A 57,671-nucleotide genomic window follows, 5' to 3' on the forward strand; every position below is an offset into this window, starting at 1 on the left:
GACACAAACGAACAAAACAGGATTTTGAGACTCAAACAGGAATACTTTTTTGTATCAGCCGGTGTTCAGAGCATAATAAGGACATTTAAAAAACGTGGAAAATCCATACACCAGCTTCCAGATTATGTAATGATTCAAATAAATGATACCCATCCAACACTTGTAATACCCGAACTTATGAGAATACTCATTGACGAGGAAGGTCTTTCTTGGGAAGAAGCCTGGGATATAACAACAAAAACTGTTGCATACACAAACCATACTATAATGGTGGAAGCTCTTGAAAAGTGGCCGATTGATATGGTAAAAACTCTTCTTCCAAGGATATATACGATAATCGAAGAGATAAATAGAAGATTCTGCAGCGAGATGCTTGAACGCACTGGTGGTGATTGGCAAAGAGTATGCAACGTAGCTATTATCCAAGATGGTCAAATAAACATGGCACACTTGGCTGTTATTGGTAGCAGCTCTGTAAATGGGGTTTCAAAACTTCACACAGAGATTTTAAAAAATGAAGTTTTGAAATGTTTTTACAGCCTTTATCCTGAAAAGTTTAACAGCAAGACAAATGGTATTACCCACAGAAGATGGCTTGTTGAAGCAAACCCGGATTTAGCAAGGCTCATCTCTGAAACTTTACAGACAGACAGGTGGATAAAAGAGCCTATGCTGATGTTAAAATTCAAAGATTTTGCAGAAGATAAGCTTACACAGGAGCTTGTTGCTAATATTAAATTTAATAACAAGGTCAAACTTGCCAAGTATATAAAAGAAAAATACAACATTGTGGTTGACCCGCGCTCAATATTTGATGTGCAGGCAAAAAGGCTTCATGCATACAAGCGCCAACTTCTGAACGCTCTTCATATTTTGCATCTTTACAATATGCTAAAAGAAAATCCCAGCTTGGATATTTATCCGCGAACCTTTATCTTTGCAGCAAAAGCAGCGCCGGGTTATATCCTTGCAAAAAAGATTATAAAACTCATAAATTCTATTGCTGAAAAGGTCAACAAAGACCCAGATGTAAAAGACAAACTCAAAGTAGTGTTCCTGGAAAACTATTGTGTATCTTTAGCAGAGAAAATTATCCCTGCTGCTGATGTGTCAGAGCAAATCTCAACAGCCTCAAAAGAAGCATCTGGCACAGGCAACATGAAGTTTATGATGAACGGCGCAATTACCATTGGAACTTTGGACGGTGCAAATGTGGAGATAAAAGAGGCAGTGGGTGATGAGAACATAGTCATTTTTGGCCTTTTGGCTGAAGAGGTCTTGGACTACTACAAAAATGGCGGGTACAGTAGTAGCCAGCTTTACCAGAAAGATTTGAGAATCAGAAGGCTCATTGACCAGTTAATCGGAAACTTTTTTGACGTGCCACCTGGTGAGTTTATGGATATTTATAATCACTTGATAACATATAACGATGAGTACTTTGTATTGAAAGATTTTGACTCTTACCATGAAGCTCAAATGAAAATTGATAAGCTCTACCGAGACACCAAACGCTGGCGAAAAATGATGATAATCAACATAGGAGCATCTGGAATTTTTTCAAGTGACAATACCATTCAAAAGTATGCTGATGAAATTTGGCATATAAAAAGGGTTGAAATTCCAGACTAAACTTGCATAAAAACTTAAAAAAAGGCAGGCAAAAAATTCAAAGTTCTAATGGGCCTGCCTTTTTTGTTTATTTAAAACTCTATAGCTTTTAAAAACGCATTGGCTATAATCATATGGCCTGTGAGATTTGGATGGATTCTGTCAAGCGCAAGCGCATATGAATGATAATGTTTTAAGAAATTATCAAACTCTTCCTGAACATCTACGAATATAGCACCATGTTTTTGAGCTACTTCTTTCATTGCAAATCGGTACTCATCCATCTTTTTCCTCATAGCATCATTCTTGTTGTCATCAATTATAAATGGCGACATCAGAACAAGCCCTTTGAGAGTCGGCTTTGTTTCTTCTATCAATTGGTTTAATGTTGAAACATACTCATCTAAATACACGTGACACTCATAAATCAAAGGATTGTCAAACTGTCTCCAAACATCATTTATACCTATCATGATAGAAAGCCAGTCAGGTTTTAAATCTAAAACATCTGTCTGCCAACGCGCTTTGAGATGCCTTACAGTATCTCCTCCAACACCCATATTGATAACTCTTATCCTGCTTTCTGGGTACTTTGCAAGAAGCTGAGCTGAAACAAGAGAAACATATCCGTTGCCAAGGTTATTCCAGTGAAGACCTTCTCCAACAGGTCTTGCCCTTCCGCAGTCGGTTATTGAATCGCCTATGAAAAGAAGTTTGCTTCCATTTTCAATCTTCATTTTTGCTGCCCACCTTCTTTTTAATTTTACATTTCACAGCTGCTTTGCTAAAAGCGCAGCCCCAATTATACCAGCATCATTTCCCAAAACGGCAGGAATGATTTTGGGCATTGGAACCTGTTTGCAGTAGAATTTTTCATACACAAGCTTTCTCACAGGTTCTAAAAGATACTCTCCTTCTTTGCTAACTCCTCCGCCAATGCAAATTACCTCTGGTTCAAATATATTGCAAACATTTACAAGACCTTCTGCTAAATATTTTACATACTTATCAACAATTGCTGCCCCAACGCTATCTCCCATTCGCTTTGCATCAAAAGCTGTTTTGGCATCAATCTTTGAAATATCACCATTTACAAGCTTCATGATAGTGCCGTTTATATCCCTTGCAGCAGCCTCTCTTGTCATTCGAATAAGAGCTGTTGCTGAAGCATAAGCCTCCCAGCAACCTCTTCTGCCACATGTGCACTGCTCACCATCAACACAAATTACCATATGCCCCAGCTCTGCACCTGCATGGTGTGCCCCGGTGTATATTTTGCCATCGATTATAATTCCCCCGCCAATGCCAGTTCCCAATGTAATTGTAACAGAAATCTTTGTGCCTTTTGCACCGCCTGCTATATACTCGCCATATGCTGCACAGTTTGCATCGTTTTCTATGTTTACAGGCTTTGGAATGTATTTTTGTATCTCTTCTCTCATAGGAACGTTCAAAAAAGCAATGTTGTTGCTGTAAAGAATCATGCCCTTTTCATTGTCAGGTGTACCAGGACTTCCAATTCCAACTGAGTGAATATCGTCAAGTGTAAGACCACATTCCTTTACAAGGTCAAGGCTTAGCTGTGCCATGTCTTTCATAATCTCTGTGTAGTGCCTGTGCGCACCTGTTGGAACAGAACCTTTTTTTAAAATTTTGCCTTCCTCATCAACAATTCCTGCTGCAATGTTTGTTCCTCCCAAGTCAATTCCTATGTAATACACCTTCTCTCTCCTTTCTAATTCTTAAGATTTTGATTTTATTATATCAACAAAAAGAGATTAAGTAAAATAGACTTTTTAGTCTTTATTTTTAGATATTTTGCATAATAAGTTTGCATAAAAATTAGATATTTATTGTTAGCTACAAGAATTGTTTTTTTGATATTATGAAAAAAAATTTGCAACATAATAGAGGAGAAGCTATGAAGTTAATAGGTAAAATATTTGAGGTCTTTTTTAAATATTTCGTTTTAGTCCCTGCCTTTATTGGCTTTATCGAGAATTAAGCAAGAAGACTCCATCTTCTAAAAGATGGAGATGAATTGCTAAAAATATGGTACAATATTCTTCAGGTGATGTTAAATGTACAAAACTCAGAAAAATCATATAAGATGTGATAAACAAACATACAGACTACTGCGAATGCTTTGCCATTTTTCAAAAAACTTGTACAATTATGCTTTGTATCAAGTAAGGCAACACTATTTTAAAACTCAGGAATATCTGCGATATGAAAGTGTATATCATCTTGTGAAAGAAAACGAAAATTACAGACTTTTGCCATCACAGGTTGCTCAGCAAACACTTATTTCTGTAGATGAAACATTTAAATCCTTTTTAGGTCTTTTGAAAGCCAAAAAAGAAGAGAAAACAGATAAAAAAGTTTCAATACCAAAATATCTGCCAAAGGACGGGATGTACCAAATTGTTTTTCCTAAGGATCAGTTCAAAATGGAAGGCAAAAAAGTACGATTGAGTCTTGGTAGGGGTTTTGCGAAAGAGTTTGGTGTAAGATACTTGTATTTTGAACTGCCACAAATTATTTCAGACAAAAAGCTCAGTGAAGTCAGGATAATACCGAAGTTTTGTGGCAGATGGTTTGAGATTGAGTATGTGTATGAGGAAAAAGAACAGATGAACATTCTTGACCCGAGCAGATATTTAGCGATAGATTTAGGAGTAAACAATTTTGCTGCTATTGTTGATACCATTGGGACTGCCTTTTTGATAGAGGGTAGGTTTTTAAAATCAGTCAACCGATGGTACAACAAACAAAGGGCAAGACTTCAAAGTGTATACTCAAAACAGGGAATCAAAATGGGCTCAAAACTTGCAAAGATTTCTCTAAAAAGACAGCATATAATTGACAATTTTTTAAATCAGACTGTGAATTTTGTAATTAAGCACTGTTTAGAAAAGAGGATAGGTAATATAGTGGTAGGGCAGTTAGAAGATATCAAACAGGGGATAAATCTTGGTAGGGTGAATAATCAAAATTTTGTGAGTATACCATATGACAAGTTCAAGAGAAAATTGGAAGCAAAATGCAAGCACTATGGTATAAGGTACATGGAAATAGATGAGAGCTATACATCACAAAGATGCAGCAGATGTGGGATAGTAGATAAGAGCAATAGGAAACACAGGGGATTGTACGTATGCAGAAGATGTGGGCATGTAGTTAATGCAGATATAAATGGGGCAATAAATATAGTTGGGAAAGTAGCTGGTGAGTCTGTGAAGAAGCAGATAACCAGTAGTGGGTGTGTGAACCACCCTGTGAGAATAAGGGTAGCTTGAAAGCCTACCAAACTTCTCACAAAGCCACCACCTCTATAGGTGGGCGGTAGTTCACTGGGAGTACTATTCTTTCCATTATTAACAAATCATTTGGCGGTCTGCTATTAATGCTAAGTGTTATAATTGTCTATTTGTTTCTACCTGAATTAGCATTGCTTGTAGGAAGGTATGGATTTGAAGAGGTATGGAAACAATTTGGAGTCCAAACAAAACCTGACTTTATAAGGCCGTGGAAATTAACTAAAATAGTATTATTTACATCCTGTTGCACTGCAGTAATAATTTCCATTTTAAAAATGATTGAAACAAAAAATTTCTTCTACCTTTTTGGCATTCCAATCAGCGGTTTGGTGTTTTATCTAGTATTAATAGTAGATAAATTAATCCACAAATCAATATTTAAAACCTTCTAAAATAAACATCTTGTAAGAATGAGAAACCTCAGAAATCAAAAGCACTATCAATTGTAGTAATTTCACCATTGTTAAAAAATTAAAGAACAAATAACTAATAAAGGAAATATAAAACTTTTACTATTTCTTTTATTTATTGCTTATCTTAATTTACCTTATTAATTTAGAACAATATTTAAAAAGTAGAATTTAGTATAAATTTATTTTCAAAGAAATCTCACGTCAATATTTTTATATAATTGAAACTATATCTTTTGCTGTATGTTCTTTGTGGTATACAAACTGTACAATAAGCTAAGTCATGTTAAAAAACAGAATTAAAAATGAGAATATAATCTTCAATATTAATTGAAATTAATGGAAGATATTCTTGTTCAATCAGAAAAAAGACAGTACAGATGATGTAAGATTTGCAAATATAATATAACAAAGTAACTGCCTATATAAAATTTTAAAATTATTCTGCCTATAATTTTAAATAAAGTAATCGTATGTATCAACTACAATAATGTTAAAAAAGTATTCCACAAATCGATACTGTTGCATGAGGTAAAATAATTTAAAATAGTAATGTTTTTCTAAAACAGGGTTGTTTTATCAAACAGCCCTGTTTTACATTTTTTATTTACCAACCAGTAATATTTAATTGTAAAACTTGAGATTTTTATAGTATAACTTTATATTGTTATTATCAATTCTTTTATTACTTAGCTCTCTAAATATATAAAACCCTTTTAACTTTCTATTATTCTCTACAACCGCTATCCCTTCAGAAATATTTAAAAAGAAGTAAGGTTTTTTAACTTTAACCTTTGTATCATTTTTCCTATCAATAACCATCGAGTAATCTCCCTTTTGAACAATTGCCAAACCATTATTAAAATCAGTTGCATAATCATACTCAAATGGAATTATTTCTTTTCCTTGTGAATTAATATATCCAAATTTGGTTCCTTTTTGCGCAAGTGCTAAGTTATCAAAAAAATATCCTATAGAATCATATTCAAACTTAACTACAATATTCCCATTTATGTCTAATACTCCAAATTTATTACTAATACTTGCTGGAAAAAGTTTGTTTATTGGAAACCCTAACCATGAGTAAATTGGTTTAATAACAATTTTACCGCTTTTATCAACAACTCCATATTTACCATCTTTATTAATAATTCCTCTTCCCATATAAAATGAAGATACACTACTGAAAAACACTCCTCTGGTTACAAGACTTCCTCTTGTGTTAATATAAGTCCATTGGCCATTTATTTTAACAGGAGCAATTCCTTCTAAAAAATCTCCTGCATCATCAAACTTTAGAGGAATAACAAGTTCTCCTTTAGAATTTATATAACCCCATTTTGATCCTTTTTTAACAGCAGAAAAACCTTCACTCATAGCTCTTATGACATCATAATTACCTTTAAACACACTTACCCATTTTTTGTTAGGTTGTACAAAATACCACTTATTACCTTTCTTTTGAAGAAAACCATTTCCAAACTTGACCCCTAAACTATCAAATCTACAAGAAATCAACTCATTGCCTTTTTCATCAATATATCCCCATTTACCACCTTTACAAACATTAGCAACACCATTGTTATAGGGAAGAGCCTTATCATATACAAAATCTGTAACCTTCTTTCCACTGGAGTCAATATAACCGTACTTTCCATTATATTTTGTTATAATCTTTCCTTCAGAAAAATAAGAAAAATCATCAACATTATATTCTTCTTCTATTTTTACGAAGCGAATGTCAATTTTTTCACAGCGAGAAACTGTATTAATTGTAAGAAATAAAAATACTATCAATACTGTAATAAAAGAGAAAAAAACTTTTTTTGGGAATTGAATATTTTTTACATATATCATTAAAACTCACTCCATTATCTATAAAGCTGAACATGAGTATTAGGCGCTTTTATTAAATTTGTAGTTGGTGTTATATCTATGGAAGCACCATTTATACTAAATGAAATACTTGGTGTTACACTCTTCGTATACTTTGCATAATGTCCATATGCGTCGACTACAGTCGTATTTGATACATTTGCTTTAATTCCTAAAGCCATAAAAGCCCTATTATTAATTTGTGTTTCGTACGTTTGGATAACAAATGCATATCCTTGCGCACTTTTCTCATAAGCCGTCCAGTAATAATCATATTGACCCGGTTCATAAATACCTAAATTAGAAGAGTATAATGTATATTCGTGTCTTAAATACTCACTATCTTTAATTACAGAATAATTAGCACCTACTCCTATTCCTATAATATGAGTATTTACTGGTTGTAAAAAACCATTTGATTCAAAATATGATATATCATTTGTCACAACATATTCATCACCCTCAATTAGTGCAATTTTTGTGGTCATCTTAACCCATGATAAATTAATACTATCAGTATTACTTGCGTTAATATTAACATTTACTTTTTTATTTAATTGAAAAACTTGTTTCTCAAAATCAGATTTTGTAATTTCAATAATTTTTGTTTCATACTCATTATTCTGATTCTTGTTCTTTCTCTCTTCACTTTCAGAGTTACTTTTCCTTACTTCTATTTGATAGTACTTTGTCTCTTCTTTGATATTCAGAATTTTCAGATTGTTATAAAAACTCTTCTTTTCATCACTCATATTTTTTATATCTATATCTACAATACCTAAATCACTTAACGTCAGATTATCGCTCGCAAAAGTGTATAATTGAGATATCATAATTAAAACCATTAAAACTGTTGAAACTATTGACTTTCTTAACATTGTTTTCCTCTCCTTTCTGGTATTTTTAAATATTAATAATTACTTAAATACATATTTATACCAGACTATTTTGTTTGCGTTATTAGCTCATTTAAAACACCTCCTCATTTTCGTTCATTACAGGAATGCTCATATACCTTAAATTCTCTACTTATTCTCAAGAGTGGCCATTTTCAGATATCTTCGTAAGGCATCTTGCGCTATCATCGAAAACTTTACACCTGACGATATCGCTTCTATGCCTTTAGAGGATTTAATTAAGTTTGTGTCCGATAACGGCAACAACAGACTCCCAGACGTCAACAAAATCGCTGAAATACTTAAAACCGAGACTCAAGCGTTTATACAAATTACATCCATCATTAGCTCAGGCAAATGACTTGGCTTTGTCTATGACTCTTGAAAACATTAAATTTATATAAAAAAAGAGGTGATATTTGCATCAATTATTTTTTATTTTAATAGTTTTTTCAAACAAGATGTCAGTTAAATTTTTCCTTGCTGAGCAGCCCGGTATTTTATTATCTTTTTTGGCATGATTATCTAAAAAATTCTCTCTAAAACTCCTTGACATTATACCTTTTGTTTTTCATTTAATCTTTATTTTTATTTTACTCTACAAAAGTAAATATGTCAACATTTTTTAAAATTACATCTACAACAATATTTTGTAATATAAATAAAAAAGGAACTGCCTTCATTAGCTAAAAAGACAGTTCCTTTCTTTATTAAACTTTAAACTAATAATAAACGCCATTATCTTCTCACCGCAATCTTATACTCTTTTCTAAACTTAAACTCTTCCTGCTTGCCTTTGTTCCAGCACTGAACAGGTCTGTAGTAGCCAACAACTCTGCTGTAAACCTCACACTCTTTGCCACAGGTTGGACAGCTAAAGTGCTCACCTGCAACATATCCATGGTCTGGGCATACAGAGAATGTCGGCGTTATTGTATAGTAAGGAATTCTATAGTTGTACGCAATCTTTTTGACTATCTCTTTGCAAACCTCAATATCGTCAATCTTCTCACCAACAAAGCCGTGTAAAACAGTTCCGCCTGTGTAGCGAATCTGGAGCTCTTCTTGATGGTCCAAAGCTGTGAATATATCATCTGTGTAGTCAACAGGAAGCTGGGTTGAGTTTGTGTAAAATGGCTCGTCTTTTCCTGATGTAATTATGTCCGGGAACATCTGCTTGTCTTTTCTTGCAAGCCTATATGATGTTCCTTCTGCAGGTGTTGCCTCAAGGTTGTAAAGAATTCCTGTCTCTTCCTGGTACTTTCTTATTCTTTCTCTCATAAAGTCAAGCACTTTTATAGCAAACTCTCTTCCCTCTTTTGTATCAATACCAACGCCCATGAAGTTAAGCAGGCTTTCGTGCATTCCAACAATTCCAATTGTATTGAAGTGGTTCTTCCAATACTCACCATAGCGTGCATAGATGTCGCGCAGGTAAAATCTTGAATATGGATACAAACCTTTCTTGGTAAGATCTTCTAATACCTCTCTTTTTATCTCAAGGCTTGTCTTTGCAATGTCCATGAGCCTTGCTAATCTTTCAAAATATTCATCTTCGGACTTTGACAGGTACCCTATTCTTGGAAGGTTGATTGTAACAACTCCAATTGAGCCTGTCAGTGGATTTGCACCAAAAAGACCTCCGCCACGTTTTCTGAGCTCACGATTATCCAATCTTAACCTGCAACACATACTTCTGGCATCTTCGGGTTTCATATCCGAATTTATAAAATTACTGAAATAAGGAAGGCCATACTTTGCTGTCATCTCCATTATCTTGTTTACAACCGGGCTGTCCCAGTCGAAGTCCTTTGTGATGTTGTATGTGGGTATTGGGAATGAGAATATTCTTCCCTTTGCATCTCCTTCCATCATAACCTCTGCAAATGCCATGTTGAACATATCCATCTCGCGCTGAAATTCTTTATAGGTCCTATCCATAATCTGCCCGCCAATAATCACTGGCTCATCTTTTAAGGTGGAAGGAGGCACCAAGTCCAAGGTTATATTTGTAAATGGACTCTGGAAACCCACCCTTGTTGGCACGTTTGTATTGAACACGAACTCTTGCAGAGCCTGTTTTACATCAGAGTATGTGAGCTTGTCGTAGTATATAAAAGGTGCAAGGTATGTGTCAAAGTTAGAAAAAGCCTGTGCACCTGCTGCCTCACCTTGAAGTGTATAGAAGAAGTTTACAATCTGACCAAGAGCACTTCTAAAATGTTTTGCCGGCTTTGATGCAACCTTTCCTTCAACCCCAGTAAAACCGTTTAAAAGAAGGTCTCTCAAATCCCAGCCACAGCAGTATACTCCAAGCACACCCAAATCATGAAGATGGAAATCGCCATTTATATGAGCCTCTGCAACCTCTTTTGGGTATATCTTGTTTAGCCAGTACTTTGAAATAACTGCTGTTGATATGTGGTTATTGAGCCCCTGAAGAGAATAGCTCATGTTGCTGTTTTCATTGACTCTCCAGTCCATCTTGCCAATGTACTGGTCAACTGTGTTTTCAATGTCCAAAAACAGGTTTTTGAACTCTCTCATATCCTGATGCTGTTTTCTGTAGAGAATGTAAGCCTTTGCTGTCTTTGCATGACCGTTTTCTATCAAAACCTTTTCCACTATATCCTGAATATCCTCTACATGCGGAATTGAATAGCCGAATTTTTGCTCTAAGATTTCAATAACTTGGTCTGTGAGCTTTTCAGCAATTGAGTAGTCAGAACCACCAACGGCCTTTGCTGCCTTAAAGATTGCATTTTCTATCTTTTTGCGGTCAAAGTCAACAATTGTCCCATCCCTTTTCATAACCTTTGTAATCATCGGTATCTTTCTCCCTTCACCTGCCTTTTCAAAATTTAAAAGTTTCTAAAAACATAAAAGTCTTTTAATGAATCAATAACCACTATATATTGTGTCGTTATTTTTCATCCAGCACAATATATTATATTCCAACCTCATTTCCAAATCAATGGGGAACAAAAAATTTTTTAAAAAACAAAAGGCAGGCATATTCTAAAAAATTGGTGCCCGCCTTTTACTCAAGCTATTTCAATTGCGTTTTTAGGACATACCACTTTGCAGCTTTCGCATTTTATACAGTTTACACTTTCAATGTTTCCATTTTCTTTGAAATAACAAACTTCTACTTCCATCGGACAATTTTTGTTGCAAAGCTTGCAGCTCACACATTTTTGGGCATCTATCTTGAGCGTCCCTCTTTTTTTGCCCACAACTCCGCTAACTGTCCCCATCGGACATAAAACACACCATGTTCTTGCTCTAAACAAAATTCCCAAAATTATTGCAATCAAAGTTGTAACCCATAAAAGCATCACAACACCTTTTCCGAATCTCTCTAAATCTCCCCCGCTTAAAATAGCATTCGCACTCATCATCACAACAAAAAATGTAAGCATAAATGCTTTTGCAACCTTTGATTTTAAAACTGCAGGAATATTTTTATTAAAGCTTGCTTTTGCAACAAACTCATCTAAAAACGCTCCTCTCGGACAAAACCTGTAGCACCAGTACCTTCCTTTATACAAGCTCAGCAAAACGCTACCTATCATGCACACAAATGCAAACAAACCTACTTTCGGATAAAAAAGTCCGCCTATTAAAACTCCAAAAAATACAAAAGTCAAAAATATCTTTGCAATGTGACTTTTGTCCATCTTCAATCTTTTTTCATTTTTTCTTTCCAGTACTTCCATGTCAGATACCCCCTTACCTTTTTCTTTTGTGTCATATGCAATCCAGGTATTTTTTATACCATGGGTAGGTATTGTATGTCAATTAGAAAGCCTTTATGAAATTTGCTAATAAATGTGAAAAATAAATTTTCTAAATTGCACAATCAGTTTAGTTTTGCTGTAAATTTCGAAACTAAATTACCCTTTCATAAATCTGATGTTTTATGTTAAAATATCACTAACCACATATTTGACCTTATCGACTTGGATCAGCAATCAAATTGTGAATAACCATATCAGAATACTATAAAACAATGCTATACCAAATTTTGAAGGAGGGGTTTTTGGTGGAAAGCTTTATTCAGAACATGTTTGCAGAGAGAATTGGCGGAAGCAAATTTGGTAAAGAAACCATTCTTTACAAGTTTGAAAAGATTAAAAGGGCAAAGGCAAAAGCAAAAGAGCTTCACCCTGACATGGAACTCATTGATATGGGGGTTGGTGAACCTGATGAAAAAGCTGACATGGGTATAATTGGAACACTTGCCTATGAAGCAGGAAAAGATGAAAACAGAGGGTATGCTGACAATGGTATATATGAATTTAAAGTAGCAGCTGCCAAATACTTAGAAAGAGTGTACGGCGTCAAGGGTATTAACCCTGATACAGAGGTAAACCACGCGATTGGTTCAAAGTCAGCCTTAGCACTTTTGCCCTATGCATTTATAAACCCTGGTGATGTAACAATAATGACTGTGCCAGGCTACCCTGTTTTAGGAACAATCACAAAATGGCTTGGTGGTGAGGTATACAATGTCCCACTTTTGAAAGAGAATAATTTCCTGCCAGATTTGTCATCAATCCCGGCTGACATAAGAAAAAGGGCAAAACTTATGTATTTGAACTATCCTAACAATCCATGTGGTGCCGTTGCAACAAAAGAGTTTTTTGAAGAGGTCGTAAAATTCGCAATGGAAAACAACATCATAGTTGTGCACGATGCAGCATATGCAGCTTTGGTGTTTGACGGTTACAAGCCACTATCCTTCTTGTCAGTTGAAGGGGCAAAAGAAGTTGGTGTTGAGATTCATTCTCTATCTAAAGCGTACAATATGACCGGGTGGCGACTTGCATTTGTTGCAGGAAATGAGCTTGTTGTAAAGGCATTTGCAGCTGTCAAAGACAACAACGATTCTGGTCAGTTCAAGGCTATACAAAAAGCAGGAATTTATGCACTGGAGCATCCTGAGATCACTGAGAAAATCAATGAAAAATATTCACGCCGTCATGACCTTCTTGTAAAAACATTAAGAGATCTTGGTTTTGATGCTCAAAAGCCAAAGGGGTCTTTCTATTTGTACGTTGAGATTCCAAAGGGCATTAAAAATGGCCGAAGGTTTGAGACAGCTGAAGAGTTTTCGGAATACTTAATCACAGAAAAGTGCATCTCAACAGTTCCATGGGACGACGCAGGACATTTTGTGAGGTTCTCTGTCACATTTGAAGCAAAGACACCTGAGGACGAAATAAGAGTTACGGAAGAACTCAAAAGAAGACTTTCTGATGTGGAATTTGAATTTTAGGAGGTTTTCTGATGATTGTTACAACAACTCCCTCTATTGAGGGCAAAAAAATTGTGGAATACAAAGGAATTGTGAGCAGTGAAGTAATTGTTGGCGTTAACATAGTAAAAGACTTTTTTGCATCAATCACAGACATATTTGGTGGAAGGTCTGGAACATATGAAAATGAGCTTATAAGGGCAAGAGAAGAAGCTCTGCAAGAACTTCAAAATAGGGCTGCAATGCTTGGTGCAAATGCAGTTGTTGGGATTGATATTGATTATGAGGTTTTGGGTGCAAATGGAAGTATGCTCATGGTTTCTGTTACAGGAACTGCTGTTGTAGTTGAATAAACTCTTTAATAGGTGAGAGAAAAAATGAAAGATAAACTTTTAGTGGTTGATATTGGCAATACTAATATTGTGTTCGGTGTTTACAAAGGGAAAGATTTGATGGCAAGTTACAGGATGAAGACTGACAAAGAAAAGGCTGCAGATGAGTTTGGAATACTTATGACACAGATGCTTCTGTACAGTGGTATAAATCCAGCTGAAATAATGGATGTTATCATCTCATCTGTGGTACCACCAATTATGTATTCGTTCGAAAGGGCAATACAAAAGTATTTTGGAACAAATCCTATGGTGGTGGGTCCAGGCATCAAGACGGGACTGAACATCAAAACTGAAAACCCGAAAGAAGTTGGTTCAGATAGAATTGTCAATGCTGTTGCAGTAAACGAACTTTATGGAGGCCCTGCAGTAATAATTGATTTCGGAACGGCAACAACCTTCTGTGCACTCTCAAGAAAATCAGAATACTTAGGTGGTGCAATTGCACCAGGCATTAAAATCTCGGCAGAGGCACTTTTCTCTCATGCAAGCAGGCTTCACAGAATAGAACTTCAAAAGCCACCAAGTGTAATTGGCAAAAATACAGTACATGCCATGCAGTCTGGTATCCTCTATGGTTATGTCGGTCTTGTGGATTACATGGTAAGCAGGATAAAAGAAGAAATGGGTGAGATAAACGCAAAGGTTATTGCAACAGGTGGTCTTGCAAGGCTTATTGCTGAAGAGTCAAAAACAATTCAGATTGTAAATCCTACCTTGACATTAGAAGGACTCAGGATAATATACTATAAAAACAAACAGATGTCAATTTAAAAATGCTAAAATAAACACGGGGCAATAAAACCTTAAAAAAAACAGCAGGTTTTGTTGCCCCTTCTTTTTATATCTGTTTTTCAAGCCACCTAATAAAATCATAGTGAAATTCTTTTTCTGCAATAACTTCATGAAGCTTGTTTGTAAATGCTTTTTCAGACCAGCTCTTTTTACCATTATAATATCTGTTGCATGTTTTCCAATATCTGTAGGGAAAAAGCAGGATTATATAGACAAGTTCAAGCTCGTCTTTGTTCAGCGGCGATACATTTGAATACCAGTTCAAGATGCTCTCACCTGTTTTTATATCCCAGTGAATCCTTTTTAACACCTTTTGCATAAAGCTTGTGAGGTCAACTATTCGAAGGTCATAGGTAAGATAATCAAAGTCTATAATATATACATCACCATCGTGAGTGTAGAGAATATTGTGGTAAGAGTAATCTCGGTGAATAAAACCTCTTTTTTCTCTTGCCTCATCACAAAGTTTTAAGTAATTTGAATTTTTAAGTTTTTCAAGCGCTTCCTTTGCAAGGTCAAAATAATATGAGTATGTAAATAGATACTCGTAATCAAACATGCTCTTTTTTTTCTCTGCCATCTTTCTCATACGCAAAAATTCGTTGCAGCGCTTTTCAAACCTTGTAAGAAGTTTTCCCAAATCATCTCTGACCCTTGCACCTTCGGGAACATTTGTATAACCTATTGATGCTTCGTGCAGCATGGCAAGTTTTTCTGTCGCAGCTTTCAGTTCTATCGGGTTTTCAAGTTCACACTCTCTCGCGTCAATCCAGTCTGTCAACACATAGATTTCATCACCCAACATAACATAAGGCAAGCCTTCCTTGCTTAAGTTAAACCTGTCAATGTCTATAAACCCTCTTGAAACAAGGTGTTCTTTGCCCCCGTGAATAAACAAAAGCGTTTCCACCGAATAGTCTACTCTTTTAAAACATTTAAGACCACTGCCGGTGGAGAGAACTAAAATGTCACGGATAGGCATAAAATAAAAAACCTCTATATCAAAAAATTGAGTTATTTCCTCTCTCAGAGCAATCATAACAAAAAACACCTCCCACTAAAAACTATATGAGCAAACACCTTTTTTAATGCAGGGAGGCTAAAATTTTGTCTTTGTACTGGTCTTTTTCACATATCCTTTTAAACTTTTCTTCAAATCCTTCAGATGCCCAGTCCAAATCTCTAAACCTGATGATTTTCTTGAGAAGAGAGAAATACTCATACGGCAGAAGTATCATAGCTAAGACTAACCATTTTTTGTAATTGTCATATGAGGTAACATAAAATTTGCTTATGCAATCTTCAAAATCAAAATTTTTATCTATTTTGAGCAGGCTTTTCACAAACGTGGCTATGTCCTTTTCACGGACATTTAGCTCTAAGTCAAACATATTGGCAAGTCTTAATTTACCGTAACATTTGTGGATGTTGTAAATAGCAAGTTTGCCATGTATAAATCTATTTTCCTGCATGCTGCGCGATATTACCTCAAGATACCTATCATCTTCTAAAATTTCTAATGCTTTTTTTACGTATTCGATGTTTGGGTCAATTGTGCTTAAAATAATATTCCTAAGCCTTTCATTTTTTATTAGCTGAGGATTTTCTTTTAGTTTGGTGAACATCGAATACATATTTCGTGCAGCAATCCTATCTTTTCCATATTGAACCTTGTATCGTGCACCTACAGCCGATTTTAAGTTAGCAGAGGCTGAATGAAAAGCATTTATAAACTCTACTAAACTTGCCAGTTGTTTTTCAGAAAATTCAATAGGCTCTTTTTTAAAATGTTCTATGAGCACATATGTGTTTCTGTTAAATATCAGGTAAGGACAACCATCTTTTGTGGGAACAATCTTCTCAAAATTAACAAATTTGTTGTCTTTCAGATGCTGATGACAGTGAAATATAAAGACAATTTCTGCAGGCGACATTTTGGTCTTTTTCAAAAGGTATTCTGCTTTGCTTGTCTTGAAAAGATATCCATCTTTGAACTTCTTGAGCTCTTTTATGTCAAAGCCATAGTGAAGCTTAAATTTTTGCTTCAATGCCATTTAAAAATCCCCCCTGCAATCTTCTTTATTATCATCTCCTTTCCTGCTTGTATTCTTTCTGCTCCTTTAAGTCTTTTGAGAAAGTACTCTTCTGTCCACGGCTGTTTTTCGAAATAGTACTGAAGTCCTACCTGCCAAATCTCCTGGGGGAAATACATCAAAATCCAAAATGTTTGCAACCAGAATTTCTTTATAATATTTTTATCATCCAGACATTTTAAATAAATCCGAAATACATTGATGTCCCAATCATTTGTTTTCAACACTCTCACGCCAAGGTTCACAAAGTCATGCACGTCATAGTCTACCATCGCATAATCGAAATCTATGAGATACACCCCTGTCTCAGAAAATATAAAATTGTGATGAGCAGGATCATGATGAATTAATACTCTCTGATTCTCTTCTTTGAAGTAGTCTTCTACTTTTTTCATCATATGTATGCTTTCCACAAACCTGTCTTCAAATCTGCTTAGAACATTCAAGAATATCTCATCAAAATAGCCAAGATTATCTTTTTGATGTATAATATTCTTCATTTGGATAACTTGTGAATACTTTCTCCGAAACACTTCCTGATAAGATGGATAAAAACTGCCTTCCATTTCCTCAGCAAAAGAAAGTGAGGCTAAATGAAGGTGATGCAAGATTGAAACTGCTACTTTTAAGTCAAAAACATTTCTAAAATCTGCACTCCTGCCATCTATCCACTTACATAGAAGATAAACCCTTTTGTGCCCATCTAAAAAATAAAAGCCACCATCAACGGTCTTTTGGAAATCAATCAGGTGGCTTTTGAAATTTGTATTTTTCAGGTGTGAAAAAATCTTGAGAATAAAATCAACATGTTCTTTGTCAACCCTGCTGATCTTTAAAAAATATTCTTTACCATCTTTTGTCTTTACAAAATAGGCGTTGGATTTTATTTGTTTTATTCTTTCTATTCTTATAGAATAATTCTCTTCAACCAACTTCAGTTCGAGTCTTCCCATGAAAATCTATCTTTTTCAAAGCTCAATTTCATTATATGGTAAACCTGTATTGAGTGTTAATCAAAAAGAATAGTAAACTTTTCTGCAAACTTGAAGGGATGGTAAGACATCTTTGCCTTTCTTATTCCCTCCTTACCCAAATCTTCTTCACGGTTTACAAACTCAAAATCCTGCCAAAACTCTGCTAAAAATTTTTGGTTAATAAAAGCATAAAGCCCTTCAACATCCGGGTCTGCCTTTTCTATATGTATGACCACTGTATTTTTATTTAAAGGTTCTCCAAACGTGAAGGCTTTTATTCTGCCATCAATAAAAATTACCATACCTTCATAAGAAAGTTTATCAAAATTTCTTATCGCCCTTTCTATAGCCATTTTCTCAAATGTAAGCCCTATATCCTCCTTCCCATTTCTCTTTTCGTACCATTCACATTCAAAGTCCCAGCAAAGCTTTACAATTTCTTCATCTATTTTTTTCCACTCATATCTCTCTGAATAGAGTCTTAAAAACTTGTTAATATGATTCTTTTTGGGATGATATTTTTTTCCTTTTAGCTGAACCAAATCTTCAACCCTGTAAACATAGTCAGAAAGGTCTCTCTCAAAAATACTTTCAAACTTCAATCCACACTCAGAAAGCATGTCTACCGTCTTTTTAGAAGCTCTTTTTATCATGAAACTATATCCCTCAGATTCAAAATATCTCCTGGCTTTTTCAATAACAATGGGAAGTTTGTCTAAATCTTTGCCCACAGGTCCATGTAAAAAAGGTGGCTGGTTGTACGGCTTTGCCATGATGAGCAGAAAGCCATCTTCTTCGGTAAAATGAATGTCGTAAAACGGGTCCCACATAAAGAGGTTTGTAAATGTCAGGTCAGCAATCTCAGGCTCAAATTCGGCAAAATACTGGTCAAAAATGCTTTTGTGTGAAATGTCTATTTTGTAAAATTTCATACTTTCTACCCCCATATCGATACAAAAGTTTTGAATAAAACACAAATAAAATATATAATATCATATAGAAGGTTTCTGCAATCCATAAAAATAAAGGATGGTAGACAATGGCTACATATGTAGTGTTGTATTGTTTGTACTTCTTCAAAGTATTTTTTCTTGTAAGCCTGATTTTAAGTTTGTTTGGCATATGTTACAGCATAAAAAAAGTTGTGGTTGTGAGTTTTATTCAAGCTTTCTGGGATACCATTGTATTTGGCAACCATATAAATCTTATGCTGGGACTTATACTTATGACACTGTGCTTGATACTTTTGTATATCTTATACCTCAGACTTCTACCCTTATATGGTATCATTTTGGGACTTATTTCGCAATCCTTATGTCTGACATTGAAATTTGGGGGTTACTCAATAATAAGTACAATTGCCAACAATCTCTCTCTCTCACCATCGGTGTTTGTGTGTGATATCACAACCCTTGTAATTGAGATAGCCATCATGAGTGTACTTCTTGCCGTTATAAAAAGTAGAAACTATCTGGTATTTGAAATTTGCAAAATACTACCTTCTTATTCTGATAAAGGGAATGAGGTCAAGTATGAAGAAAAATGAGCATATAAAGCTTTTGATATCAATGCTTTTTTTGCTTGCCCTTATTATGTTTTTGCTCATCTATTCGATATACTTTATAAACACAGAATTCATAAAACATCAAAAGATACCTCAGTGGCAAAGAACACTTGTCATATATTCTTTCACTCTGCTTGCAATCTTAAATTTATATACTGTCAAAAACCTTTTTTCAGCACTAAGTATACTAAAGACAACGCAAGTTTATAAAGATAATATAAAATCATTGGACAATTTTATAAACATCTTAAGAGCTCAAAGACATGAGTTTAACAACCACCTTCAAATTATATGGGGACTTATTTGTGTTGGAAAATACAATGACGCTGTACGTTATATTGAGCAAATCAGCGAAAATCTCAAAAATACATCAAAATTTTACGGGCTTGGGTGTGCAGAACTTTCTGCTTTGATATTTGCAAAAAGTGCTTTGGCTGAGAAGTACGATATAAATTTTGAATTTCATTACAGTGTAGATTTTAGCAATCTCAAGTTTGATTCAATGGACCTTATAAACATCTGTGGCAATCTAATTGACAACGCATTTTACTACGCCAAATCTTCATTTTCAAAATATGTCGGACTTAATATAGAAGATGAAGGTAATCAAATTGAAATCACGGTAACAAATTCGGGGTCATATATAGACAAATGTAAAAAGGATAAAATATTTGAACTCGGATACTCCACAAAAAATTCAAGCGGTCTGGGTCTTTTCATTGTAAAATCAACAGTAGAGAAATATAAAGGTAAAATTGATGTTTTTTCGGAATACAGAACTCTTGACAAAATGGAAGAAGGATATACAACCTTTAGAGTAAGCCTGCCAAAAAAAATATAACCTCTTCAGCTTTTCACTTGAAGAGGTTATATTTTTATTTCAACTAATCTATCTTTCATTTCCTGGCGGAGAAGGAGGGACTCGAACCCTCGCGCCGGTTTTACCCGACCTACGCCCTTAGCAGGGGCGCCTCTTCACCACTTGAGTACTTCTCCGCATACTTCAAATGACACATTATTTATTATACCCAAAGCTTTTGAGCTTGTCAAGGTTGGACAATCACTTTTAGTTGATTCTCAAATTTTCTTGAAAGTGCCTCAGGAAGCTTATCAAGCGAAATTTTGTGGGTTATTATATGCTTTAAATTTATTTTCCCCTCCTGTAAAAGATCAATTGCAAGCTTTTGGGTAAACGGGTTCACAAATGACCAAAAAATCTGGGCTTCTTTTTTGAACATCTCAAACGGACAAATTTCAGTAGCAACAAGCGGTGACGGTACTGAAAACACCAAAATTCTGCCACCTTTCCCTATCTTCTTAAATGCCATTTCGATACTTTCTTTTGTCCCTGCACACTCAATTACAACATCAAAGCTTTCTTCTCTGCAATCTTCATCAACAATATCTTTAACTCCATAATCTTTAGCAACATTTTTTCTAAAATCATCAACTTCATAGCCAAAGATATTGTCAGCCCCATACATTTTTACAAGCTCAAGCATTATAAGACCAATCGGACCAAAGCCTATTATTAAAACTTTGTCGGTGGGAAAAATCTTTATTCTATCAAGACCATGAAGACAGCAAGCCAGAGGCTCTGCCAGTGCCGCCTCAGCAAAATCTATATTATCAAATTTTATCGCCTGTTTTTCTGGCACAGCGGCATACTGTGCAAACCCACCGTTTATGTTCACACCAAGCGCTGTTAAATTTTCGCAAAGCTGAGGCCTTCCACTTCTACAAAACTTGCACACTCCACAGTAGATGTTAGGGTCAATGCTCACCTTGTCTCCTACATTGAAAAGCTTAGATTTTGTCTCAACAACAGTGCCACAAAACTCATGACCCAACACTATCGGCGGTGTGACCTTTGCAGACCCTTCTTCTCCATTGAATATATGCACATCTGTACCACATATGCCACACGCCTCAACCTTGACTAAAATCTCTCCTTCTTTTATTGCAGGCAAGCTAACATCTTCTACTTTTAAGTTTCTCTTACCATAAAATATGGCTGCTTTCATTGTCTTTTTTAAACCCTCTTTGATGAAGTTTTTGATTTTCTATTATAAAGTTTATCACTAACTTGAAAGCTACTTCAATCAAATTTTATCTTCTCTTTATTAAATTTTGCAACACCAATTACAGTGTCAGCACCTCCATAATATACCCAGACCTCATCGCCAACCTCTGCATGACCACAGCTGAAAACCACATTAGGTATGTAACCATCAACTTCCCAGGAAAGCTCGGGTTCCAAAATTGGTTCTGAAAAACGAGACAGAATCTTTGTTGGGTCTTTTGCATCCAAAAGTACTGCTCCGAGTCTGTACACATTCTTATGGTCTGCTGCGTGGTATATCACAAGCCAGCCAAACTTGACCTTTATTGGTGGTCCTGCAATACCTATGCGGCTACTTTCCCATGAATTTTCTCTTACAGTCATTATCTCAACATGGTCTGTCCAGTTTATCATGTCATCAGAAAAAGCAAGCCACATGTTAGGATATCTTCGGTGAAACATAACATACCTGCCATTTATCTTCTCTGGAAAAAGAGCTGCATCTTTGTTAGGTTCATCAAGCGCTACTCCCATTCTCTCCCATTTTATTAGATTCTTTGATTTTGCTATCATTATTCTAAAGTCACCATCATATCTTCCGCCAAAACCTGTGTATGTCATGTAAAACGTCCCATCAATCTCAACTATGCGCGGGTCTTCTATTCCTCTTCTTTCCTGATCGTTTTCTGCCACCATTACAGGCTTGTCAAGTCTGTAAAAGTTAATGCCATCTGGTGATACAGCGTATCCTATGGTAGATACATACTCACCATAATCCTTGTGTGGTGGGATGTTTGTTGCTCTGTAAATCAAATGAAAAAGTCCTCTGTGATATATTGCTGCAGCGTTGAAAACTGCTGCTCTCTCCCATTCATTTTCCTGTTTTGGCTTTAAAACTGGCTTGTCTGTCACCCTTTGAAGTTTAAACATAAAAGTATCTTGCGCCCCCTTTTGTTTTTGCTCACATAAATTTTCTTTCGAAACTTCAACACATAATTTTAATTTAACTTTTGAAAATTTCAATTGAAAAAATAACCTGCACTTTTCTTTCCTTAAATTTTAGAAAATGATATGTTATATTTCTACAACAAAAGAGCCTCCTTTTTGTCAAGGAGGCCTTGTTTTTTTCTCCAATTTTTTAGTTTGCAAGCACATAAACTTTTACACGCCGCACACCAAATTTATACGCATCCTTTTCAACAAACACATCTATTCTGTTCCCTTTGATAGCAGAACCTGTGTCAAGGGCTGTTGCAAAACCATATCCTTCCACATAAAGCCTTGTTCCAAGCGGAATCACCCGCGGGTCAACCGCAACAACACCGCGCCGAACTCTGTGACCTGTTGCAGTCCTGCCATAGTCGGGGTGAGATGGACTTTTTCCCGTATCACTCGGGGTCAAAGAATATGCAGTTGCTATCATTGTATAAACTTTTCTGTATCTGACCACTTCTCCTCTTGATGTCTTGAACCACCTTATTGCTCCAACTTCAACAATCCTCGGCTTCGGAGCTTTGACAACTCTTTCCTCAATCAACTTCCTCTCAACTTCTTTACCATCTTCCAAGACAACTTTGTATCTTCTTTCTTTGATACCATCCTGCCCTTGCTGGACAACCTTTTGCTTTCCGTAGTCCATATTGTAGTTCATCTTTGTAACTGTACTGAAAGGTATCTTTTGTTTTTCCACGACCACCTTCTCTGTTACCTTAGTAATTTTAATGACAGTAGGCTTATCAAGAAGCTGAGAAAGAGGAAGATTTACCTTGTCCAACTTTCCAAGAACAACCCCTGCTTTTTTTATTGCATCCTCAACAGTACCGCTTGGAATATACACAACTTTTTCCTCGTCGCCAACAAGTATTTTCACTTCAAAAGCTCTTTTTATTATTATCTGGGTATTTTCATTTATTTTTGAGTCCAAAGAAGGCGAGACATAGTCATCTTTTGTCAAGTAAATTTGATTTTCTTCTAAAACCTCTCTTACTGTGGACTTAATTGTTTTATAATAAAATGTCTTGCCGTCAATTGTTATGCTAACTTCTTTCACCAGTGCCTGTGCAGTCATGGCGCCAAGCAGGACTGACAAAACAAATACAATGACAAAAGCCAGGATAAGCTTCTTCATATCCCTTGGCCTTGCCACAAGGCACTTGAATTTATTCATAATCAACCTCCTACAAAATGGATTTGTTTAGCAAAAACTTCTTTGTTATTTTAATTTAAAAAAAATTTTTTGTCAAATCACCTTAAAAGTCAAGAAATTTTCTTGACTTGCAACACCTTTCATATATGAATTTTATACCTTTTGCCCATACTCTATACAAAAATTTTATCAACTTTAAACTAATTTTTATGCCATTTATGTGTCTTAAGAGTATTTCATTGGTTTGAATGCCCTTTTTTGTATTTAACAAAATTTTGAAAAGTCATATTAGCAAATCCATAGTTTATCTTTCTGTTTATTCTATGAAAAAAAGAGTAAAATAGATAGTGTAAAAACTTGTTTTAAGAGATGATGGAAATATGATTGAATTTTTGAAATACATGGTTGACAATTTCGGACTTTGGGGAATATTTTTGATATTGGCTGTGGAAGGGCTTGGAATTCCATTCCCCACCCAGATTGCTTACCTTGGCGCAGTAGCACTTTTAAACTTTCACAAATTTACACCTTTTACATTGATAATGGTGATATCTCTGGGAAATCTTTGTGGAAATGTGGTTGTGAACCTTCTTCTCAGAAGTGGAAGAAAGAAAATAATAAGTTTTTTTGAAAGGCTTTTGAGGATAAAAAAAGAGACGCTTGAGAGCGTCAACAGCTTTTTTGTAAAATATGGAATATTTGCTGTGCCGGTAGCAAGAATAATAGGAGTTCCGCGCACCCCCGTTATTTTCTTGGCAGGAATTAGTAAAATGAATTTCTATGAATATGTCATATCCTCATTTATTGGCAATACCATCTGGGCAACATTTTATGTGTATTTTTATTGGTATGGGTTTAGCTTTTTCAAATTTCTTTATAAAAAAGACACACATCTTTTCTGGCTTGCCATCTTAGTGTTGGTTTTTATTGTAATATTAGCATGGACCATATTTTTAAAGCTATGGAGAAGAAGGAGAAGAATTTGAGGTACTTCTTTCAAGCAGCTGCTCTAAAGTCACGTTCGAAATACCGCCTGAAAGGTTATAAACCTTTCTAAATCCGTTTTGCTGCAGAATGTTCTGGGCGATATTTGAACTTACCCCGCTGTTACAGTATACAATTATCTGCTTGTCTTTTGGAAGCAGATTCATTTTATTTTGCAGCATCTCAAGAGGAATATTTACAGCACCCTTTATGTGCTTGATTTTATACTGCTCAGGCGTCCTAACATCCAGAACAACAAAATCTTCACCTTTTTGCATCTTTTCCAAAAGCTTTTCCTGCGTACAATTAAATTTTCTCTTGTCAAGAAAGTTTGACATAACCATGCCAACATAGTGAACAGGGTCTTTTGCAGACGAAAATGGCGGTGCATAAGCTAAATCAAGCTGGAAAAGATCATCTGTTGTGAGCCCTGCCCAGATGGCTGTTGCCAAAACGTCTATCCTTTTGTCAACTCCTTTTGTGCCAACAATTTGGGCACCTATAATTTTTCGCGAGGAAAGTTCGGCTAAAGCTTTTATTGTCATCTTTTCAGACCCAGGATACGCCGTTGTTATATGCGGTTTTGTAATGTGCCCTACATCATACTCAATTCCATCCTGCTGTGCCATCTTTTCTGTATAGCCTGTTTGTGCAACTGTAAGGTCAAACACTTTGAAAATTGATGTTGCCAAAATGCCACTGAACTTCATGCTACCACCTGTTGCATTTTCACCTGCTATTCTTCCCATCTTGTTAGCCGTTGAGCCAAGTGGCACGTACATGGTTTTGCCATTTAGCTTGAAATACACAGCAGCACAGTCACCTGCTGCAAAGATTCCTTCAATGTTTGTTCTCATATACTCATCAACCTTGATAGCTCCATTTGGCAAAAGCTGTATACCACTTCCTTCTAAAAATTGGGTAGAAGGTCTTACTCCCACTGCAAGCAAAACAAAGTCTGCCTCCACTTTGCTACCGTCGCTCAAAATGGCTCTTTTTACTCTCTTGTCTCCTTCAAACCTCAAAACGGAGGTGCTGGTTTTTATCCTAACACCTTTTTGTTCAAGATAGCTCTCAACAAGCCTTGCCATGTCACTATCCAAGTTTGGAAGAATATTTTCCTGTTTTTCCACAATGCATACATCCATCCCCAAAACCTTCAAAGCTTCTGCCATTTCAAGTCCAATGTACCCACCACCAACTATCAAGGCTTTCTTGGGAAAATAGGTATTTATAAACTCTTTTATTCTATCTGCATCCTTGACATTTCGAAGGACAAATATGCCCTCAAGCTCTATGCCATCAATCTGGGGTATCACAGGATGTGCTCCTGTTGCTATAATTAACTTGTCAAAACTATTTTCAAAGGTATTACCAGTATTTAAATCCTTGACAATCACCTTTTTGTTTTGTACATCAACTTTTAAAACCTCATGAGCTGTTCTCACATCAACATTAAACTTTTTGAAATATTGGCTATCTCTTGGAACAATGCTTTTCCTGTTATCTATCACACCCGAAATATAGTATGCAAGAGAACAACCAGAGTATGATATGTCAGTGTCTTTGTCATATACAATGATTTCAGCTTTGTCATCATTTCGTCTTATTTTCATCGCAGCTGTCATCCCACCTGCAACAGCACCAATCACTATATACTTCATCTTTTATTTTCACCATCCTTTTTAAAAGTCTTTTTTCGATTCTAATATACCCTTTTGCTATCCATTTAAAAACACATCTTTGTGTAAAAATTTTCCTTAAAAATATTTTTACAATTGCGAAACACAAAACCCAATTTTATGTGGGATAATATAATTGAAAGAAAAATTCAAAATGAAAAGAGGTGATTTTTCAGTGAAAAGGATAAAGACAATAATTGGTATAGGACTTATTGCAATCCTGATTTTAAGTGTAAGCCTTGCATTTGCAGGTTCTTCAAAGGCAAGCCTTCCGGTAGCTTTCAAGGGCAATCTTACAAAGCTCTGTTTTGGAAAATTTGGAAAAGACGCTGCAGGTATAAACCTTGACATCGCTGGCACAATTGAAAATATCCTTGGCATGAAAAAAGAGGATATTCAAAAACAGATTCAAAGTGGAAAGTCTTTCACAGACATCTTAAAGGATAAAGGTCTGACACTTGACCAGTTCAAATCAAAACTTTTAGAAAGTCTTTATGCAAAGATTGATGATGCTGTTAAAAACAACAAAATAACAAGCGACAAAGCAACGCAGTTAAAACAGAGCTTAAAACAGAAAATAGACAGCTGGGACGGAAAGCTTCCTTTCTTTGGTTTTAAAGTCAAAGCATTCTCAAAAGACTTTTACAACCTTGACATGTTAAGCGATATTGCAACAATCCTTGGTATGACAAAAGATAGCCTTTTAAACGAGCTGAAAAATGGAAAGACCATTGCAGACCTAATCAAGTCCAAGAATATTCTTGAGGCGGACTTCAAAAACAAATTAATCTCAATGCAGACTGCAAAAATTGATAAACTCTTGCAGGAAGGTAAAATAACAAAAGACCAGGCAGACAAAATGAAAGAAGCTGTTAAGACAAAAATCTCAAACTGGGACCTTTCAAAGGGATTTGCTCCACGAGGATTTGGCAGAAAATTCAAAGGTGCAGCAGGAATGGACGGCACCATGATGCGCGGATTTGGTACAAAAATGAGAGGATTTTGGCCAAATCAGGGAACAAACCAGAACACAAATAGCTTTTCAACAAATAATGTAGCATTTTAAAAACATAAGGGGCTTTGAGGGATATTTTCCCAAAAAGCCCCTTTTCTTTTTTTTAGAAGTCATAAAAGCAAGACCCTCCAATGAACTCTCTTATGATAGATTGTGGTGGGATTTCTCTTTCGTCCTCAATTGTGAGGATAAAGCTCAAAAAATGCAAAAGCCTCTGTGCTTCGCTATATTCCTCATCTTCTCTTGTGATTGTCCTAAGTAGCGGTACGGCATATTTTTTCAAAACAGCAAGCTCATAAATTAGTGCTGAATTGAACATGGCATCTGCCATCTCCTGGTATGGAAAAATGTTTTTCTCCTCGCCGTTTCTAACAGACGGCCACATAGAAATTGTTCTTTTAGCAGTTGCACCCCTTGTTCTTGCATCCCTTACAATCCTTCTCAGTATTCTATAATCTGTTGTCTGTATTCTGTTGTGTTTGTCAAGATTTAAATGTGTCAAGGCACTTACATATATTCTGAACTTATTTTCATCAGGTATCATTGGGGTAAGTCTGTTGTTTAGTCCATGTATCCCCTCGATTATTATTATGTCGTTCTTTTCAAGCTTGACAGGTCTTTCAAACGTCCTTTTTCGCTCTATGAAATTAAACCGTGGCAGAACAACCTCCTTGCCATCTATTAAATCTTTCAGCTGTTTGTTAAAAAGCTCAACATCAATAGCTTCAATCGATTCATAGTCAGGCTTGCCGTTTTCGTCAAGTGGAACTTTATCTTCAAAAAAGTAATCGTCAAGACCTATATAAACAGGATTTTTGCCATTTACTTTAAGCTGGATAGAAAGCCTCTGTGCAAAGGTTGTTTTTCCAGATGATGATGGTCCGGATATCAAAACAACTTTTATCAGCGGATTTTGCGAAATCTGGTCAGCTAAGTATGCTATCTTTTTTTCGTGCAGGGCTTCCGAGACTCTTATAAATTCTCTTATCTTTCCGCTTGCTATCACCTCATTGAGCTCACCGATGCTGCTTACCCCAAGTATCTTGCCCCAGTTTTTGTACTCGTGGTATACTGCAAACAGTTTCTTGTTCTCAACAAACTCTTGAAGTTTAAACGGGTCTGACTTGTCTGGGTACAAAAGCACCATACCATCGTGGTATTGAATTAAGTCAAAAATTTTTAGATATCCTGTGGAGGGCACAAGATGACCATAAAAATAATCAACATAATCCCCACAGTAGTAAATGTAAACATAGTCGTTTTCTGAAAACTTTATTGTTCTTGCTTTATCGTAAAAGCCTTTTTCTTCAAAAAGTTTAACTGCATCCTCTTTTGACACCTTTTCTCTTCTAAATTGAAAATCCTGCTCCACTATCCATTTCATCTTTTGTTTTATAAGCTCTATGTCCTGGCTGCTTAGCTTTCTGTTTTCAACCTCACAGTAAAGCCCTTTTGAAAGAGAATGCTGAACATTCACAGCTTCTTTAAAAAGCATCCTTGTTGCAACAATCAAAACAAAAATGAGGCTTCTTCTGTAAATCCTCATACCATCTTCCTGTGTCATGTCAATAAACTTTACTTTGCAATTCTTAGAGATTACATATTTTAACTCTTTTATCTCATTGTCAACCTTTGCAGCAACTATAGGAGATTTAAAATAACTTTCAAACCTTGGAACAAAGCTCAAAAGATTTGTCCCAACCTCTACATCTTCATATACATTTACATCTTCAAAAAATACCCTGACAGTGCTACTGCCTTTCTGCACCAAAGTCGCCCCCTTTGCTTTTTAGTTTTTCGTCGTACATTCTCATATCAGCAATCTTAAGAAGCTCATCAAGGCTGGTTGTATCGTCTGGATACACAGCAACTCCACAGCTTACTCTTATCTTTTTGGGAAGCTGAAGTTCTGATTCCTTTTCTATCAATTGTTTTATATTTTTAATTCTATCTTCTATAGCATCTTTGCTGCAATTTTTGAATATAACTGCAAATTCATCTCCTCCAAGCCTTGCTGGAATATCTGTTTTTCGGATATTGTCTCTTATAATCCTACCAATCATCCTTATAGCTTTGTCTCCCACGCTATGTCCGTAAAAATCGTTCAAAAGCTTTAGATTATCCATATCGAAAAAAGCTACACAAAACTTGTTTTTGTACCTATCTGCAGCTATTGACTCTAAAATCAACTCCTTTATAAAGTACCTTCTGTTGTAAAGACCTGTAAGCTCATCCTCTGTGGATAAATTCCTTATCTTCTCAATTCTCTCAATCTGAGAAAGAAGAGCTTGAGAAAAATTCATAAAGATTGTAAGACCATCTTTGAGTTCATCAGTTATGTTAAAGTTTTTAATCTTCGAATAGCAAATCAGAAAACCTACAAGCCTGTTATATCTGTGAACAGGGACATATACTACACTCTGAAAGGCCTGAGATATTTTATTTTTCAGAACCTTACAATCAAAAAGGTTTTCGAATTCGTTTATATCAAATATACTAATTTGCATTATCTGTGAAAGCTTTTGTGTAATTTTTATTTCTACATCAATACCCTCAAATTCATCTTGTGCACTTTCATCTCTGAATACAACAAGTTTATAATTCTCATCCTCTTGATGGTAATAAAAGCAAATTCTTGGAAACGTCTTTGAATACGCTTCATAGATGAACTCAACAAGAAGTTCAAAGCTCTTTTGTATATCAAGCCTCTCTTTCAAGACTTCTGTGCTGAATTTTGCCAGGCTGTGTAAAAATTTGACTCTTTGCATTGCTATCGCAAGAAAGATTGCAACAAAGAGATAAAGCATAGCTCCATTTTGGACTGCTTCTGAAAAAAGAACCCCTTTCCTCTTAAAGAGTGCCAGAACTATTTCTCCAACTGCAAAAGCTAAGACAAAGACTCTAAAGCTTTTTGTTTGCTTGAAATAAAAGTTAGTAAAGCTCATATATATCAGCACTAAAATACCAAATGCTATAAGAACTTCGCTGAAAATGTACAAACTACTTGCAGAGGTTTGAGAATGTAAAAAAATAGGAAACTTCTGACCCTTTATTTTTTCAAATATCAACAAAACAATAAATATCAGTGTTACATTTATCCACAGTGAGGCTTTTGACAGGAAATCTTTTAATTTTTCTTTGCATAAAACAGAAAACACAAGCGCATATATTATAAGAAGCTTTGAAAAGATGTTCAAAAAGACAATCGCTTGAATACCTTCCAAGCTATTTATTGTTTCTTTCTCCAAATTTAGTACATATAAGAATTTGAAAACCACAAGTGACAAAAAAACTTTTCCAAAGCTATAAATTAGCGTATTTTTTATTTCTTTACCAAGAAATGCTGACACAATAAATATTCCACTTACTGCAACAACTCCAACTATTTCAAACAGTTTGTAAAAGCAAAATTCTAATTGAGCACTCACAATATCTCATTCCTTTATTTTTGTTTTCTATATTCAAACAGCCTATATTTAATATATTCCCGAAAAAGGGGGATTGATTTTTATTATACTCTACTTTGTGAACTACCAACCACCTATAGAGGTGGTGGCTTCGCGAGAAGTTTGGTAGCTTTATGCTACCCTTATTCTCACAGGGTGGTTCACATACCCACTACTGACTATCTGCACCAAAGCAGATTCGCCAGCTACTTTTTTCAATATGTTTATTGCACCGTTTATATCTGCATTTGCTACATATCCACACTCCCTGCATACATATAATCCCCTATACTTTCTGTTGCTTTTCTTTACTATCCCACACTTGCTACACATCTGTGAAGTGTAACTCTCATCTACTTCTACGTACCCTACACCATAGAAACGACATTTTGCTTCAAGCTTTCTCTTAAATTTCTCATGCGGAATACTCACAAAGTTTTGATTACTCACTTTGCCAAGTTCTATCTCTTGTTTTATGTTCTTCATTTCTCCAACTACTACTGTGCCAATTTGATTGTTTAGGCAATGCTTAACTATATGATACACTCTTTCATAAGCAAGTCTCTTATGATTTTCAAAATAATACTGTCGAACGTGATAGAGAGCATAGTTGTACAGATTCTTTGAAAGATGGCATAGGATTCTTAGTAACCTGTACGTTTGTTTATAGCATCTTATATGATTCTTCTGAGTTTTATACACTTAACATCACCTGAAGAATATTGTATCATATTTTCAGCAATTTATCTCCATCTTACAGAAGATGTCTTCTTGCTGGATTTGAATTTTTGATAAAAAATTTAAAAGGGAGACTTTTGAAAATCTCCCTTGGTTTTCGACCAATTCTTTATGATTCTACTCTGAATATCTCATCAGCAATTAAAATAAAGTTGCTCAGGTCAAAGAGTAAACTTCCTTCCGCGAAAAGTTCATAGAGCAAGATTTTTTTGTTTGCATGCAAAGCCTCAATCCAAGCTTTGAAATGTCCTAAATCTACAAAGTGTTTTTTTATAGCAGTAACATCGATAAACACAACTTCAAGAGATTCCTGCCAGAACTCAACGCAAACGTTTGGAAAAAGAAGTTTTTTGAGTCGCTGGTAAACCTTTTCAGAGCCAAAAAAAGAAAACCTCTCAAGTTCAAGAAGGCGTGCAAGAACAAGAATACTTGAGATAAGATGGGCTTCGCCTACATAGGGTTTTAGAACTGTCAGAGCGTGGGAGGTCACAAGTTCATGTCCTTCAAGTACTATCATTTGTATCTTATCCTCCCTTTGTAAACCTCTGTTATACTTTTCTATATTATATTCTAAATCTAAGTACCTGTCAATAAAATTATTTACTTTTAGATTTTTATTCCTGGAAAAAGACGAAAAATAAAATGGCTGTGCGACCAGCTTCGATATAACCCTCCTGGTGAAATAGCAGACCCGACAGGCTCCTGTCATGCACCCCTGCGGCACACGCAAAAAACTGCTTACCGTTGCTTCCTTCCGGACCTGGCGGGGTTCACAGCCCTCGCGTTGCGCAGGACACAACCATCCTCACCCCGGCCTGCCCTCAATGCCAAAAGGGTTATACCTCAGTCTGGCTATTCGACCCCGCTATAGCGGATTGCGGGTTACAGGGCACCGCTACCTCCCCGTCATAGCACAGCCAATTCTATTATACTCTTAAAACCTCCTAAAATCAACTGCCAAAATTTACTTGCCGTTTGCCTGAACAAGCCATACATGAGCAAGTTCAAGTGCCTTGTAAAGATTGTCTGCTTCGGCTTTTTTCACAACTCTTTCTCTGACAGTGAGCTTTGGATTGTTTATCTGAAGTTCAACTGAAATAGGTGATGCTATCTTGTGTCCTTTATATTCTTCAGTCCCCAGCACTACAAACACAGCAACAAATTTGTCGTCTGGATTTCCATAGTGGATGAGATTGTTTCTAATTTTGTATACTTCTCTCCCTCTATATTTAAACACTTGTGGTAAGCCCATAGCAAAATCAACTCCTAATCACCATAAATTTTTAAAACTTCTTATAGTGGATATGATACTAAACTTTATTGTGTTTTTCAAGCATTGTTCACAAAATTCTTCTTCCTTTTTGCCAGTGCCTCTCTTATCTCAAACGTAACATCTCTATTTAAAGGTTCTGGCAGAATGATAAAAACACCATCTCCCTTTTTTGCCTTCTTTATGCCTTCAGACACCATCTCAACCACATCTGAAAACTTTTCTATCTGCTTACATATAATTTTACTTCTGTCCTCTATAAAGTCCAGAATTTGTTCTTGCCTTTTTTCACATACAAAATAAAGATTTTTTATTCCTATTGAGCTGAGGCTCAAAGCAAGAATTTTCATATGTTCCTTCTTATTAAGGCTGTCAATAATTACTTTTACACCATTTATATCAAATATATTAAATTTTCCTGGATTTTGATGTGAATCGTTCTTGTACTCAGTCAAAAATTTATATATAATCTCACTGTCAACACCGTAAAAATACAGTGCTGCAATTGTCTGGAGAATATTGTCAACTGCAAACATAAGCTTGCCTTCGTATGAGTACGGAATTTCCCTGACGTTGCAAAGCGAAAAAACCTGCTGACCATCGAAAATCTTCACAACATCATTCTCAAGATACACACAGGGTCTTTTCATCTCTATATGAGCCTTTAAATCTGGATGATGATTTGAAATAGATGTAAATACAATCTTACATCTGGCTTTTGCACTGTATAGGTATTTATAAGCATCGTTGATGTTCAAAATTAGATATCCATTTTCCTTAATACTTCTGGAAAACAAAAGGTTTCTTTCTATCTGATTTTGAGAAAATGTATTGGTAATAATGCCTACATCGGGTTCTATTTCTATCTCCTCAATACATTTTTCTGGATTGAATTCAACAAGTTTTATGTCCGACAAGTCCCCAAAATTTCTTAGATAGAAATTTTCTATTTCACTATCAATGGATGTTTCCAAACCGCATCTTTGTAAAATGTACCTCATTATTTGCAAAATTGTGCTTTTCCCATACGTCCCTGACACAGCAATTATCGGCACAGTTGGATTTGGCATCTTTTCAAAATACACATCCAAAATAGTATTGAAAATATCGCAGTTGCATGTCTGTGAAAATATACGAAGGTCGCAACTTGTCTCAACATCAACAACATATCCTCCTACAACCGAATATGGCAGGGAAATATCTTCTGTAACAAAGTCTAAGATGGTCACTACATATCCAAACTTTTCTGCAATCTTAATAAAAAGTTGTTGGTTTTCGTATGCTACCTTTTCTGTAACATCTGTGGTTATACATCCTGTTTTAAAACTAGTCGGTTCCTTTAAAAAAACCTTCATTCCCTTGGGCAAAATATCGTCCAAGGTAAATCCCTGTTTTAAAATATTCTTTTGAATATATTTATTATTTCTCTCACCTTGGTCTAAAAGTTCTGAAATTCTTCTCTTACCATCGCCTACAATGTATGGAGAGGTTCTTTCAACAGCTGCCACAACTTTCCCATTTACAACCAGGATTTTATAGCTTTTACCCGGCACGTATCTTTCAACAATCACTCTGCTATCCAGGCTTTTTACCATATCAAATGCTTCCAATGCCTGTTGATTTGTTCTGATATTCCCTATATTTGGAGAGTCTTTTCTGCAGCCTTTTATCGAAATTGGAAATCCCAGCTTTTTTATGCCGTCCATCAGCTGGTCAGAAGTAAAGACCACATCAAACGGCACAACAGGAAAAGAGTTGAGTTTTAAAAACCTTCGCTGGAGTTCTCTGTCGCTTGACAGACTAACTCTGCTAAAGTCATGCTCACTTATAATGGAAGCAAAAAGCTTTGCATACTTTCCCTCTCCCAGCATGAATGTATCTGTATATCCAATCCTTGTAAACCTTATACCTCTTTTCATACAGGCATTTTTCAAAAGTCTTGTATTTGGCGAAAGCTCTGTCTCAATTGTGAGCTTTTTTAACTTTGAAATCTTGTCAGGAAAATGTTCAGGTTCAAACCCTTTTTCTATGCACTCTAAAGCAAACTCTATGACCTTGTGTACAAGCATTTGATTGTCATGTTCAATCAAAACATCAATATGATCTTCCACGCTCAAGCATTCCCAGTATTCAACCAAGTTGTATCCTATAAGGTTTTGAATATGGATGCAAAGCTTTGCAAAGTTTCTTGCCTCTTCAATGTCTCCTTTTACCTTTAATACCACAACTTTTTTGTCTGAGTAAATATTTTTGTGATTGTACACCTTCATACTTTCAATCTTCATGCTAGTAAAAGTTTCTCTCCTTTTTTACTTTTTATTTTGTATTCTTCCCCCTTCAAAAAAGACTAATACCTGCAAAAAAAAATAAGCAGGGAAAATGCTATTTCCCTGCCGCCGTCCTTTCTTCTGTTTTCTTTTGCTCAATCAAGTTTTTTGCTGCGTTTTTGACATGAAGTTTCATGTACTCTTCCGCTTTGTCAGGGTCTCTGCTGACTATTGCCTCAAATATGAGTTTGTGTTCTTCCATGGCTTCCTCAAGCCTGCCAGGTGTCTCAAAAGAGGTTGCTCTTGCCCTTATTATATAGCTGTGGAAGGTGGATAAAACATGTTCAAGCGGTTTGCTCTTCGATGCTTTGTAAATGAGCTGGTGAAACTGCGAATCAGTTTTCATCACCTTTGGAATATCTTTTTTCTTTGTATAGAGCTCCATAAGAGTTATAATTTCAGTAAGCTCATCTTCTTCATCTTTTGTAATCTTCTGGGCAGCCCAGCGCGCAGCAAGCCCATCTAAAAGCATCCTGATTGTGTATATATCCTCTATGTCCTGAGCAGTAACACCTGCAACAAACGCACCTTTGTGAGGAATAGAATATACAAGCCCTTCAAGCTCAAGCTGGCGCAGCGCCTCTCTTATCGGTGTTCGCGAAACACCAAGCTCTTCAGCAAGTTTTACCTCAACAAGAGGGTCTCCTGGCTTTAAAATTCCCATTAAAATCTTTTCTTTTATCACTTCAAAAATCTTCTCATACAAGGGGGAATATCTTGCATCTTTATCATCTGAATGACTATATACCATCAAAAACCACCTTCAAACTCTTTATTTTTTATATCCTTTCCATCTCGCGGATGACTGCATCTGCAAACTCTTTTGTACCTGTTGAGCCTCCAAGGTCGTATGTAACCTCTTTGCCTTCTTTTATAACTTTAGCAACCGCCTTCTCAACTCTATCAGCTGCTTCAAGCTCGCCCAGGTACCTAAGCATCATAACACCAGAAAGTATGGTTGCGGTTGGGTTTGCCAAGTTCTGTCCTGCTCTTTTTGGTGCAGAGCCGTGGATTGGCTCAAATACTGCCCCATCTTCGCCAATGTTAGCACCTGGTGCAATACCAAGTCCTCCCACAAGTCCTGCTGCTAAGTCTGACAGAATATCTCCGTACATGTTTGGCATAACTAAAACGTCGTAGTTTTCTGGACTTTGTACAAGCTTCATGCTCATTGCATCAACAATCATATCTTCAAACTCTATATCTGGATAGTCCTGCGCTACCTTTCTTGCGCATTCTAAAAACAACCCATCAGTAAGCTTTTGAATATTTGCTTTATGAACAGCTGTGACCTTTCTTCTCTTTTCTCTTCTTGCAAGCTCAAATGCGTACCTGACAATCCTTTCGCTTGCCTTTCTTGTTATTATTTTAACACCAACTGCCGCATCATCGCCAGCCATGTATTCAATCCCTGCATAAAGGTCCTCTGTATTTTCTCTTACAATGATCAAATCCACATTTGTGTATCTTGAAGGAACACCTTCGTAAGACTTGACAGGTCTTACATTTGCATAGAGGTTAAGAGCTTGTCTGAGCGCAACATTCACACTTCTAAACCCTGTCCCAACCGGTGTTGTGATAGGACCTTTTAGTGCAACCTTATTTCTCTTTACACTTTCCAAAACATGGTCAGGAAGTGGCGTCCCATACTGCTCCATAACCATTTCGCCAGCTTCCACAACTTCCCACTCTATTTTTACACCCGATGCATCCAAAACTCTTCTTGCCGCCTCTGTAACCTCTGGTCCAATACCATCGCCAGGAATAAGTGTAATTCTGTATGACATCATCTGTCCTCCTCATATCAAGATTTGTGATAACCTCAATAAAGAGGGGATTTAATTCCCCTCTTCATTATTTATTTCACACCCATAGCTTTTGTAAGGTTCAAAAGCCCGCCATGCAAAATCATCTGACGCTGTCTGTCTGTCAGGTTTAAAATCATTTTGTATTTTAATCCTTTTGTGACATTTTCAATTATTAAAACATCACTTTTTTCTATCTGTTCTCTTGCATTTTCAATCTTGAGCTCATCCATCTCTTCAATTGTATCATAATCGCTCGGATTTTCAAACACCATTGGAATAATTCCGTTGTTTATTAAATTTGCCATGTGAATTCGTGCAAAGCTCTTCGCCAAAACCCCTTTTATACCCAAATAAAGCGGCACAAGTGCTGCATGTTCTCTTGAAGAACCCTGTCCATAGTTTACTCCACCTACTATAAACCCGCCGCCATTTTCGCGTGCTCTTTTAGGAAAATCAGGATCGCATGGTGTTAAGCAGTAGTCAGACAAATACGGAATGTTTGATCTGTATGGCAAAAGCTTTGCATTTGAAGGCATAATGTGGTCTGTTGTGATATTGTCTCCAAGCTTTATCAGCACTTTCCCCACAACAACATCCGGCAAAGGCTTTCCTTGCGGGAATGGTTTTATATTCGGTCCTCTTATAACCTCAACCTCGTGGGGATTTTCAGCAGGTGGCACTATTAAATTGTCATTTACCAAAAAGCTCTTTGGCATCTCCACTTTAGGCTCATCACCCAGGGTCCTTGGGTCTGTGAGATACCCTGTAATAGCTGATGCTGCAGCAGTTTCAGGCGATACAAGGTAAACTTGGGCAGAAGGTGTTCCACTTCGTCCTTCAAAATTTCTGTTAAAAGTTCTGAGCGAAATACCATTTGTTCTTGGTGCTTGACCCATTCCTATACAAGGACCGCACGCACACTCTAAAATCCTTGCACCAGCTGCAACCATTGATGCCAGCGCACCGTTTTGAGCAAGCATGCTCAAGACCTGTTTTGAACCTGGAGATATGACAAGCGATACATGCTCTGCAATGGTTTTTCCTTCCAAAATCTTTGCAACCTTCATGAGGTCCTTGTAAGATGAGTTTGTACAGCTTCCAATTGCAACCTGGTCAACCTTTATACCTTTTAGCTCGCTCACAGGCACAACATTGTCAGGGCTGTGCGGGCATGCTGCAAGCGGCACCAAGCTCGATAAATCTATCTCAATCTCCTCATCATACTGTGCATCGGGGTCTGGCAAAATCTCAACAAAGTCAGCCTCTCTTCCCTGTGCCTTCAAAAATTCGTATGTCACTTCATCAGATGGGAATATAGAAGTTGTCGCTCCAAGTTCTGCTCCCATATTTGTAATCGTGGCTCTCTCTGGTATAGATAAAGTCTTTACACCCTCACCTGTGTACTCAAAAATCTTGCCCACGCCACCCTTAACTGTGAGCCTTCTCAAAAGTTCCAAAATAATATCCTTTGCAGAAACCCAAGGTTGGAGCTTGCCTTTGAGGTTTACTTTTACAATCTTTGGCATAATTAAGTAATATTCGCCACCACCCATTGCAACTGCAACATCCAAACCACCTGCACCAATTGCAAGCATGCCTATTCCACCAGCTGTTGGTGTGTGGCTGTCTGAGCCCAAAAGTGTCTGTCCTGGAACTGCAAACCTTTCCAAATGAACCTGGTGGCAGATTCCATTACCAGGTTTGGAAAAGTAAATGCCATATTTTTTAGCAACAGTTTGTATGTATAGATGATCGTCTGCATTCTCTGGACCTGTCTGGAGTGTGTTGTGGTCAATGTATGCAACAGACCTTTTAGTTTTTACCCTGTCAATACCCATTGCTTCAAACTGAAGATATGCCATTGTACCAGTTGAGTCTTGAGTAAGTGTCTGATCAATCCTGATTGCAATCTCTTTTCCGGGTATCATTTCACCTTTTACCAAGTGCTGCTTTATAATCTTTTGCGCAACTGTCAAACCCATTTCGCTTTTAAACCTCCCAAAAAACTTTGATTGTGATTGTTAAAAATACCTTTTATATTATAGCATTAAAGTATACCTGTATACAAGAGCGTGAATTTAAAAATCCCCTTCCTGGCTTTATGCTAGAAAGGGGACAAAATTTTTAAGGATTTAGCTTTTGTTTGAATCTCTGAACACCATTTTTAATCTCGATTATAACCGCAGACTTCTTTGCATTATGTTTTGCATCTATTGAGATAATTCCAGTAACTCCCACAAAGTTCTTGGTGTTTTCAAGTGCCCTGCGCAGTTTTTCTCTGTCTGTTGTAGAGTTTGCTCTTTTTATTGCATCTGCTATGAAATAACCCAAATCATAACCCAGTGCTGAAAGTGCGTTTGGTTCAATCTTATACTTTTGCTGGTACCTTTTTCTAAAATCCTGTACTCTCTTATCTGTGTCCTGGGAGGAATAATGTGTTGAGAAAAAGATATTCGTTGCATATTTGCTTCCTGCTTTCTCAACAACCTTTGGGTCGTCAAACCCATCAGAACCCAAAATTGGTATCCACATTCCAAGCTCTCTTGCCTGTTTGATGATAAGTCCTGCCTCATCATAGTATACAGGGGCAAATATAGCTTGCGGTTTTTTGTCTCTTATCTTTGTTAAGATTCCGTTGAAGTCTTGTTCGCCTTTTACGAAAGCCTCTTCAGCAACTACTTTCCCGCCACCTTTGGTAAATGTTTCTTTGAAGTTCTTGTAAAGTCCTTTGCTGTAGTCTGATGATGCATCATAGATAATTGCTGCTGTTTTTAGCTTTAATGTTTTTAGTGCAAAGTTTGCCATAACGCTTCCTTGGAATGAGTCATTAAAGCAGATTCTAAAAACGTATGCCTTTGTCTTACCTGTTCTTTCATCAATTGTAACCGAATCATCAGTAGCAGTTGCTGATACAAGTGGAACTTTGTATCTTGTAGCGGCAATTGAAGCAGATTTTGTTGCCCCTGATGTCACAGGGCTTAACATTGCTAAAACATTCTCTTTTGTCGCAAGCCTTGTTGCAATATTTAGCGCTTCTGTCTTATCAGACTTGTTATCATATACAACAAGCTCAATTTTTTTGCCCAAAACTCCACCTTTGCTATTGATTTCATCAATTGCCATTCTAAGTCCTTCTAAATTTCTTTGTCCAAACTGTGCAACACTGCCTGATAGCTCAAGATTTACTCCAATTCGTATGGTTTTTGAGCTGGATGATTGAGCATATGACACAAGTAAGAAGAAAAGTACCAAAACTACCATGATACCCAGAATTTTTTGAAATTTTAGTCTTTTCATGCCCTACCGTCCTCCTTGTGCGAAATATTTTTTGATAATCAAAAAAGGCAAAAGGAATACTCTTTTAAAAGGCCCCTTTGCCTTTTTCGCCTTTATTAATTTGGTTCTGTGATATTTTAGCATAATACTTATTACTTATCAATACTTTAATTTCACAATTCCAATCTTTTTACATATTCTTCAAGCTCACAATACGCTTCAAAATTCAGTTTTTTCCCAAGCTCCTCTTTTATCTGAATAAGATCAAGAATCAAGATTTCAAATAAAGCTATGCCTGTTCTCTCACCCACGCCCCTGATACAGCAATTTGCAGTTGATGCTCCAAACAGCCATGCACATACTGCGTTTGCCTGGGCTTTATAAAAATCATTGTGACCGTGCCACTCAAGTCTTTGATGGGAAAGACCGCAATGTAGCCGCAGGACGTTTATAAGCCTTGGAACACCTCGGGGCAAACTTGCATACTCGTAGGGAACACCCAATCCCAATGTGTCACAAAGTTTATAACGAATCTCTATCCCTGTGTTTTTTGTTTTACTTTCAATTAACATAATAAAAGGTATCACAAAGTTTTGGATATCAGCCCTTGTAATATCCTCAATGTGAATTCTTGGTTTTAAGTTTAAAGCCAGAGCTTCTTCAATTATATCTATATACTCTTTTACAACTTCATACCTTGTCTTGCCAAACTTTTTGTAAATATGATAGTCTGATGCTGGCATCAAAATTCCAACCTCATCAAGCCCCAACTCTTTTGCAATCTTTAGCTCTTCCTTTTTAGCTCTCACCCACCCCACCACCCGTGGAAATTTGAATCCTTTCTTTAAACACTTTTCAACGCATCGTCTGTGATAGTTTGTATAAAGGAAAAATTCTGAGTATTCTATTGTTCCGGTTTCGTTATCTATATAATGGAAATATTCAAAAATTCTTTCCACGTTATCTTCTCCTATATACGAAATTGCTTGCTGACCTTCTCTGAATGTGCTATCTGAAATGCAAAGAGTTTCTGGAATATCTAAAGGAACGGGTGTATCTTCAAAAGGTATCTTTGGTATTGAGGTGTACGGAAATATATCTTTAAAATAATTTGGTGCGTTCTTTGATAGAACTTCATATTCCTCATTTTCAATTTTGAGCATTGTTCCCATCTCCTCTAACTTTTTGAACTTTAATAATCAACATTGTTCAAAAGTTTTTTGGTAATATAAAGTAGAAGGTATGAGATGGCTATCATAATAAAGCTTACACAGTAAACTTCATCCTGATTTTGAGCATAAAGTTTATAAATATAAAGAGAAACTGTTTGAGTTTTGCCGTAAACATTCCCCGCAAAAACAACTGTTGCTCCAAACTCACCAAGCGCTCGTGAGAAGGTCCCAAGTATCCCTATCACAATCCCTTTTTTGCAAACAGGCAAATACACTTTAAACAAAAGCCCCAGTTCATCCAATCCTAAGATGTACCCTTCTTCTTTGAGCTGTCTATCCACTGCTAAAAATGAAGTATATGAGACTTTTAAATAATATCCCATCGAAACAAATAGCTGGGCAAGGACAACCGCAGATGTAGTAAATGGAATCTCAAAACCAATTTTGCTCAAATACCTGCCTAAAAACCCCATCCTTCCATAAAGTAAAAGAAGTAAAACTCCTGTTACAATTGGTGGTAGAACATTTGGTAAATCAATTAAAATCTCCAGTAATTCATTTTTCCTTCTCAAAGATGAAAGTAAATAGGCAAATGGTGTGCACAGAAAAAATGCCAAAACAGAGCAAATCATAGCTGTAAAAAATGAAAGACCAAATGCAGTCATGGTCTCTTTTTTTGTTATAGCATTTATTAGTGTAGTATATGGTACAACAAAAATAAGATTTATAAAAGGTAAGAGCAAAAACAGCAAAAACGGTACTGATAAAAAGAATATCTTTTTCATATCAAGCTCACACACTTTTTGCATTATTTAAAAAAGACCAATCATTCATACCCCTTTTCTTTTAAGAGCTTTGCAATGGTTTTGGTCTTAATAAAAGCCATAAAATCTTTTGCAAGCTTTGGATTTTTAGCTTTCTCTATAGCTGCAACATAGTGGCTTGCAACTATATTATACTTTTCTGGAATGTTTATTATCTTGAGCTTTGTAAGTTTTGCATCAGTAAAATAAACAATCCCAGCGTCAGCTTCACCAACCTTTACTTTTTGAATTACATCAGTGAGCTCAAACTCCTGCGAAATAATGTTGGCTATTATACCGCTGTAAAGACTCTTGTTATCATTTTTTATCTTGTCAATTACCATCTTTGTATACATGCCAATGGGAGACACAGGATCAGCTATACAAAGCCTTATCCCCTTTTTTGAAATATCCTCAAACTTTTTTATGCTTGGGGAACTTGATATTACAGATAGTTTTGTTTTGGCAAAAATTTCGTATTTATCTATATATTTGGCCTTTTTTAGGCTATCAATATACCTTCTGTCTGCTGAAAAAAATACATCACACCTTGCTCCATTTTTTAACTGTGTAACAAGCACGTGTGTTCCTGCAACATTGAGAACAACTTTACATGATTTTTGTTTTTCGAACTGTTTAGAAATGTCTTTTACAATACTTTCCAACGTATTAGGTACAAAAACAATCAAACTTTCTTTTTTGGTTTTATCTTTGCTAAAAGATACATTAGAAACTGTTGAGAATAAAAAAGATGCTATTATAAAAAAATAGACACATCGCATCTTAAAAATAAAAAGTTTTTTTATCATTTCCTGCATCTTCCTTTCATCTTGCAAAATGCATGACCAGCTTACTTTACATAAAAAGCTCTACAATCTCTTTTAAAGCATCTTTTATAAACCCTTGTCTTTCCAAGACAATTTTGTCTGAAAGTTTTTCCAAGGCACAAAGCCCAATTCTATTTGCTACAATTACATCACAGTCTTTTAGCATATCCACTCTCTTTTCCATCCTCTGCTCATTAGAACAATCTTCTTTCCAGTCATCAAATTCTCTAACACATATGAGTTCACAGCTCCCATCGCTGAAAAGATCAACTATTAGAAAATTTTCGCTATTCCCAAAATGTCTATTTACAAGTCTTCCATCGCTTGTTGCAATTGCCACTCTCTTTTTCTTCATCTTTTTATCACCACCACTTTTTCACACAAGCAATCCTGCTTCATCCGACCTGCACTGTCTGCAATGGGTCACAAGCTGAATTATTTTACTACACTTTTCTCTTACTTGAGCAAGAACACTACAAGAGGGTTTTTCAATATCAGAAAATTTTGCATATGGTATGATCGGCATTATATTCATCACCTTAGCACCAAGTTCTTTGACTCTTGCAGCAATCTCTTCAATGTGATGGCTATTTATTCCAGGTATCAAAACTGTATTTACCTTCACCACAAGTCCAAGCTTGGATGCTTTGTAGATACCATGTTGCTGTTTATGGACAATAAGCTCAGCCGCCTCTTTGCCAAAATATAGTAGTTCGTTGTACATGGCAAATTCATAAATGTTCTGAGCAATATTGCTATCTACTGCGTTGACTGTGACTGTCACATATTTGACATTATAATTTAAAAGTACTTCCGCCAAATCTTCTAATAAAAGTCCATTTGTGCTTATACAAAACTCTGCTTGAGTATCATAATTTCTTATAAGCTCAAACGTTTCAAATGTTTCTTGATTGAAGAGAGGATCGCCAGGTCCAGAAATTCCTACTATCTTTATAGTTTGGTCTTTGCTTGTGATATCCTTGTACCTTAAAAGCGCCTCTTGAGGAGTTAACACTTTTGAGCATGCGCCAGGGTGAGAATCGTTTATGCATGAGATGTTCCTGTCACAGTAATTACATTTGATATTGCAAGACTTTGCAACAGGAAGATGTATTCTGCCAATTTTATATATAACATCTTTGTTGAAACACGGATGACCCAGCAGTCTACTTTCCATCTCAAATCAACCTCCATACAGGTGAGAGTATTTCTTTGTACAAATCCTCACACATGTTTAAAAAACCTTCAAAACATGCATATGGTTTTGTCTCCTGAGGAAGTACCAAAAAGGGTACTCCAAACTTGTGTGCAAGATACCATTCCCTTGTTCCGCCAATAAATACATCAGGTTTTATCCTCAAGAGAATCTCCTCTATTTCTGCACAGTTAAAATCATCTATAAAAAGTGCAGAAGGAAGCTCAAACCGTGCAGCCTCATAATCGATATTGCATCCAAACTGACTTCCACATACACAAATTTCAAGTCCTGCTTCTTTAAATGCACCAGTCATAAAACCTATCCTTGAACCTCCAAGAAGAATAACCGCTTTTTTGCCAAAAATCTTCTTTTTATACTTCTCAAGCTTATCTTTTATTTTTTCATACTCTTCCGAAATGACCATCTCTACTTTATGTTCAATACCAAAAAATTTAGAAATCCTTTTAAGGCAATTTATAGTATTGCTAAGTCCATAGAAGGAAACATCCACAAAAGGAATAGAGTATTTTTCTCTCATAAACTGAGCAAGTAAAAGTCCAGAGCTTTTACAAACAAGCAAGTTAAGCGCTGCAGATGTGCTTTCTTGCATAAGGTCTGCATCACAATTACCTGTATAGCTACATATAACCTTTATTCCTATCTTTTCTAACAGTTTTTTTACAACTATCGTCTCTCCTGCCACATTGTACTCCCCAATTATGTTTACAGAAAATGGCTGTGTACTTTCTTTTCTGCAATACTCTGAAAGATAACTTATAATAGCCCTCTGGGCTATGTGGTGCCCGTCTGACTGAGAAAACCCTCCAAACCCAGGAACCTCAACAGGAATGATAGGTTTTTGTACTTTTTCTTTTACCCTTTCTACAACCCACTTTATGTCTTCTCCAATCTGAGAAGATGTGCATGTAGAATATACGAATATCATACTGTGTTCAGGAAAGATTTTTGCTGCTTCTTCAATACACCTTTCAAGCTTTTCATGCGCACCAAAAATAACATCCTTTTCATTCATATCAGTTGAGAGTATTAAATAATTCTTCTTCCTTACATTCTGACCATAATATGCACAGTCAGCAGGTGCGTGCACAATGTGAGTTGAATTTCTTACAGGGGCAAGAACCCAGCGCGCCCCATAATAGGTACAAGCGCGCTGGGACATCACACCTGGAATTGTTGGTCTTGAACACTGAGGTATTCCACTCTGTACAATGTGCCCCTGTCTTTGCTCCAAAAAAGCTTTTATAGCCATTTTAATTCACCACTTTTCATCTTGTTTACTGGTGAAGTTTATCATGCGGATAAGAATAGTCCAAGATTGTATTTACAATCAAATCCAAAAGCCAGATACTTCCTTTATACCCTGTTATTCCATATCTGAAATATCCAACCCTGTCGTATACAGGGAAGCCTATTCTCACAACAGGGCATTTTACTGATTTTGCAACTTCAACTGCTTTTGAGTTGCCAAGTATGACTTCAACCCCTGCCTCTTTTGCTAAGTATTCAAATTCATAAAGGTCGCTGTCTACAAGAATTTCACCTTCAATGTTATACTCATCAAAGATTTTCTTTATCTCATCGGCAAAGGTAGGAGAAGGCGTTGCTGTCTCCACCACCTTTACATCCATCCCAAGTTCACACAAAAACCTGGTAACAGCTATTACAATGTCAGGGTCGCCAAACACAGCTGCCCTTCTCATCATTGTATACTGGCAAGTATCTGCCATAGCATCTAAAAGAAGACCTCTTTCAACTTTGACTTCCTCTGGAATTTCAATTCCGCAGACTAAAGCAACATTTTCAATAAACTTATCTGTATTTTCTACTCCAACCGGGAACGGACCAAGGATACTTTTTACACCAAACTCACTTTCCAAATAACTTGCACCAGACCCACCTGCATGAGGACAAAGAGCTAAGACGGCTTTACCGTTTGCACAGTCTTCAAGCTCCTGCCATGGCGTGCCACCTTCTGGATAGAGCGGTTTTGGAGGCATCAGTGGTGAGTTTAAGGTTTTTGAAATATCAAATAAAACTGAGTATTCTATACCCATTAAATTTAGAAGATATTTTACCTCTTCGATGTCGCCGGGATTAATCATTCCTGGAATAATATATAGTTTTTGGTTTGGTTCTTTTGATTTTGCAAAGTACTTAATATACGAAATTGTTGCTGTGTCATAGCCTTTGACATGTGTTCCTGCATAACTTGGTGTATGAATTGGCACAACAAACACGCTTTGTGCAACCTCATCACCCAGTTCTTCTCTCACCTTTTTATATGCCTCTTTTATAAAAGCTTCTATATCGTCTCCTATGGTTTCGCTTGAACATGTTGTAACAACACCTATCACCTTTGGCGCATATCTAAAAATAAGATTTCTTATTCCCTCTATAAGATTTCTTCTTCCGCCAAACACAGCCGCATCTTCGTGGAAAGATGTCACTGCAATGTTCACAGGTTCTTTGAAGTGCCTGTTGAACTGGTATCGAACATAAGTGCAGCATCCTTGAGAACCTTGAACAAGGGGCACTGCCTTGTCAATACCAAGCGTTGCATACATTGCACCAATTGGTTGACACATCTTTGGAGGATTTATGGTAACATGCCTGTTTGCTTTCGTAATTAGCGGACTGCTAAGTTTTGTTGCCATTGTGATGCCCACCTCCTGTCAACAAATTTCCAAACTGGAGCATAGAGTGACTTGTAAAGGTCTCTTGCAAAATTGACCAAACCTTCAAAAGCTACATATGGCCCATTTTCGTAAGAATGTGAGTTCAAAGATGGAACACCAATCTTGTGTGCAAGGTATTTCTCTTTCAATCCTGTGAGGAATATATCGGGTTTGTACTTTTCTATAACCTCTTCAAGCTCAAGCTCGTTAGGATTATCGATCACCAAAACTCCATCGTCTGCTTTTGCGTTTATCTTTTCATAATCATCCTCATGCCCAAATGTTGTAGCACATGCAACAACTTCTATCCCAAGGTCACGCATTAGCGGTATCCAGTGCCAGACTCTCGGTGCTCCAACGTAAATCATTGCACGCTTGCCACGAAGCTTTTCTCTGAAAAACTCAAGCCTTGGCATAATACTTTCGAGCTCTTCTTCAATCACTTCTTCCACCTTTTTCTCAATTCCAAAAAACTTTCCTATCTCCCTAAGGGAATTAATTGTTTCGGTAATTCCAAAAAGTGTTACCCTGATAAATGGCGTGCCGTACTTTTCTTTCATAAGCCTTGCAATGTATGTTGCTGACCTCTGGCAGTGGACAATGTTGAGCTTTGCATAGTGCATCTTGCACAGATTATCATAAGAAGCGTTTCCAGTAAATGCTGTTATAATCCTCAAGCCAATCTTTGTGAATAGCTTCTCAAGCACCCAATAATCTCCATCAATGTTGTACTCGCCTATAATATTAACGTCATACGGTGTTGGGTCTTCAAGTTCTTTTGTCCCAACAATCTTTTCAAAGATTGTGTGATTTGCGATATGATGACCTTTAGACTGCGACACCCCGCAAAAACCCGGTGAATTGAATGCAATGACTGGTTTTCCTATTGCTTTTGAAGCTTTTTTGGCAACAGCTTCTAAATCATCACCAATTAGGGCAGTTGGACATGTTGCATATATAAATACCGCTTTGGCTTCAGGAAACTGCTGGTTTGCTTCAATTATTGCATTGTAAAGCTTCTTTTCCCCACCGAAAACTATGTCTTTTTCTTGCATGTCAGTTGAAAAGCAATACTTTCTATGAAATTCACTATCGGATAGGTGTCTTCGTGATGACCACGTATAATATGCACAGCCAATTGGCCCATGGACTATCTGAATTACATCTTTAACAGGTCCTCCAACAACACCTCTTGCTCCTGCAAATGCACAACCACGCTCTGTCATGTCACCCGGGATGGTTCTTACATTGCACACAGGTACAACAGGATTGTTCCTGTCAGTTATATATGTGTGTTTTCCTCTTTCTTCAATGCACTTGTCACAGTCTAAAGTCACAAATGGCATAACTGTCAACCTCCCTTGTATAATTATTTTTAGCCTTTTGCAAAAACGCTCAAGATGAGCGTTATCAAGCTTTACATAGAATCAAAAAAGACTGGTCACCCTCCTCATAATTGTAGTAAAATATGATTATATAAAACAAATTTTCTACTATGAGGAGGGTTCCAAAATGTTCAACACCAAACCTAAACAACTTTCTTTCATAGACCTATTCTCCCACCTAAAGGCTTCGGCTCTCTACAAGCCTGAAAGCCTCTTGGGCTTGTTCAATAAATTCATTGACTTGTCACATTATATACCTTCTTCTTTCTACAATGCCTACTACAAATATTTCGGTAAGCATAGATACTTCTCTTTAGAATCTATGCTTTGTTGCTTCCTCGTCCAAAAATTGCTCAAACTCAATACTTTAACTCAGCTTCGTGCTGTCTTACTCAACTCATTCGAACTTCGCTCATTTTGTAATCTTCATGGCAATGTCCCTTCTATCTCTACTCTCTCTCGCTTTAGAAAAATATTTGCAAGTGAAATCCATAAACTTTTTCAAAATATCTCTATCCATGCACATAATATTTCCATCCAACAATGCCCTCAAGATTCTTCAATCTTAATCTTCGACACAACAGGTATTGTCCCAAAGGTTCGTGAAAACAATCCTAAATTCATTCATCTACTGCTGAAAAATACCTCAAAAGCTAACCCTGAACTTCCCTCTGAAAAAGTCTACTCTCTCGTTTATTCTTCTTTGCCTAAAACTGCTAACGCTAATTCTAACATCCGTCTTATGTTTGTAAATGGCCATTTCTGCTGGGCTTTAAAATTTGCAGTCATTACCAACGCTCTCGGTATCCCTTTAGCTTTAGTACCTCTGTTTAACTATGATTCCCCTTCCTCTGACCCACAAGAAGCAAAAGCTATCTCCGACTCTAAAGGTTTAATTCCTTCGCTCGAAACTTTATTCTCTTATATCCCCAAAAATTTCTCCACTTTCATCGCCGACAGTGCTTTGGATTCCCACAACATATACTCCACTTTAAAAAATACCTTTAACTTCTCCAAAATCGTTATTCCACTAAATACAAGAGCTTCTAAAAATACTACACCTACATCAGACCCCAATATCGTTATTTCTGAAGATGGTATCCCTATCTGCAAAAAGTTCAACAAACCTTTTAAACCCGAAGGCAAATGTCAGGGTAAAAATCGCTCTTTGCGCCTTAAATGGACTTGCCCTATGTCACAATACAAAGATGGCAAACGCATCTGCTCTTGCCCTCAGCCTTGTACTACCTCTAAATCGGGTAGAATGTTCTATACATACCCAGATAACTTTCGCTCTTTCCCAGGTATCAACAGAAATTCACAAGAGTTTTTTGACCTCTACAAAAAACGTGTCGCTGTAGAGCAGACTATTTACCACCTGAAATCCTACATGGGCTCTGATACTATCTCTACTTATGACCATATTTCTATTTTCTCTGATTTCTTGCTATCTGCCATTACTTTCTCGCTCTTGTTTATTCTCGCTCACAATATCAAACTCTATTGCTCTAAATTGACTATCAAAAAACTTAACAAGCTCAAAAAACTTATCGCTTAATACTACTATTTTTTAAATCTATTTCTTACAAAAAATTTCTGGTTTTGTTTTTACTTAACCTTCTAAAACAAGGAGTTAAGAAGGCTTAGGATATTATTGTCTTTTTTGAAGTTGTTAATTTTTGTCATATGTTTGTTGCTGATTATTTTTGTTGGTATTGATAATATTTGGTTTTCACTTCTCTTTTCTTTTTGTATCTTGATTGTATTTCATGTTAGTATTGGTGCCTTTTACCTTCAATCACCACCTATTTTGCAAACGCCTAATAATTATTTTCGTAAGACACATCAAAAAAATTCCAATAAAATAACAACCAAAGTTTCGGTTAACATAAGATTTTAAGACGCATCGACTAAAATAACATTTCTAATCCATCCTCTTTGAGAGGAAAGCAGCGCAAAATCACTTCTCGCTGCTTGTGGCTTCTAATCTTTAGCCACTTTTTAAAACACTATCTTTAACGCTGGCCTCTTGCCAGCCTTACTAACTTTGATATAATTCTTTCTATCTGGGCATGGAATTTAATGTCCTTACCCCCCTGGGTGCGGATTTTTAAATCCCGCTTACCCGCAAACGAGACTATTATTCCATTCCAGGTAAGTCTAAACTATTTGGCTGGTTGAGGCCAGCTTAAAACCTAATTAAAGCTGGTTCCTCGTATCACTTGCAAGGTTGTATACTTACCTTCGCTCGGAATGGAAAACTCATGCCCTAATTCAATTTTAAAACTACTTACGAGGAGGTCTTACGCCATGAACTTAAAACCTATTGCCGGGATTGATGTCTCTAAATATTTCAGCGAAATGGTGGTTATCTCTCCTACAAATGAAATAATCGCTCGCTTGACTATCCATCACAACAATCCCTCTGACTTTGATAGGGCTATCGAAATCCTTAAAAAAGTTGAAGAGGATTTCGCGGCTCGCCCTACCATCGTCATGGAAGCCACAGGGCATTACCACAAAATCCTCTCCCGCTTCTTTACTTCTAATGGCTGGGATGTTGCAATTATCAACCCCATCCAATCTAATTCTATCAAAAATGCGGGAGTTAGAAAAGTAAAAAATGATAAAATTGATGCCCTGTGGATTGCCTTAACTTTCAGACTTACTAACTCTACTACAGCACAACCTTCATCTGAAATCCTTGACTGCTTGAAAAACCTATGCCGTCAGTATTACAACCTCAGCGATGAGTTAACCTCTTACAAATATAGACTTACTTCTGTCGTCGACCAAATTATGCTCAATTTCAAAGAGGTCTTCCCTGACATTTGCTCTAAAACATCTTTGGCTATACTTGAAAACTACCCCACTCCAAACGATATCTTGGGCGCTGACACCGAAAAACTTATTTCCATCATTCAGCAAACTTCTAAAAAAAGCTACCAATGGGCTAAAGAAAAATACGAACTACTCATTGCAAAAGCTAAAGAATTTAAGTCTTTTTCTATCTCCAACTTGGCAAATGTTACTATGCTTAAAGTCTATATTAACATGGTCTTAACTTTACAGCAAAACATCGACAAAATTTTTGAATCCATAAATCAACTTGTTCAGCAGTCTTCACAGACTCAGCCTTCTATATCCGAAAATATTAACCTTCTTCAATCTATCCCCGGCATAGGTTTTCTATCCGCTGCAACTATCCTTGCTGAAATAGGTGATTTCGAAAAATTTTCAAAACCCAATAAACTTGTTGCCTTCTTTGGCATTGATCCTTCCGTAAATCAATCCGGGCAATTTGTCGGCACAAAAAACAAAATGTCTAAACGTGGCTCTAAAATCTTGCGAAGAATCTTATTTACAATTGCTCTTGCTAATATCAGAACCAAAAGAGATTCTAAGCCTTGTAATCCTGTGCTATTCGAATACTATCAGAAAAAATGCCAACAAAAGCCTAAAAAAGTTGCATTAGGCGCTGTTATGAGAAAAATTATTTGTATCATCTTTGCTGTTATGCGTGATAAAAAACCTTTTGAACTTAGAACTCCTGAGGAACATATTCGAAGATGCTTTAATAACACTGCTGTTTATTGCGTATAAATAGTTGTTTTATTAATGAAACATTAGTTAACCATAATATGTGCTCAGCCTCCATATGTTATGTCAACTTCTAATGGATGGCTTACTTTCTTATACCCTTTTAAAAGAATTTTCTACCATAAAATGTTATCAAAAATTTTTTAAAAAACTCTTGACTTTAATTAGCTGGTCTTTATTTAAAGATAGGATTGATTTTTTATATCAGGGCCTCATAGCCCTTTTCTCTTGTCCTGATTCTTATGCTATCTTCAACAGGAAGAACAAATATCTTTCCATCGCCAATTTGACCTGTGCGATTTACAGCCATAATGATATTGACAACCCTCTCAACATCTCTGTCATCTACAATGATTGTAACCATTCTTTTGGGAATAAACTCCATAGCGGTGGATGAAAGAACCATCTCTGTAGCTTTGTCAACCTCCACTGCCTTTACCTCACCAACCAACCCTCGCTGTTTGCCACGCCCCATGACTTTTTGGAATGTGGCAGCGGGATACCCCGCTGCAGCCAACACATCTTTTGTCACACCCACTTTGTTCATTCGGATAATAGCTACAATCTCTTTCATTTTCAAAAAATACCTCCTTCTTACTACAGACCTTTTTCTCCCGTTCTGATGGTATAAGCCTCTTCAACAGGGCTTATAAATATCTTGCCGTCACCGAAATTGCCGGTATACGCATTTTGCAAGATTATATCAACCACTTTTTGGCAGTCACTATCTTCTACCACCATCATGATCATTGTTTTTGGAAGTTCGTCATAGACGATGTTCCCTGTTTTGATGCCTTTTTGTTTTCCACGCCCAAATACATCAATCTTTGTCATTGAAACAAAACCGTTTGAGTCAAGTGCCCTCACAACCTTTTCTTGCATCTCTGGCCTTATAATAGCTCGTATCATCTTCATAACTATTCAAAACCTCCTTTTTTCTAATCTGCCAGTCCATACTCTTCAATGAGTTTTTCAAGTTCATCCATTGGCATAGGTTTTGGAATGACGAACATGTCATTTTCAATTATCCTTTTTGCCAAGTCCAAATATTCTTTTGCTTGATTGCTCTCTGGGTCATATTCAATAACAGTTTTTCTGTTAATCTCAGCTTTCTGGACAATGTTGTCGCGTGGAATGAACTTTATAAGCTGTGTGCCAAGCTTTTTACAAAACGCCTCTAAAAGTTCTTTTTCGTTTTCCACTCTTCTTGAGTTGCAGATAATTCCGCCAAGTCGAACGCCACTTGTCTCAGCAAATTTCAAGATACCTCTGCAGATATTGTTCGCAGCATAAAGTGCCATCATCTCACCAGATGCAACAATGTATATCTCGTTTGCCTTGCCTTCTCTGATTGGCATTGCAAAACCACCACACACAACGTCGCCCAGAACATCGTAGAACACAAAGTCAAGGTCATCAGTAAATGCACCAAGCTCTTCTAAAAGATTGATGGCAGTAATAACACCACGCCCGGCACAACCAACACCCGGCTCTGGTCCACCAGACTCCACACACCTCACACCGCCAAAACCTGTGAACATCACTTTGTCAAGCTTGACATTGCTTTCACCCACCTCTCGCACAGTGTCCATAACCGTCACCTGAGACTTGACACCTAAAATAAGGCGTGTTGAGTCAGCCTTTGGGTCACATCCAACAATCATTACCTTTTTACCAAGAGTTGCCAGAGCTGCAACTGTGTTTTGAGTTGTTGTTGATTTTCCAATACCGCCTTTTCCATAAATAGCAATCTGTCTCATAATCTAATTGCCTCCTTTCAGCAAGATTAAAATTGTTGAATTATGTGTTTTGATATGGTAAACTTAAAAATGGGACAATAAATCAATTTTTTTGCGAGGCAGGGGGAGATGATTTGTGCAAATCTACTAAGTAGCTACAAGGTAGAGGAAGCACTTTTTATTCTTCTCCCCCTGTATTTTCAACAAGAATGAGCTAAAATCTATGAAAAAGGGCAACAGCAGACATCTAAGCCTTGTCATGACGATAACACATGGCAATGGCAGGCACAAAACACGCTATTCACTTTTTTAAAAAGAGGGGCGCAAGAGGCAAGGCAGAAGCTTTTTATTCAATTTGGGGGTGTTTTGGATGCCTGCTGTTGCCAAATTATAAACTCAAGGCGTAATGGAAAGTTTAAATTGCAGTTTCGCCCTGTTCGCCAGTTCTTATTCTCACTGCATTTTCTACGTTATAAATGAATATCTTGCCGTCGCCTATCTTTCCAGAGCGTGCTACTTTAACAATGGTATCAACAATTCTATCCACTTCTGAGTCCTTTACAATAAGCTCTATCTTGACCTTCGGCAAAAGATTTATATTAATCTCCACACCCCTGTAATATTCAGTTCTTCCTTTTTGAAGACCACAGCCCATAACCTGCGACACTGTCATACCTTTTATCCCAAGTTGATTTAAAGCATCCTTTACCTCTTCAAGCTTTTCAGGTCTAATGATACACTCAATCTTTTTCATTAACCTTCACCCTTTTCAAATAAAATTTGTCTTAAACCCAAAACTTACTTTACTGCCTGAGACTTCATTACAAAGTCACTATACGCTGTTGCACCATGTTCTGCAACGTCAAGACCTTCTATCTCTTCTTCTTCAGAAACTCTGAGTCCAACTGTTATTTTGATGATTGCAAAGAGGATAAACGCTGTCACAGTGGTCCATACAAATGTTGATGCAACACCAGCAAGCTGAACCAAAAACTGCTTTATCCCTCCACCATAGAAAAGTCCGCCATCTAGAGCAAAAAGTCCGACCATCAGTGTTCCAAAAGCTCCACATACGCCATGCACAGAAATTGCACCAACTGGATCGTCTATCTTGAGTTTCTTGTCGATAAACTCAACAGCCACTACAACCAGTATACCTGCAAGCCCGCCTATTATTGCCGCACCCCATGGGTTGACAGACGCACAGCCTGCTGTAATTGCAACAAGACCAGCCAAAGCACCGTTTAGTGTCATACTAACGTCTGGTTTTTTGTACTTTAGCCATGTGTATATCATTGCTAAGTTTGCACCCATCGCAGCTGCCAGGTTGGTGTTGACAGCAATATCGCCAATCTTTTCATTCATACCAGATAAGGTTGAACCTGGGTTAAATCCAAACCAACCAAACCACAATATAAACGTTCCAAGTGCTGCCAAGGTTATACTATGACCAGGTATAGCATTTACTTTACCATCTTTTGTGTATTTACCTATTCTTGGTCCAAGCAATGCAGCACCAATCAGAGCACACCAGCCACCAACAGAATGTACAACAGTTGAACCTGCAAAGTCGATAAATCCAAGTTTGCTCAGCCAACCGCCGCCCCATGCCCAGTGACCTACAACAGGATAGATGATAAACGAAATTACAGCACTGTAAATGCAATACGCAATAAACTTTGTTCTTTCAGCCATAGCACCTGAGACAATTGTTGCAGCTGTTGCAGCAAACACTGTTTGAAACATCAAAAATGATGTAAGCGGAATAGATAGGCCCAAGTGTTTAAATGAATCATTCAGGAAAAAGCCAGATGTACCGATAAACCCACCTGCGTCTTTCCCAAACATGAATGCAAATCCAAATAGCCAGAATATCACAGAACCAATTGCAAAGTCCATTAAGTTTTTCATAACAATATTGCTCGCATTTTTTGCTCTGGTAAAGCCTGCTTCCACCATTGCAAATCCTGCTTGCATAAAGAACACCAAAAATGCTGTAACAAGAACCCAGACATTATCAACGGCAGTTGCCACTTTATCAGGTGTAACCTGGTCTGCTTTTGCTATTGATGTAACAAGCAGCAAAGTTGCAATTGTTCCTACCGGGATTAAAAAGGCCTTGTAGTTTTTAATGAGTCTATTCATCTTTAAAAACCCTCCTTAAACCTAACTTTTTACTGATACAACTTTGTTCACTTGCCCTGCGCCCCCTTTTCAAAGTAAAGATTCTCTGGTATAATGAAAAAGCACACAATTTTTAAAAAGAGAAGATTGAAAAACCAAAGGCATGTGTGGAGACGGATAAAATTGGGTAATTAAAAAAGGCAAAGGCAACCTTCTGAAAGGCGCCTTTGCCTTTCTTTCTTTATTCTCTTTGTTTACTCTCATTATATTCTTCATTTTGCAATTTGTCAATACCAAAATTGCATTTTATTTTATATAAAGTTTTTAAGGTAATTTATAATTGTTTTAGATATAGTATATAAAAAGTAATATATATTTGTATAATTTGTGTTTCGTTAATTAAATCTTACAATACCTTATTAGTCAATTATCGCCTGATAATAAATTTGCAAGATATAATCTCACATAAACTTTTTAGATTCAAATTAAATCAAGTTAAATTTGAGCTAATTAAATTATTTTTTATGGTTATATGTTATAATGGTATAGGCGTTTGCAAAATAGGTGGTGATTGAAGGTAAAAGGCACCAATACTAACATGAAATACAATCAAGATACAAAAAGAAAAGAGAAGTGAAAACCAAATATTATCAATACCAGCAAAAATAATCAGCAACAAACATATGACAAAAATTAACAACTTCAAAAAAGACAATAATATCCTAAGCCTTCTTAACTCCTTGTTTTAGAAGGTTAAGTAAAAACAAAACCAGAAATTTTTTGTAAGAAATAGATTTAAAAAATAGTAGTATTAAGCGATAAGTTTTTTGAGCTTGTTAAGTTTTTTGATAGTCAATTTAGAGCAATAGAGTTTGATATTGTGAGCGAGAATAAACAAGAGCGAGAAAGTAATGGCAGATAGCAAGAAATCAGAGAAAATAGAAATATGGTCATAAGTAGAGATAGTATCAGAGCCCATGTAGGATTTCAGGTGGTAAATAGTCTGCTCTACAGCGACACGTTTTTTGTAGAGGTCAAAAAACTCTTGTGAATTTCTGTTGATACCTGGGAAAGAGCGAAAGTTATCTGGGTATGTATAGAACATTCTACCCGATTTAGAGGTAGTACAAGGCTGAGGGCAAGAGCAGATGCGTTTGCCATCTTTGTATTGTGACATAGGGCAAGTCCATTTAAGGCGCAAAGAGCGATTTTTACCCTGACATTTGCCTTCGGGTTTAAAAGGTTTGTTGAACTTTTTGCAGATAGGGATACCATCTTCAGAAATAACGATATTGGGGTCTGATGTAGGTGTAGTATTTTTAGAAGCTCTTGTATTTAGTGGAATAACGATTTTGGAGAAGTTAAAGGTATTTTTTAAAGTGGAGTATATGTTGTGGGAATCCAAAGCACTGTCGGCGATGAAAGTGGAGAAATTTTTGGGGATATAAGAGAATAAAGTTTCGAGCGAAGGAATTAAACCTTTAGAGTCGGAGATAGCTTTTGCTTCTTGTGGGTCAGAGGAAGGGGAATCATAGTTAAACAGAGGTACTAAAGCTAAAGGGATACCGAGAGCGTTGGTAATGACTGCAAATTTTAAAGCCCAGCAGAAATGGCCATTTACAAACATAAGACGGATGTTAGAATTAGCGTTAGCAGTTTTAGGCAAAGAAGAATAAACGAGAGAGTAGACTTTTTCAGAGGGAAGTTCAGGGTTAGCTTTTGAGGTATTTTTCAGCAGTAGATGAATGAATTTAGGATTGTTTTCACGAACCTTTGGGACAATACCTGTTGTGTCGAAGATTAAGATTGAAGAATCTTGAGGGCATTGTTGGATGGAAATATTATGTGCATGGATAGAGATATTTTGAAAAAGTTTATGGATTTCACTTGCAAATATTTTTCTAAAGCGAGAGAGAGTAGAGATAGAAGGGACATTGCCATGAAGATTACAAAATGAGCGAAGTTCGAATGAGTTGAGTAAGACAGCACGAAGCTGAGTTAAAGTATTGAGTTTGAGCAATTTTTGGACGAGGAAGCAACAAAGCATAGATTCTAAAGAGAAGTATCTATGCTTACCGAAATATTTGTAGTAGGCATTGTAGAAAGAAGAAGGTATATAATGTGACAAGTCAATGAATTTATTGAACAAGCCCAAGAGGCTTTCAGGCTTGTAGAGAGCCGAA

At 36.5% G+C, this 57,671-nt stretch carries 49 protein-coding genes, 1 tRNA gene, 1 other RNA gene and 1 pseudogene (2 of these 52 running past the window's edge); 12 read left to right on the top strand and 40 right to left on the bottom strand.

Features of this window, described 5'->3' with window-relative positions; translation table 11 throughout:
* A protein-coding gene (locus CALHY_RS10630) for a glycogen/starch/alpha-glucan phosphorylase (protein WP_013403953.1) crosses the window boundary here: on the top strand, positions 1 to 1,632 show its 3' portion. It extends 831 nt beyond the left edge of the window; the window shows 1,632 of its 2,463 coding nt (coding positions 832-2,463); its start codon lies beyond the left edge, outside the window; the stop codon is at positions 1,630 to 1,632.
* Between the two features lie 71 nt (positions 1,633 to 1,703).
* Here CALHY_RS10630 and CALHY_RS10635 read toward each other — a convergent pair whose 3' ends face one another.
* Both CALHY_RS10635 and CALHY_RS10640 read right to left on the bottom strand, forming a co-directional pair.
* Positions 1,704 to 2,348 (bottom strand): SGNH/GDSL hydrolase family protein, encoded by a 645-nt coding sequence (locus CALHY_RS10635; RefSeq protein ID WP_013403954.1) that lies wholly within the window; start codon positions 2,346 to 2,348, stop codon positions 1,704 to 1,706.
* A 33-nt stretch (positions 2,349 to 2,381) separates the two neighbouring features.
* Positions 2,382 to 3,332: an ROK family protein gene (locus CALHY_RS10640; RefSeq protein ID WP_013403955.1), complete on the bottom strand. Its 951-nt coding sequence runs from the start codon at positions 3,330 to 3,332 to the stop codon at positions 2,382 to 2,384.
* Between the two features lie 360 nt (positions 3,333 to 3,692).
* Here CALHY_RS10640 and CALHY_RS10645 point away from each other — a divergent pair, with 360 nt between their 5' ends.
* Positions 3,693 to 4,910 (top strand): RNA-guided endonuclease InsQ/TnpB family protein, encoded by a 1,218-nt coding sequence (locus tag CALHY_RS10645; RefSeq protein ID WP_013403956.1) that lies wholly within the window; start codon positions 3,693 to 3,695, stop codon positions 4,908 to 4,910.
* Positions 4,911 to 5,017: 107 nt separating this feature from the next.
* Positions 5,018 to 5,323, top strand: a complete 306-nt coding sequence (locus tag CALHY_RS10650; protein ID WP_013403957.1) for a hypothetical protein — start codon at positions 5,018 to 5,020, stop codon at positions 5,321 to 5,323.
* Between the two features lie 642 nt (positions 5,324 to 5,965).
* Here CALHY_RS10650 and CALHY_RS10655 read toward each other — a convergent pair.
* The 4 genes from CALHY_RS10655 to CALHY_RS10670 all read right to left on the bottom strand — a co-directional run bounded on the left by CALHY_RS10655 (position 5,966) and on the right by CALHY_RS10670 (position 11,831).
* Positions 5,966 to 7,198 carry a WG repeat-containing protein gene (locus tag CALHY_RS10655; RefSeq protein WP_013403958.1) on the bottom strand — a complete coding sequence of 411 codons (1,233 nt, stop codon included), beginning with the start codon at positions 7,196 to 7,198 and terminating at the stop codon, positions 5,966 to 5,968.
* Positions 7,199 to 7,212: 14 nt separating this feature from the next.
* Entirely contained in the window at positions 7,213 to 8,094 is an 882-nt protein-coding gene (locus tag CALHY_RS10660; protein ID WP_013403959.1) for a hypothetical protein, read from the bottom strand.
* 756 nt (positions 8,095 to 8,850) lie between these two features.
* Complete coding sequence (locus CALHY_RS10665) at positions 8,851 to 10,938, bottom strand: ribonucleoside triphosphate reductase (RefSeq protein WP_013403960.1); 2,088 nt, start codon at positions 10,936 to 10,938, stop codon at positions 8,851 to 8,853.
* A 218-nt stretch (positions 10,939 to 11,156) separates the two neighbouring features.
* The gene (locus CALHY_RS10670; protein WP_013403961.1) at positions 11,157 to 11,831 is read right to left on the bottom strand and encodes a 4Fe-4S binding protein; all 675 of its coding nucleotides are present in this window, start codon (positions 11,829 to 11,831) and stop codon (positions 11,157 to 11,159) included.
* Between the two features lie 326 nt (positions 11,832 to 12,157).
* Between CALHY_RS10670 and CALHY_RS10675 the strand changes: the two genes are divergently transcribed.
* From CALHY_RS10675 to CALHY_RS10685, 3 genes are read left to right on the top strand one after another with little or no spacing between them, the layout of a single operon-like run.
* On the top strand, positions 12,158 to 13,393 hold the full coding sequence (locus CALHY_RS10675; protein ID WP_013403962.1) for an LL-diaminopimelate aminotransferase: 1,236 nt from the start codon (positions 12,158 to 12,160) through the stop codon (positions 13,391 to 13,393).
* Between the two features lie 11 nt (positions 13,394 to 13,404).
* Positions 13,405 to 13,725, top strand: coding sequence for a heavy metal-binding domain-containing protein (locus tag CALHY_RS10680; RefSeq protein ID WP_013403963.1), 321 nt, complete (start codon positions 13,405 to 13,407; stop codon positions 13,723 to 13,725).
* Positions 13,726 to 13,749: 24 nt separating this feature from the next.
* Positions 13,750 to 14,538: a type III pantothenate kinase gene (locus CALHY_RS10685; RefSeq protein WP_013403964.1), complete on the top strand. Its 789-nt coding sequence runs from the start codon at positions 13,750 to 13,752 to the stop codon at positions 14,536 to 14,538.
* Positions 14,539 to 14,605: 67 nt separating this feature from the next.
* Here the strand turns inward: CALHY_RS10685 and CALHY_RS10690 are convergent, their stop codons facing one another.
* From CALHY_RS10690 to CALHY_RS10705, 4 genes are read right to left on the bottom strand one after another with little or no spacing between them, the layout of a single operon-like run.
* Complete coding sequence (locus CALHY_RS10690) at positions 14,606 to 15,598, bottom strand: CotS family spore coat protein (RefSeq protein ID WP_013403965.1); 993 nt, start codon at positions 15,596 to 15,598, stop codon at positions 14,606 to 14,608.
* A 46-nt stretch (positions 15,599 to 15,644) separates the two neighbouring features.
* Positions 15,645 to 16,613 carry a protein kinase family protein gene (locus tag CALHY_RS10695; RefSeq protein WP_013403966.1) on the bottom strand — a complete coding sequence of 323 codons (969 nt, stop codon included), beginning with the start codon at positions 16,611 to 16,613 and terminating at the stop codon, positions 15,645 to 15,647.
* Complete coding sequence (locus tag CALHY_RS10700) at positions 16,604 to 17,605, bottom strand: CotS family spore coat protein (protein WP_013403967.1); 1,002 nt, start codon at positions 17,603 to 17,605, stop codon at positions 16,604 to 16,606. The genes CALHY_RS10695 and CALHY_RS10700 overlap by 10 nt, the downstream gene beginning before the upstream one ends.
* Before the next feature lie 56 nt (positions 17,606 to 17,661).
* A complete protein-coding gene (locus CALHY_RS10705; protein ID WP_013403968.1) occupies positions 17,662 to 18,558 on the bottom strand; it encodes a DUF2156 domain-containing protein in 897 nt (298 codons plus the stop codon).
* A gap of 107 nt (positions 18,559 to 18,665) precedes the next feature.
* Here CALHY_RS10705 and CALHY_RS10710 point away from each other — a divergent pair, with 107 nt between their 5' ends.
* Positions 18,666 to 19,172: a hypothetical protein gene (locus CALHY_RS10710; RefSeq protein ID WP_013403969.1), complete on the top strand. Its 507-nt coding sequence runs from the start codon at positions 18,666 to 18,668 to the stop codon at positions 19,170 to 19,172.
* Positions 19,159 to 20,031: a sensor histidine kinase gene (locus tag CALHY_RS10715; protein ID WP_013403970.1), complete on the top strand. Its 873-nt coding sequence runs from the start codon at positions 19,159 to 19,161 to the stop codon at positions 20,029 to 20,031. Before CALHY_RS10710 ends, CALHY_RS10715 begins: the two co-directional genes overlap by 14 nt.
* Before the next feature lie 63 nt (positions 20,032 to 20,094).
* On the opposite strand, the gene CALHY_RS10720 is transcribed toward CALHY_RS10715, so the two are convergent.
* The 4 genes from CALHY_RS10720 to CALHY_RS10735 form a co-directional block, all read right to left on the bottom strand.
* A tRNA-Ser gene (locus tag CALHY_RS10720) sits at positions 20,095 to 20,186 on the bottom strand.
* 50 nt (positions 20,187 to 20,236) lie between these two features.
* Positions 20,237 to 21,214 (bottom strand): zinc-dependent alcohol dehydrogenase family protein, encoded by a 978-nt coding sequence (locus tag CALHY_RS10725; RefSeq protein WP_013403971.1) that lies wholly within the window; start codon positions 21,212 to 21,214, stop codon positions 20,237 to 20,239.
* 74 nt (positions 21,215 to 21,288) lie between these two features.
* Positions 21,289 to 22,182, bottom strand: a complete 894-nt coding sequence (locus CALHY_RS10730) for a glycoside hydrolase family 130 protein (RefSeq protein ID WP_013403972.1) — start codon at positions 22,180 to 22,182, stop codon at positions 21,289 to 21,291.
* A gap of 208 nt (positions 22,183 to 22,390) precedes the next feature.
* Positions 22,391 to 23,419, bottom strand: a complete 1,029-nt coding sequence (locus CALHY_RS10735; RefSeq protein WP_013403973.1) for a ubiquitin-like domain-containing protein — start codon at positions 23,417 to 23,419, stop codon at positions 22,391 to 22,393.
* A gap of 359 nt (positions 23,420 to 23,778) precedes the next feature.
* Here CALHY_RS10735 and CALHY_RS10740 point away from each other — a divergent pair, with 359 nt between their 5' ends.
* Positions 23,779 to 24,384, top strand: a complete 606-nt coding sequence (locus CALHY_RS10740; RefSeq protein WP_013403974.1) for a DedA family protein — start codon at positions 23,779 to 23,781, stop codon at positions 24,382 to 24,384.
* Here the strand turns inward: CALHY_RS10740 and CALHY_RS10745 are convergent.
* Positions 24,358 to 26,046 carry an FAD-dependent oxidoreductase gene (locus CALHY_RS10745; protein ID WP_013403975.1) on the bottom strand — a complete coding sequence of 563 codons (1,689 nt, stop codon included), beginning with the start codon at positions 26,044 to 26,046 and terminating at the stop codon, positions 24,358 to 24,360. The two genes, CALHY_RS10740 and CALHY_RS10745, sit on opposite strands and share 27 nt — an antisense overlap.
* Positions 26,047 to 26,239: 193 nt before the next feature.
* Between CALHY_RS10745 and CALHY_RS10750 the strand changes: the two genes are divergently transcribed.
* Positions 26,240 to 27,130, top strand: coding sequence for a hypothetical protein (locus CALHY_RS10750; RefSeq protein ID WP_013403976.1), 891 nt, complete (start codon positions 26,240 to 26,242; stop codon positions 27,128 to 27,130).
* Between the two features lie 52 nt (positions 27,131 to 27,182).
* On the opposite strand, the gene CALHY_RS10755 is transcribed toward CALHY_RS10750, so the two are convergent.
* The 19 genes and pseudogenes from CALHY_RS10755 to CALHY_RS10840 form a co-directional block, all read right to left on the bottom strand.
* Positions 27,183 to 28,847, bottom strand: coding sequence for a nucleoside kinase (locus CALHY_RS10755; RefSeq protein WP_013403977.1), 1,665 nt, complete (start codon positions 28,845 to 28,847; stop codon positions 27,183 to 27,185).
* A complete protein-coding gene (locus tag CALHY_RS10760; protein ID WP_013403978.1) occupies positions 28,831 to 30,507 on the bottom strand; it encodes a GGDEF domain-containing protein in 1,677 nt (558 codons plus the stop codon). The genes CALHY_RS10755 and CALHY_RS10760 overlap by 17 nt, the downstream gene beginning before the upstream one ends.
* Before the next feature lie 150 nt (positions 30,508 to 30,657).
* Positions 30,658 to 31,062 (bottom strand): annotated as a pseudogene (locus tag CALHY_RS13460) (RNA-guided endonuclease InsQ/TnpB family protein); the annotation flags it as partial.
* A gap of 310 nt (positions 31,063 to 31,372) precedes the next feature.
* Complete coding sequence (locus CALHY_RS10770) at positions 31,373 to 31,780, bottom strand: hypothetical protein (RefSeq protein ID WP_013403980.1); 408 nt, start codon at positions 31,778 to 31,780, stop codon at positions 31,373 to 31,375.
* A 129-nt stretch (positions 31,781 to 31,909) separates the two neighbouring features.
* Positions 31,910 to 32,180: signal recognition particle sRNA large type (gene ffs / locus CALHY_RS13465), an RNA gene on the bottom strand.
* Positions 32,181 to 32,227: 47 nt separating this feature from the next.
* Positions 32,228 to 32,515: a hypothetical protein gene (locus tag CALHY_RS10775; protein WP_013403981.1), complete on the bottom strand. Its 288-nt coding sequence runs from the start codon at positions 32,513 to 32,515 to the stop codon at positions 32,228 to 32,230.
* Positions 32,516 to 32,592: 77 nt separating this feature from the next.
* Entirely contained in the window at positions 32,593 to 34,818 is a 2,226-nt protein-coding gene (locus CALHY_RS10780) for a Mur ligase (RefSeq protein WP_013403982.1), read from the bottom strand.
* A 97-nt stretch (positions 34,819 to 34,915) separates the two neighbouring features.
* Positions 34,916 to 35,611, bottom strand: coding sequence for a GntR family transcriptional regulator (locus CALHY_RS10785; RefSeq protein WP_013403983.1), 696 nt, complete (start codon positions 35,609 to 35,611; stop codon positions 34,916 to 34,918).
* Positions 35,612 to 35,639: 28 nt separating this feature from the next.
* On the bottom strand, positions 35,640 to 36,647 hold the full coding sequence (locus tag CALHY_RS10790; protein ID WP_013403984.1) for an isocitrate/isopropylmalate dehydrogenase family protein: 1,008 nt from the start codon (positions 36,645 to 36,647) through the stop codon (positions 35,640 to 35,642).
* Between the two features lie 71 nt (positions 36,648 to 36,718).
* Positions 36,719 to 38,650, bottom strand: coding sequence for an aconitate hydratase (locus tag CALHY_RS10795; protein ID WP_013403985.1), 1,932 nt, complete (start codon positions 38,648 to 38,650; stop codon positions 36,719 to 36,721).
* 142 nt (positions 38,651 to 38,792) lie between these two features.
* Positions 38,793 to 39,965, bottom strand: coding sequence for an ABC transporter substrate-binding protein (locus tag CALHY_RS10800; RefSeq protein ID WP_013403986.1), 1,173 nt, complete (start codon positions 39,963 to 39,965; stop codon positions 38,793 to 38,795).
* A gap of 152 nt (positions 39,966 to 40,117) precedes the next feature.
* A complete protein-coding gene (locus tag CALHY_RS10805; RefSeq protein WP_013403987.1) occupies positions 40,118 to 41,107 on the bottom strand; it encodes a beta/alpha barrel domain-containing protein in 990 nt (329 codons plus the stop codon).
* A 29-nt stretch (positions 41,108 to 41,136) separates the two neighbouring features.
* Complete coding sequence (locus tag CALHY_RS10810; protein ID WP_013403988.1) at positions 41,137 to 41,901, bottom strand: molybdate ABC transporter permease subunit; 765 nt, start codon at positions 41,899 to 41,901, stop codon at positions 41,137 to 41,139.
* A gap of 41 nt (positions 41,902 to 41,942) precedes the next feature.
* Entirely contained in the window at positions 41,943 to 42,728 is a 786-nt protein-coding gene (gene modA / locus CALHY_RS10815; protein ID WP_013403989.1) for a molybdate ABC transporter substrate-binding protein, read from the bottom strand.
* A 46-nt stretch (positions 42,729 to 42,774) separates the two neighbouring features.
* On the bottom strand, positions 42,775 to 43,101 hold the full coding sequence (locus CALHY_RS10820) for a NifB/NifX family molybdenum-iron cluster-binding protein (protein WP_013403990.1): 327 nt from the start codon (positions 43,099 to 43,101) through the stop codon (positions 42,775 to 42,777).
* Positions 43,102 to 43,122: 21 nt separating this feature from the next.
* Entirely contained in the window at positions 43,123 to 43,923 is an 801-nt protein-coding gene (locus tag CALHY_RS10825; RefSeq protein ID WP_013403991.1) for a radical SAM protein, read from the bottom strand.
* A 1-nt stretch (position 43,924) separates the two neighbouring features.
* Entirely contained in the window at positions 43,925 to 45,214 is a 1,290-nt protein-coding gene (locus CALHY_RS10830) for a nitrogenase component 1 (protein WP_013403992.1), read from the bottom strand.
* A 25-nt stretch (positions 45,215 to 45,239) separates the two neighbouring features.
* Positions 45,240 to 46,619 carry a nitrogenase component 1 gene (locus tag CALHY_RS10835; protein ID WP_013403993.1) on the bottom strand — a complete coding sequence of 460 codons (1,380 nt, stop codon included), beginning with the start codon at positions 46,617 to 46,619 and terminating at the stop codon, positions 45,240 to 45,242.
* Positions 46,592 to 47,986, bottom strand: a complete 1,395-nt coding sequence (locus CALHY_RS10840; protein ID WP_013403994.1) for a nitrogenase component I subunit alpha — start codon at positions 47,984 to 47,986, stop codon at positions 46,592 to 46,594. The genes CALHY_RS10835 and CALHY_RS10840 overlap by 28 nt, the downstream gene beginning before the upstream one ends.
* Before the next feature lie 166 nt (positions 47,987 to 48,152).
* On the opposite strand from CALHY_RS10840, the gene CALHY_RS10845 reads away from it, so the two are divergent.
* On the top strand, positions 48,153 to 49,583 hold the full coding sequence (locus tag CALHY_RS10845; protein ID WP_013402019.1) for an ISNCY-like element ISCahy1 family transposase: 1,431 nt from the start codon (positions 48,153 to 48,155) through the stop codon (positions 49,581 to 49,583).
* A 752-nt stretch (positions 49,584 to 50,335) separates the two neighbouring features.
* Positions 50,336 to 51,628, top strand: a complete 1,293-nt coding sequence (locus tag CALHY_RS10850) for an IS110 family RNA-guided transposase (RefSeq protein ID WP_013402778.1) — start codon at positions 50,336 to 50,338, stop codon at positions 51,626 to 51,628.
* A gap of 196 nt (positions 51,629 to 51,824) precedes the next feature.
* Here CALHY_RS10850 and CALHY_RS10855 read toward each other — a convergent pair whose 3' ends face one another.
* From CALHY_RS10855 to CALHY_RS10880, 6 genes are all read right to left on the bottom strand, one after another.
* Entirely contained in the window at positions 51,825 to 52,199 is a 375-nt protein-coding gene (locus tag CALHY_RS10855; protein WP_013403995.1) for a P-II family nitrogen regulator, read from the bottom strand.
* Positions 52,200 to 52,222: 23 nt separating this feature from the next.
* The gene (locus tag CALHY_RS10860; protein WP_013403996.1) at positions 52,223 to 52,540 is read right to left on the bottom strand and encodes a P-II family nitrogen regulator; all 318 of its coding nucleotides are present in this window, start codon (positions 52,538 to 52,540) and stop codon (positions 52,223 to 52,225) included.
* Positions 52,541 to 52,563: 23 nt separating this feature from the next.
* Positions 52,564 to 53,388 (bottom strand): nitrogenase iron protein, encoded by an 825-nt coding sequence (gene nifH, locus CALHY_RS10865; protein WP_174299053.1) that lies wholly within the window; start codon positions 53,386 to 53,388, stop codon positions 52,564 to 52,566.
* 391 nt (positions 53,389 to 53,779) lie between these two features.
* Positions 53,780 to 54,118, bottom strand: a complete 339-nt coding sequence (locus CALHY_RS10870) for a P-II family nitrogen regulator (RefSeq protein WP_013403998.1) — start codon at positions 54,116 to 54,118, stop codon at positions 53,780 to 53,782.
* Positions 54,119 to 54,162: 44 nt separating this feature from the next.
* A complete protein-coding gene (locus tag CALHY_RS10875; RefSeq protein ID WP_013403999.1) occupies positions 54,163 to 55,509 on the bottom strand; it encodes an ammonium transporter in 1,347 nt (448 codons plus the stop codon).
* Between the two features lie 790 nt (positions 55,510 to 56,299).
* Positions 56,300 to 57,671 carry the 3' portion of an ISNCY-like element ISCahy1 family transposase gene (locus CALHY_RS10880; RefSeq protein WP_013402019.1) on the bottom strand. Its footprint extends 59 nt past the window's final position, so 1,372 of the gene's 1,431 nt are visible here — the last part of the coding sequence; its start codon lies beyond the right edge, outside the window; its stop codon occupies positions 56,300 to 56,302.

It is taken from the genome of Caldicellulosiruptor hydrothermalis 108 (genome assembly GCF_000166355.1).
In the GTDB taxonomy this organism is placed as follows: Bacteria; Bacillota; Thermoanaerobacteria; order Caldicellulosiruptorales; family Caldicellulosiruptoraceae; genus Caldicellulosiruptor; species Caldicellulosiruptor hydrothermalis.

Bases quoted from the DNA above. Each gene is read 5' to 3' on its own strand.
- CALHY_RS10710 (WP_013403969.1), top strand. From the start codon at position 18,666: ATGGCTACATATGTAGTGTTGTATTGTTTGTACTTCTTCAAAGTATTT.
- CALHY_RS10745 (WP_013403975.1), bottom strand. From the start codon at position 26,046: ATGAAGTATATAGTGATTGGTGCTGTTGCAGGTGGGATGACAGCTGCG.
- CALHY_RS10660 (WP_013403959.1), bottom strand. From the start codon at position 8,094: ATGTTAAGAAAGTCAATAGTTTCAACAGTTTTAATGGTTTTAATTATG.
- CALHY_RS10645 (WP_013403956.1), top strand. From the start codon at position 3,693: ATGTACAAAACTCAGAAAAATCATATAAGATGTGATAAACAAACATAC.
- CALHY_RS10840 (WP_013403994.1), bottom strand. From the start codon at position 47,986: ATGCCATTTGTGACTTTAGACTGTGACAAGTGCATTGAAGAAAGAGGA.
- CALHY_RS10780 (WP_013403982.1), bottom strand. From the start codon at position 34,818: ATGAAGATTGAAAGTATGAAGGTGTACAATCACAAAAATATTTACTCA.
- CALHY_RS10775 (WP_013403981.1), bottom strand. From the start codon at position 32,515: ATGGGCTTACCACAAGTGTTTAAATATAGAGGGAGAGAAGTATACAAA.
- CALHY_RS10835 (WP_013403993.1), bottom strand. From the start codon at position 46,619: ATGGCAACAAAACTTAGCAGTCCGCTAATTACGAAAGCAAACAGGCAT.
- CALHY_RS10635 (WP_013403954.1), bottom strand. From the start codon at position 2,348: ATGAAGATTGAAAATGGAAGCAAACTTCTTTTCATAGGCGATTCAATA.
- CALHY_RS10830 (WP_013403992.1), bottom strand. From the start codon at position 45,214: ATGGCTATAAAAGCTTTTTTGGAGCAAAGACAGGGGCACATTGTACAG.
- CALHY_RS10855 (WP_013403995.1), bottom strand. From the start codon at position 52,199: ATGAAAGAGATTGTAGCTATTATCCGAATGAACAAAGTGGGTGTGACA.
- CALHY_RS10740 (WP_013403974.1), top strand. From the start codon at position 23,779: ATGATTGAATTTTTGAAATACATGGTTGACAATTTCGGACTTTGGGGA.
- CALHY_RS10825 (WP_013403991.1), bottom strand. From the start codon at position 43,923: ATGGAAAGTAGACTGCTGGGTCATCCGTGTTTCAACAAAGATGTTATA.
- CALHY_RS10715 (WP_013403970.1), top strand. From the start codon at position 19,159: ATGAAGAAAAATGAGCATATAAAGCTTTTGATATCAATGCTTTTTTTG.
- CALHY_RS10650 (WP_013403957.1), top strand. From the start codon at position 5,018: ATGCTAAGTGTTATAATTGTCTATTTGTTTCTACCTGAATTAGCATTG.
- CALHY_RS10850 (WP_013402778.1), top strand. From the start codon at position 50,336: ATGAACTTAAAACCTATTGCCGGGATTGATGTCTCTAAATATTTCAGC.
- CALHY_RS10795 (WP_013403985.1), bottom strand. From the start codon at position 38,650: ATGGGTTTGACAGTTGCGCAAAAGATTATAAAGCAGCACTTGGTAAAA.
- CALHY_RS10870 (WP_013403998.1), bottom strand. From the start codon at position 54,118: ATGAAAAAGATTGAGTGTATCATTAGACCTGAAAAGCTTGAAGAGGTA.
- CALHY_RS10725 (WP_013403971.1), bottom strand. From the start codon at position 21,214: ATGAAAGCAGCCATATTTTATGGTAAGAGAAACTTAAAAGTAGAAGAT.
- CALHY_RS10810 (WP_013403988.1), bottom strand. From the start codon at position 41,901: ATGAAAAAGATATTCTTTTTATCAGTACCGTTTTTGCTGTTTTTGCTC.
- CALHY_RS10665 (WP_013403960.1), bottom strand. From the start codon at position 10,938: ATGATTACAAAGGTTATGAAAAGGGATGGGACAATTGTTGACTTTGAC.
- CALHY_RS10680 (WP_013403963.1), top strand. From the start codon at position 13,405: ATGATTGTTACAACAACTCCCTCTATTGAGGGCAAAAAAATTGTGGAA.
- CALHY_RS10685 (WP_013403964.1), top strand. From the start codon at position 13,750: ATGAAAGATAAACTTTTAGTGGTTGATATTGGCAATACTAATATTGTG.
- CALHY_RS10690 (WP_013403965.1), bottom strand. From the start codon at position 15,598: ATGATTGCTCTGAGAGAGGAAATAACTCAATTTTTTGATATAGAGGTT.
- CALHY_RS10770 (WP_013403980.1), bottom strand. From the start codon at position 31,780: ATGATAGTACTTGAAGGACATGAACTTGTGACCTCCCACGCTCTGACA.
- CALHY_RS10800 (WP_013403986.1), bottom strand. From the start codon at position 39,965: ATGAAAAGACTAAAATTTCAAAAAATTCTGGGTATCATGGTAGTTTTG.
- CALHY_RS10700 (WP_013403967.1), bottom strand. From the start codon at position 17,605: ATGGGAAGACTCGAACTGAAGTTGGTTGAAGAGAATTATTCTATAAGA.
- CALHY_RS10860 (WP_013403996.1), bottom strand. From the start codon at position 52,540: ATGAAGATGATACGAGCTATTATAAGGCCAGAGATGCAAGAAAAGGTT.
- CALHY_RS10790 (WP_013403984.1), bottom strand. From the start codon at position 36,647: ATGTCATACAGAATTACACTTATTCCTGGCGATGGTATTGGACCAGAG.
- CALHY_RS10670 (WP_013403961.1), bottom strand. From the start codon at position 11,831: ATGGAAGTACTGGAAAGAAAAAATGAAAAAAGATTGAAGATGGACAAA.
- CALHY_RS10730 (WP_013403972.1), bottom strand. From the start codon at position 22,182: ATGTTTAAACTTCAAAGGGTGACAGACAAGCCAGTTTTAAAGCCAAAA.
- CALHY_RS10655 (WP_013403958.1), bottom strand. From the start codon at position 7,198: ATGATATATGTAAAAAATATTCAATTCCCAAAAAAAGTTTTTTTCTCT.
- CALHY_RS10820 (WP_013403990.1), bottom strand. From the start codon at position 43,101: ATGAAGAAAAAGAGAGTGGCAATTGCAACAAGCGATGGAAGACTTGTA.
- CALHY_RS10875 (WP_013403999.1), bottom strand. From the start codon at position 55,509: ATGAATAGACTCATTAAAAACTACAAGGCCTTTTTAATCCCGGTAGGA.
- CALHY_RS10785 (WP_013403983.1), bottom strand. From the start codon at position 35,611: ATGGTATATAGTCATTCAGATGATAAAGATGCAAGATATTCCCCCTTG.
- CALHY_RS10695 (WP_013403966.1), bottom strand. From the start codon at position 16,613: ATGGCATTGAAGCAAAAATTTAAGCTTCACTATGGCTTTGACATAAAA.
- modA (WP_013403989.1), bottom strand. From the start codon at position 42,728: ATGATAAAAAAACTTTTTATTTTTAAGATGCGATGTGTCTATTTTTTT.
- CALHY_RS10705 (WP_013403968.1), bottom strand. From the start codon at position 18,558: ATGAAATTTTACAAAATAGACATTTCACACAAAAGCATTTTTGACCAG.
- CALHY_RS10845 (WP_013402019.1), top strand. From the start codon at position 48,153: ATGTTCAACACCAAACCTAAACAACTTTCTTTCATAGACCTATTCTCC.
- CALHY_RS10805 (WP_013403987.1), bottom strand. From the start codon at position 41,107: ATGCTCAAAATTGAAAATGAGGAATATGAAGTTCTATCAAAGAACGCA.
- CALHY_RS10735 (WP_013403973.1), bottom strand. From the start codon at position 23,419: ATGAATAAATTCAAGTGCCTTGTGGCAAGGCCAAGGGATATGAAGAAG.